This is a genomic window from Pseudomonas sp. NPDC089734 (assembly GCF_044748865.1).
Taxonomy (GTDB): Bacteria; Pseudomonadota; Gammaproteobacteria; order Pseudomonadales; family Pseudomonadaceae; genus Aquipseudomonas.
The window spans coordinates 216,394-274,064 of sequence record NZ_JBIVGV010000001.1 but is presented as its reverse complement, the minus strand read 5'-3'; the positions used below and the strand labels follow the sequence as shown (position 1 = coordinate 274,064).

Below are 57,671 nucleotides of genomic sequence, written 5' to 3'. Positions count from 1 at the left end.
GCGCGCGCCCAAGCACGCGCATCATCAGAAGCCCGGTTTTGGCGAGCGCCTGCTGGCTCTCTATGAACGAGGCTTGCGCAAGGCACTGGCCCATCAGCGCATGATGCTCGGGGTGTTCGGTCTGACGCTGGCACTGGCGGTGATTGGCTATGTCGTCATTCCCAAAGGTTTCTTTCCGCTTCAGGACACCGGCTTTGCCGTGGGCACCACCGAAGCGGCAGCCGATATTTCCTATCAGGACATGGTGAAGAAACACCTGGAGCTGGCGAAGATCGTGGGGGCCGATCCCGCAGTGCTGGCGTTTTCCCACTCCGTGGGCGTGACCGGCAGCAACCAGACCATTGCCAACGGGCGCTTCTGGATTTCCCTCAAACCACGGGCACAGCGCGACGTATCGGTCAGCGAGTTCATCGACCGCCTGCGCCCCAAACTGGCCAGGATTCCCGGCATTGTCCTTTACCTGCGCGCCGGGCAGGACATCAACCTCAGCGCCGGCCCCAGCCGCAGCCAGTATCAATACGTGCTCAAGAGCAACGACGGGGATCTGCTCAATACCTGGACGCAACGCCTGACCGAAAAACTGCGGGAAAACCCGGCCTTCCGCGACCTGTCCAACGACTTGCAACTGGGTGGCAGCGTGACCCACATCGAGATCGACCGCAGTGCCGCCGCCCGTTTCGGACTGACCACGGCCGATGTGGATCAGGCGCTCTACGATGCCTTCGGGCAGCGCCAGATCAGTGAGTTCCAGACCGAAATCAACCAGTACAAGGTGGTGCTGGAACTGGATGCCCAGCAACGCGGCAAGGCTGAAAGCCTGAACTATTTCTACCTGCGCTCGCCGCTGACCAACGAAATGGTGCCGCTCTCGGCCCTGGCCAAAGTCAGTGCGCCCACCATGGGGCCGCTGTCCATCAGCCATGACGGCATGTTCCCGGCCGCCAACCTGTCCTTCAACCTGGCCTCGGGCGTGGCGCTGGGCGATGCGGTACAAATGCTGAATCAGGCCAAGAACGAAATCGCCATGCCGACCTCGATCATCGGTAACTTCCAGGGCGCAGCCCAGGCGTTCCAGAGTTCGCTGGCCAACCAGCCCTGGCTGATTCTCGCGGCGCTGGTCGCGGTGTACATCATCCTCGGCGTGCTCTACGAGAGTTTTGTCCACCCGCTGACCATCATTTCCACCCTGCCCTCGGCAGGCATCGGCGCGTTGTTGCTGCTGTGGATGATGGGCCAGGACTTCTCGATCATGGCGCTGATCGGGGTCGTGCTGCTGATCGGCATCGTCAAGAAGAACGGCATCCTGTTGGTGGACTTCGCCCTGGAAGCCCAGCGCGATCAGGGCCTCACCCCGCAGGAAGCGATCTACGAAGCCTGCCTGACGCGCTTTCGTCCGATTATCATGACCACCCTCGCCGCCTTGCTGGGGGCCTTGCCGCTGATGATGGGCTTCGGGGTCGGGGCCGAGCTGCGCCAGCCACTGGGGATTGCCGTGGTCGGCGGCTTGCTGGTCAGCCAGATGCTGACGCTGTTCACCACGCCGGTCATCTATCTACAGCTGGAGCGGCTGTTTCATCGACACCAGCCCGCGCCTGCGCCGACGCTGGCCATCCACAAGTGAGAGTCGTCCCATGCGCGTGCTGATAATCGAAGACGAAGAGAAGACAGCGGATTACCTGCATCGCGGCCTGACCGAGCAAGGCTACACCGTGGACCTGGCCAGGGACGGGATCGAAGGGCTGCACATGGCCCTGGAAAACGAACACGATGTCATCGTGCTGGATGTCATGCTGCCAGGCCTCGATGGTTTTGGCGTGCTGCGCGCCTTGCGAGCGAAAAAACAGACCCCGGTCATCATGCTGACCGCCCGCGAACAGGTGGATGACCGGATTCGCGGCTTGCGCGAAGGGGCAGACGACTATCTGGGCAAACCCTTTTCCTTTCTGGAACTGGTCGCACGCCTGCAAGCCCTGACCCGCCGCAGTGGCGGTCATGAACCGGTGCAGATCACCATCGCCGACCTGTGGATCGATCTGATCAGCCGCAAGGCCACCCGCGCAGGCGCTCGTCTGGAACTGACGGCCAAGGAGTTTTCGCTGCTCAGCGTACTGGCCCGGCGTCAGGGGGAAATCCTCTCCAAGACGGCCATTGCCGAAATGGTCTGGGACATCAACTTCGACAGCGACGCCAATGTGGTCGAAGTGGCGATCAAACGCCTGCGGGCCAAGCTGGACGGCCCCCACGAGCAGAAACTGCTGCACACCATCCGCGGCATGGGCTATGTGCTGGAGAGCCGCAGTGCGCACTGACTCCATCGCTCTGCGTCTGGCAGGCATGTTTGCGCTGGTCGCCTTTGGTGTATTCCTGCTGATTGGCTGGGCCTTGTACCTGCAAGTCGACAAGAGTCTGGACCTGCTGCCCAGAGCGGAAGTGGACGCCCGTTACAGTGTGCTGGAATCGGCCGTGAACCGTTTCGGCAATCCCGAACACTGGCTCCGGATCAAGAACAAACTCACCTTGCTGAGCGAAGAAGACCGGCGCATCCGCTTTTGGGTCGTCAGCAACGACCCGTTTTATGAATACGGGCAGCCGGACACCGAAATCCGCACCTTTGCCCATGGCCCGCTGGGCATGCGCAACCTGAAACTGGCCGATCATCCCTTTGCCTTCAAGGTGCTGGTCAGCGAATTTCCGGCCAAGGATCAGCGCCCTGCCCTGCGCTTCATGACCGCCATCGACACGGAAACCTTCTGGCACACACAGCATTCGCTGCTGATCGCCCTCGTCAGTCTGGCAGCCGTTGGCATTGTACTGGCTTCCGTGCTGGGCTATTGGGTGGCGCACATTGGCCTGCGGCCCCTGGCCAGCCTTTCAGGAGAAGCCCGCAAGCTCTCCCCGCCGCATTTGTCGGGGCGCCTGCAAATGTCTCCCCTGCCTCCGGAACTGGAGCAGTTCGTCACGTCCTTCAACTCGACACTGGAACGGGTCGAACAGGCCTATTCGCGGCTGGAATCGTTCAACGCCGACGTCGCCCATGAATTGCGTTCGCCCTTGACCAACCTCATCGGCCAGACTCAGGTGGCCCTGACCCGGGGTCGCTCGGCCGAACATTATTTCGAGGTGCTGCAATCGAACCTGGAGGAGCTGGAGCGCCTGCGTTCGATCATCAACGACATGCTGTTTCTGGCCAGCGCCGATCAGGGCAGCAAAGCGACGGAACTGACCTGCGCCTCTCTGGCAGAAGAGGTCGCCACCACCCTGGATTATCTGGATTTCATTCTTGAAGACGCGCAGGTCACGGTCGAGGTGCAGGGTGACGCCAGCGTTCCGATCGAAAAAGCTCACCTGCGGCGTGCGCTGATCAACCTGCTGCACAATGCCGTGCAACACACCGAGCCAGGGCAGGTCATCCATGTGGATATCGAACCGGCCGACAAACATGTCCGGATCGGCGTCGCCAACCCAGGGCCTGACATTGCCAAAGAACATCTGCCCAAACTGTTCGAGCGGTTCTACCGGGTCGATGCCTCACGCAGCAACAGCAGTGGCAATCATGGATTGGGGCTGGCCATCGTCAAGGCCATTGCGCTCATGCATGGCGGTTCGGTTTTCGTGAACAGCGAAAACGGCGTGAATACCTTCGGTATCGATCTTCCGACCGGTACCTGACATAAAGAAAACGCCAGGCTGGCTGGCGTTTTCTTCAATGGCACGGCTGACGCGGATCAAGCCCGACGACGGACCTGATCGCGCAACAGCTTGACCTGATCGTGGTTGCGCTGGGTGCCCACCAACTGTTTGCGAATCAACTCAACCACATTGGGTGGCAGAGCTTTCTTCTCGGCTTTTTCCAGGGCTTCCTTGTAAGCCTTCAAGGCATGGTCTTCGCCGCGCTCCACTTCGTTCAGAATCGCTTCATCGCTCTTGCCGGTGAGTGCCGACTTCAGGTCGACCCAGACACGGTGCAGGGAACCCGCAGCGCTGGAGCTGGTTTCAGGATCGCCACCCAGAGAGCGCACTTCAGCCTGCAATTCGCGTACAGCGTTGCTGCACTCGGTGGCATGAATCTGAAAGAACCTCTTGAGGTCAGGGTTCTTCAAGTCTTCGGCGCTGGTCTCAAAGCCCTTTTGACCGTCTTTACTGGTTTCAATCAGATCGTTGAGCAGATCGATGGATTCTTTCTTGATGTCAGTCATTTTCAATATCCTTACTGGGCAGGTTGGAACAAAGTGATGCTGATGACTGATAAGGTTGCAGCGCCCATGCCAGTTTTTAATCTTTGCTTTTATTCAATAATTTCAATGGGTTGATGGACATACAAAGAACGATGCCTCGCTCTTTCTGCATGAACTGTCGTTTTGCCTGCATGCAGAATGCATGTATGTTTCCCTGAGTATTGCGCTAACGGAGGGTCTCTCCATGAACCCGGAAAAACTCAAACTGCTGGTCACCCGCGAAATGCCTTTCGGCAAGTACAAGGGGCGGCTGATTGCCGACCTGCCCGGTCATTATCTGAACTGGTTTGCCCGGGAAGGCTTTCCCCAGGGCGAGCTGGGTGGCCTGTTGGCCTTGATGCAGGAAATCGATCATAACGGCCTCAGCGGACTGCTCGACCCGCTACGCACGCGTCCGCGTCAACCGCACCGGTAATACCGTCTTGCCCGCGACACCCGATGAAAAGGCAAAAAAAAACGGCGTTCCGGACCAGGGAACGCCGCAAAACCATACAAACCAACAACAACTTCCTTACGAGCCTCAGGTCAGGTGCCTGAGGCCGAATGTTCAGTCGAACAACGCCAGAGCCTGCGCGGTGGCTTCCTGAATGCGACCCCAGTCGCCATTCTTGACCCAGGCGTTGTCGATCATCCAGGTACCGCCCACGCACATCACGTTGGGTTGTGCCATGTAGCTCTTGAGGTTATCGGCATTGACGCCGCCCGTCGGGCAGAAACGCACTTCGTTGAACGGGCCGCCCAGGGCCTTGATAGCCGCTACGCCACCGCTGATTTCGGCGGGGAACAACTTGAAACGGCGATAGCCCATGGCATAGCCGATCATGATTTCCGAGGCGCTGCTGATGCCCGGCAGCATCGGCAGCGGGCTGTCTACCGCGGCTTGCAACAAGTCTTGCGTGCTGCCCGGCGTCACGATGAATTGCGAACCGGCGGCTTCGGCGTCGGCCAGCATCTTGCGATCGAGCACGGTGCCCGCGCCCACGCACAGTTCGGGGCGCTGTTCGCGGAGGATACGGATGGCACTCAGGCCAAAGGCCGAGCGCAGGGTGATTTCCAGTGCAGTCAGACCACCAGCGGCCAGTGCATCGGCCAGTGGCAGGACATCCTCGTCACGGGCAATGGTAATGACCGGCAGGATCCGCGCCCTGGCGCAGAGTTCGTCGATCTGGGCAATCTTGTTCGCCATGCTGTTGAGCGGCTGATTATTTTCGTTCTTTGTCATGGCGACGGTTCCTTTGCTTATGGGCACCAGTAAATCTCAAGGGTTGAGTTGAGGAAGGCACGGACCGGCAACAGAGCGATGTCATCGCCTGCCAGTGCCGTGCGCAACGTGTCGAGCTTGGCCTGGCCGGACACGGAAAGAATCGGGTGACGCGCCGAAGCCAGCAGGCGGCGGGTCAGGGTCAGGCGCTGGTGAGGCACACTGGGGGCCAGCATCGGCAGACAACGACGCTCACCGTCCAGCTTCAAGGCCTCATCCAGGTTCGGGCTGCCGGGGAACAACGACGCGGTATGACCGTCATCGCCCATCCCCAGAATCAACACATCGATGGGCGGCAAGTCCGCAAGAATCGCGTCGGCCGCGTCGGCAGCCTCCTCCAGACTGGCGGCGGGGGTGTACAGGCCGATGAACTTCGCCGCTGCCACCGGGCCTTGCAGCAAATGACGCTGCAACAGGCCCGCATTACTGTCGGCATGCTCGGTCGGCACCCAGCGCTCGTCGGCCAGGCTGATGACCACCCTGGACCAGTCCAGCGGTTGTTCAGCCAGGCTCTGGAAGAACGCCACGGGGCTGCGCCCGCCGGACACCACCAGGGTCGCCCGGCCATTGGCCTCGATGGCCGCCCTCAGGCGCTCGGCCACATTGGTGGCCAGCGAACTGGCCAACTGCTGTGGATTATCGAACTCGCGAGCCACCAGCCCTGCTGGCAGCTCAAGATCACATATCGCCATACCACGACCTCCCGTCACGAGTAATCAGCGCAATGGAGCTCATCGGCCCCCAGGACCCGGCGGCATAAGGCTTGGGCGCGTCGCCTGCCTTCTTCCAGCCGGCGATCAACTGATCGCACCATTGCCACGCGTACTCGATCTCATCCTTGCGCACGAACAGGTTCTGATTGCCACGCATGACTTCCAGCAACAACCGCTCATAGGCATCCGGGACCCGGGCGCTGCGGTAGGTGTCGGAGAAATTCAGCTGCAACGGACCGCTGCGCAACTGCATGCCTTTATCCAGCCCCTGATCCTTGGTCATCACCTGCAGGGAAATGCCCTCGTCGGGTTGCAGGCGGATAATCAGGCGGTTGCTGATCTGAAGGCGTTGCTCTGGCGCAAAGATGTAGTGCGGCGGTTCCTTGAAGTGGATCACGATCTGCGACAGCTTCTGCGGCATGCGCTTGCCGGTACGCAGGTAGAACGGCGTGCCCGACCAGCGCCAGTTGCGGATATCGGCACGCAGGGCCACGAAGGTTTCGGTGTCGCTCTGGGTATTGGAGTTTTCTTCCTCCAGATAGCCGGGCACCGGTTTGCCTTCGCTGTAACCTGCGGTGTATTGCCCGCGAACCACCTGGGTCGCCAGACGTTCCGGCGTGAACGGTGCCAGCGCCTTGAGCACCTTGACCTTCTCGTCGCGGATACTGTCGGCCGACAGGTCGCTGGGCGGGTCCATGGCGATCAGGCAGAGCAGTTGCAGCAGGTGGTTCTGAATCATGTCACGCAGTTGGCCAGCCTGATCGAAGTAACCCCAACGGCCTTCGATACCGACCTTCTCGGCCACGGTGATTTCCACGTGGGAGATGTGATTCTGGTTCCACTGCGTCTCGAACAGGCTGTTGGCAAAGCGCAGGGCGATGAGGTTCTGGACGGTGTCCTTGCCCAGATAGTGGTCGATCCGGTAGACGCGGTTTTCCGGGAAGAACTGCGCCACGGCGTCGTTGACCCGTCGCGAGGACGCCAGGTCGTGGCCGATGGGCTTTTCCAGAACAGCACGGGTACGCTCGGCCAGGTTGACCGAGGCCAGGTTCTCGCAGATGGCACCGTAGACCGATGCCGGGGTGGCAAAGTAGGCAATCAGCGTTTCGGCATCGCCGACACGTTCGGCCAGCGCGACATAATCCTCGGCCTTGAGGAAGTCCACATGCAGGTAGCTCAGGCGCGCCTTGAAACGCTCAACGTTGGCCGCTTCCAGTTCGGCCTCGGGGATGAAGCGACGCATGGATTTATCGATATACGCCAGATGCGACTGCTCGGTACCGGGCTCGCGCGCCAGGGCAAGAATCCGGGTGTCTTCATGCAGCAATCCGGCGCGGTCGAGTTGGTAAAGAGCCGGGAACAGCTTGCGCACTGCCAGGTCGCCCAGGGCGCCAAACAAGGCAAAAGTGCACGGTTCAACCGTAATCAAGGGCATAATGTTGGTTCTTTTATCAAGTTGGGCTACAAATACCTTTTTTAAAGGCGTTACTCAAGGCCATATGTAGTAATAACCACAACATTCTGTCTAAAACCATATTCCAGTGGTGATCAACACAGGCCACCAGTACGATAGGCCACCTTTGCTACAGGCTAAAGAGCTAATACAAAACCGTTGGTTAATCAGCCGCGACAAGGACATTGAATGGACCGCGCAAGAAATCTCCTGGAGCAGATCCAGGGTCGACTCGAAGAGCTGAACAAGGCTGAACGCAAGGTCGCCGAGGTGATCCTGCTCAACCCGCAGATGGCCACGCGGCTCAGCATTGCTGCCCTCGCCCAGGCGGCGAAAGTCAGTGAGCCGACGGTCAACCGCTTTTGCCGTTCGTTCAACGTCAGCGGCTATCCCGAGCTGAAACTGCAACTGGCACAGAGCCTGGCCAGCGGTGCCGCCTATGTCAGCCGGGCCGTGGAAGCCGACGACAATCCCGAGGCCTATACCCAGAAGATCTTCGGCAGCGCCATTGCGTCGCTGGACAGCGCCTGCCAGCAACTGGACCCGAACCTGATCAGCAAGTCGGTGGACATGCTGATCCAGGCCCGTCAGATCCACTTCTTCGGCCTGGGCGCCTCGGCCCCGGTGGCGCTGGATGCCCAGCACAAGTTCTTCCGCTTCAACCTGGCGGTCACGGCCCATGCCGACGTGCTGATGCAGCGCATGATTGCCTCGGTGGCCCATACCGGCGAACTGTTCGTGATCATTTCCTACACCGGCCGCACCCGTGAGCTGGTGGAAGTGGCACGCATTGCGCGGGCCAACGGTGCGTCCGTGCTGGGCCTCACGGCAGCAGGCTCGCCACTGGCCAAGGCCAGCACGGTGAGCCTGAACATCCCGTTGCCCGAAGACACCGACATCTACATGCCGATGACCTCCCGGATCATCCAGCTCACCGTGCTGGACGTACTGGCCACCGGCATGACCCTGCGCCGTGGCGTGGACTTCCAGCCGCACCTGCGCAAGATCAAGGAAAGCCTGAACGACAGTCGTTATCCGGCGGAAGATCAGGGGTAAGGTTTTACCTTTTGTTCGCGAATGAATTCGCTCCTACCGGGTGGGAGCGAATTCATTCGCGAAAGGTATTTACACGACAACACTCGCCTGCAACCTGATCTGGGCCTTCTCTCCCGGTCGCAGGCTGCCTGGCTCACCCTCGCCCGAAGCGGCTTCGACCCGCACGAATCCTGTGGCTTCGCTGCCACACACACCCAGTAACGGCCTGCTGCCGGGGTGCCAGACCACTGTGCTGGGGCTGTCGCTGGTGTCGATGTGCAGACGCCGCTGCCAGGCGCGGTCCTGGAGCTGCAAAGCCCCGGTATGCTCGAACACGCGCTGGCAACCGCCCGCCACCCTCAATTCGCCTTCCTGCTGGCAGGCCTGGCGGCTCAGCTTGTCATAGCCCTGCGCACCGTCGAGTCCTTCCAGCGCCACGCCCGCCACATCGCTGATACGCCAGTAGGCATGCAGCCCTTGGCTGAAATGGCAGGGTTCGCTGTCCTCATGCCGGGTGCTCAAACGCAGCGCCATGCCCTGCCCCAGTTCGGCATGCAGGTCGACCTGCCAGTCCCACAGTTGCAACTGCCAATGCAGGGTTACCCCCGCTTCGCTTTCAGCGCTGTCGATCAGTTTCCAGTTGAGCAGGCGTGCCCAACCGTGAGCCGGCCAGCCGCTCTCGCTGGGATGACGGCCATACCAGGGCCAACAGACCGGAACACCACCCCGAATGGCACCGACCTGCGGCCATTGCGCAGCACACCAGAGCCAGGGCTTCTGACCCGTGGGTTGAAAGTGCAGCAACTGCCCGCCCTGACGACTGAAGACGGCCTGGCATCGGGGATGGTCGATGACCAGTACATCGCGCTGTTGATAGCGCTCCCACTCGAAGGTCGGCCTGGTACGCCGGGATTTGAAAAAACGTTGCAGCGGGTGCTCAAGTATCTCCGCGGTCTTGAGGGTCATGGCTTGTCACATCTCTGAAAAGAAAATATCCGTACCCATAAAAAAACGGGCAGCCAGGCTGCCCGCAAAGCACACACGACCTTGATCGTCTTATGAAAATCAGAACTTCGACTGAATTTTCAGACCCGCGACAATCGCATCATCGACTTGATCCACACCGCCGGGATGCTTGATGTATTGCAGGTTGGGACGCACGGTCAGCCAGTTGGTGACATGGAAGCCGTAGTAGATTTCAGAGTTGTACTCGGTGTCCTGCACCGGCAGGTAGCCCGGGTTGTCGTAGTCGTTGATGCCATTGAGCTGGTTGGTCAGGCGCACCCGGTCCTGCACATCGTCGTTGACGTGGATACGGGCGATACCGATACCGATGTCATCCTTCGGACGCGAATCGAACGGACCTTTGTAAGTCAGGCCGATCTGCTGGTAGTTGTCGACGAAGTTGGTGGCCTTGTCATGCACCGTGGCGTTGGCAAAGATACTCAGGCCACGGGAGGCATCGCCATTGTGCGACGTCAACTGCTGCTGGGCCACGACCCACCAGCCATGCTTGCTGCTGTGGGACTTGAACGCACCGCCGGAGATCGGCTGAGCCTGGCCATCGACGCCCTCATAGACATCGTCGGCGTTGGGTGTGCTCTTGTAGAAGCCGACACGGTATTCGCCAGGCAGCGAATTGACGGTCGGTGTCCAGACCAGTTCCACCGGCAGGATCATGCCTTTGGTGCCGCTGCCGCTGAGCTTGAAGCCGTTGCCGGTTTCCAGGTTGGACGGGTTCTGCTCGTACACACCGACCTGGGCATAGACCTCAGGCGTGATGTTGTACTTGATCCGCAAGGCCCACTGGCTGACAGGCCAGTTGTACCAGGTGTTGACGTAGTTACCCACCTGCGAGCCGCAGAACGACAGGTTCTGGAAATCGCACGGGAAGGAGTTGAAGTCTTCACCCGGTCCGAAGCGACCGGCCTTGACGTCCAGCACGCCATCGAAATATTTCTGTTTGACCCACAGCTGCGTCAGACGCCAGGTCTGGCCGCGACCCCAGACTTCCTGAGAGGAACTGAGCGTGCCCGCGCGGGGATCGCCGATCCGGTCATTGGAAATGTTGCGACCACTACGTTCGGTAATGGCCAGCTTGAATTCGGCATCCTGCCAGCCAAAGGCTTTCTGCAGGTCCACCTTCAGGCCGAAAGCGAACTGATCCGTGTAGCGTCCGGTGGTGTCGTCGTTGTAACCGCCATCGAGGTTACTGGCCATCTCGGCAACGTACTCCAGCGAGAAGTCGTAACCCTTGTCGAGCAACTCGGTGCGCAGACCGCCCCAGTCGCCCGTCATCCACGGTGAGTTGGCGTCGAACGCATCGGCAGCATGAACGCTGCCCGCCAGACTCATCGCACCTACAACCGACAGCTTGCGTACCAACTGGAACCGGGAAAGCGATTTAGCCTTGATCTTCTTCATCCCATCAATCCTCGTTTTATTGTTATTAGCTTTGGTGCACGTTTTTACTGCTTCGTGTTCGCCGACTGGCCGAGATCGGCCAGCCGACTGTGCTCGGTGGCGGGTCAATGCATCATTTGCGGCTCAACTGGGTGACATTGCCCATACGCTCAGCCGTTGGCGGCTTTCCCAGGGCACCCAGCCGCTCACCGCTCTGCGCGTCGAACAGCAGAACCCTGGAGGGATCGAATTGCAGGGTCAGGTTTTCACCCACTTGTGGGGCGACATCCGGTGCCAGCCGGCAGCAGACCTTGCTCTGATTGAGGGTGACGAAGACCAGTGTGTCGGGACCAGTCGGCTCGGTGACCTGCACCTCGGCACGAATGCTCGGCAGCCCGTTGGCATCGCCCGAAGCCAGGGTGATCTGCTCGGGCCGGACGCCCAGAATCACTTCGCGGTCTTCCAGACCTGCATCGTTCATGCTCAGCGGCAACTCGCAGCGGGCCTGCCCACTGTCGAGCAATGCCAGCAATCGGCCATCCTTGCGTTGCAGACGCAACGGAATGAAGTTCATGGGTGGCGAACCGATGAAGCTGGCGACGAACAGGTTGGCCGGATCGTTGTAGATCTGCCGGGGCGTGCCGAACTGCTGCACGATGCCATCTTTCATGACCGCCACCTTGTCGCCCAGGGTCATGGCCTCGATCTGGTCGTGGGTGACGTAGACGGTGGTGGTTTTCAGACGCTGGTGCATCAGCTTCATTTCAGTCCGCATCTCGACACGCAACTTGGCGTCGAGGTTGGACAGCGGCTCGTCGAACAGGTAGATCTTCGGCCGACGCGCCAGGGCACGCCCCATGGCGACCCGTTGCTGCTGGCCGCCCGACAACTGGCCCGGCTTGCGGTTGAGCAGGTGTTCGATCTGCAACAGCTTGGCCACACGCCCCACTTCTTCGTCGATGGCCGCCTGCGGCATCTTGCGGATTTTCAGGCCGAACTCGATGTTCTCCCGCACATTCATGGTCGGGTACAGCGCGTAGGACTGAAACACCATCGCAATGTCGCGATCCTTGGGGCTGGTACCGCTGACGTCTTCGCCATCGATCAGAATGGCCCCGCCGCTGATGTTCTCCAGACCCGCGATGCAGTTCATGAGGGTCGACTTGCCACAGCCGGACGGGCCGACCAGAATCAGGAATTCGCCATCATTGATCTTCAGTTCGATGTTCTTGAGCGTGTCCGGCAGGTTGGCGCCGTAGGTCTTGTTTACGTTGCGTAGTTCGAGAGTCGCCATGATTACCCCTTGACCGCGCCGGCCGTGAGCCCACGCAGGAAATACTTGCCAGCCAGTACGTAGACCAGCAGTGTCGGCAGCCCGGCGATCATCGCCGCCGCCATGTCAACGTTGTATTCCTTGACCCCCGTGCTGGTGTTGACCAGGTTGTTCAACGCCACGGTCACCGGCTGGGAGTCGCCGCTGGAGAACACCACACCGAACAGGAAGTCATTCCAGATCTGGGTGAACTGCCAGATCAGGCACACCATGATGATGGGCGTGGACATCGGCAGGATGATCCGCCCGAAGATCGTGAAGAACCCCGCACCGTCGAGGCGTGCGGCCCGAACCAGCGCATCCGGAATGCTCACGTAGTAGTTGCGGAAGAACAGCGTGGTGAAGGCCAGTCCATAGACCACGTGCACGAACACCAGGCCTGTGGTGGTACTGGCCAGCCCCATCTTGCCGAGGGTGAAGGACGCAGGCAGCAGCACGGTCTGGAACGGCAGGAAGCATCCGAACAGCAGCAGACCGAAGAACAGTTGCGAACCCCGGAAGCGCCACATCGACAGCACATAGCCATTGAGCGCACCGATGGCCGTGGAGATGACGACAGCCGGAATGGTGATCTTGATCGAGTTCCAGAAATAGCCGTCGACGATGTCCCAGGCCTTGATCCAGCCAATGACCGTGACCACACTCGGCCAGCTCAACAGGTTGCCGGTGCCGATGTCTTCCGGGGCCTTGAAACTGGTCAATAACATGACCACCAGCGGCACCAGATAAATCAGACAGGCCAGCAGCAGAACGGCATGGATCAGTATCCGGCTGAAACTGATGGAAGGTTTGCCAACGTGACTAGTCATGGCGTTTGGTCCTCAGCTCGGAATACAGGTACGGCACCAGAATCGCCAGGATCGCGCCCAGCATCAGGATCGCACTGGCCGACCCCATGCCCATCTGCCCACGACTGAACGTGAAGGAATACATGAACATCGCCGGCAGGTCGGACGAGTAACCGGGACCACCGGCCGTCATCGCCGCCACCAGGTCGAAACTCTTGATGGCGATGTGCGCCAGAATCATCACCGCACTGAAGAACACCGGCCGCAGGCTGGGCAATACCACGCGCCAGTAGATCAACGGCAAGCTGGCACCGTCCATCTGCGCCGCACGGATGATCGACTGATCGACGCCGCGCAGCCCTGCCAGAAACAACGCCATCACAAACCCGGAAGACTGCCAGACCGCCGCAATGACCAGGCAGTACACGACACGGTCGGGGTCCACCAGCCAGTCGAGACGAAAACCTTCCCAGCCCCAGTCGCGCAGCATCTTGTCCAGACCCAGGCCCGGGTTGAGCAGCCACTTCCAGGCTGTACCGGTGACGATCATCGACAACGCCATCGGATAAAGGTAAATGGTACGAATCGCGCCTTCGCGACGAATGCGCTGATCCAGCAGAACCGCCAGCACCACACCCACCACCAGGCTGATGGCGATGAACATGCCGCCGAACACCAGCAGGTTCTTGCTGGCGACCCACCAGCGGTCGTTGTCCATCAGGCGCATGTACTGCGCCAGCCCGACCCACTTATAGGAAGGCAGGAAAGTGGAGTTGGTGAAGGAAAGAATGAAAGTCCAGAGGATGTAACCGTAAAAACCGACCAGCACGATGAACATGCTGGGCGCCAGCACCAGTTTGGGCAGCCAGCGTTGCAGCGCATCCAGAGGCGAGGCTTTGCTGAACACAGCGACAGAGCTCATCGAAAGGTTCCAATCCAGAATGTCGAATCCAGGCCGCAGCCGTGCATGAAACCGGGGTACGGTCTCATCAGCACGAACTGCGGCTGGGTTTCAGGTCTCAGGGCCTATTGGGCCGATTTGACGGCCGCGCCCAGTTTTTTGGCTGCTGCTGCCGGGTCGGCAGCCGGATCGTTGATGTAGTTGGTCACGACATCGAAGAACGCACCCTGTACCGCCAGCGTAGTCGCCATGTTGTGCGCCATGCTTGGCTGCAGACCGCCGGTTTTCGAGTCCGCCAGGAAGTCCTTGGCCGAAGCCTGGGCGCAGGAATCGAAACCGTGCTTGGCCATATTGGCCAGCATGTCGTTACGAACAGGGATGGAGCCTTTGTTGATGCTGAAAACCTGCTGGAAGTTTTCACCCAAGGCGACTTTGGCCAGGTCCTGCTGAGCAGCAGTGGTACCCTTGTCTTTCTGCTTGAACACCGCCATCGAGTCGATGTTGTAGGTGAACGCCTTGTCAGTGCCCGGGAAGGCTACGCACTGGTAATCCTTGCCCGCGACCTTCTTGGCGGCAGTCCACTCGCTCTTGGCCCAGTCGCCCATGATCTGCATGCCGGCCTTGCCATTGATCACGTCCGCCGCTGCGATATTCCAGTCACGACCGGCGCGGTTGGCGTCCATGTAGGTGGCGACTTTCTTCAGCTCGGTGAGGGACTTGGCCATTTCCGGCCCGGTCAGGGTTTTCTGGTCCAGATCGACGAAGGCTTTCTTGTAACCTTCTGCGCCCATGACCGAGAGCACTACCGCCTCAAAGACCGTGCTGTCCTGCCAGGGCTGGCCGCCATGGGCCAGTGGAATGAAACCGGCGGCCTTGAGCTTGTCGCCCGCGGCGTAGAACTCTTCGAGGGTGGTGGGAGCCTTCTCGATACCGGCTTTCTTGAAGACTTCAGGGTTGATCCACAGCCAGTTGACGCGGTGAATGTTGACCGGGACAGCAACGTAGTCGCCGTCATACTTCACCGTGTCGGAAACTTTCTTGTCCAGGAGGGCATCCCAGCGCTCTTCCTTGGCGACATCTTTCAGGGCATCGGTATCGAGCAGCCCGGTAGAAGCCCATTCCTGAATGTCCGGCCCCTTGATCTGGGCAACGCCCGGTGGGTTACCGGCCACTGCACGGCTTTTCAGCACGGTCATGGCTGTGGAGCCACCACCCCCTGCAACGGCGCCGTCCTTCCAGGTAAAACCGTCTTTTTCAACCTGGGCTTTCAGAACATCGACAGCAGCCTTCTCACCCCCGGATGTCCACCAGTGCACGACTTCGACAGTGCCTTTTGATTCGGCAGCGGTAACGCTCAAAGGGAACAACGAGGCGAGAGAGATGACAACAGCGAGACGAGAGATTGAATTCATCGATTTGACCTTTCTTGTTGTTATGCATGGGCAAGTCTGTGCTTGCGCTCAAAGCAGTTTAACCAAGGGCGTTTCTGCCACGGTAACGAAGGGATGCGTGAATGTCACAAGACAGTGACATTGAGTGGTGGCCAGTCAGACCTCTGCACGAAAGGAAATCATGGGCTCTGACACAGAAGCGTCGACATGCCCCGCTTGCATGCCCGCCACACCTTTCACTCCACCGTCCGGGGCAGAAACAGTGTCACCCGCAACCCGCCCTCACGCAGATTCTGCAGACTTACTTCTCCGCCATGGCTATGGGCAATGTTTCGGGCAATACCCAGTCCGAGTCCATAACCCTGCTGCTGGCTGCCCGCCAGACGGAAATGCGGCTCGAACACGTGCTCCAGACGCTTTTCGGGCACCCCCGGTCCTTCGTCATCCACATGCAGGACAAACGCCTGTTCATTGTCCTCGACCTTCAGATGCGCCCGATGGCCGTACTTGATGGCATTGTCGATCAGGTTGCCGATACAGCGCCTGAGCGCCAGCGGCTTGCCGGGATAGGCCGCTTCGGCAATGCCCTGTTGCGTGACTCGCCCGTCGCCATCCGGACGCAGGTAGGGTTCGACCAGGCATTCAAGCAAATGATTGAGGTCCACCTGCTCGATGTTTTCGTGAATGTCGGTGTCTTTCACGCATTGCAATGCGCCCTTGACCAGCAGTTCCAGCTCATCGAGATCGCGGCTGAACTTGGTTTGCAGCACTTCGTCCTCCAGCAGTTCTACCCGCAGCCGCAGGCGAGTGATGGGGGTTCGCAAATCATGGGAAATGGCGCTGAACAACTGACCGCGTTCAGTCAGGTAACGGCTGATCCGGGTGCGCATGGCATTGAAAGCACGGCTGACTTCAACCACTTCGCTGCCGCCGCCCTCGACCACCGGCTCGACGTCGGCCCCCAGGGACATATCCCGCGCCGCACGTGCCAGACGCTTGAGTGGCCGACTCTGCCAATGCACCAGCAGGCCAATGAAAAACAGCAGGAAAACACTGGTCAGGACAATGAACCAGACCTGTTGCACGGGAAGCTCCTGCCCTTCCAGCGAGGTATACGGCTCAGGCAGAAGCGAGGCGATATAAAGCCACTCACCGGGTGCCAGTTCGATCTGGGTCACCAGCACCGGCGGGTTCAGCGGCTCCAGGGTCAACGCGTAATGCGCCCAGGAGCGTGGCAGTTCATCGAGTTTCAGGCCGCTGTTGAAAATCCGCAGGTCATCGGGGCGCACGAACCACACGGCAATGTCGGGATCCTTGCCCAGATGCTGACGCAGCACATCATCGACGACCTTCAGCACAGCCTGCTTGCGGGGCGTCGGCGGCAATATCTGCATATCCAGCGGGCGGTCATTGAGCGAGACGACGAAGCGCGTGCCCCCCATGCTGCGCAGTTGATCCAGCACCAGCGGACGATAGGCCAGTGGCAAAGAACGAAAGTAGCTGACGCTGGCTGCCATGGAGTACGCAAGGCTGCGAGCACTGGTCACCAGACCTTCCATCTGCGTGGCACGCAGCTGCGACAGCCAGATCACGCTGGACAATGCCTGAGCCATCAAGACCGCCAGCAATGTCAGCAACAACATTCGCCCCAGCAGGGAACGCGGCAGTCTGGGACGTCGAAACTTCAAGATGGCCGGTTCAATAGCCATTGCTGGCGTGCGCACTGACGTTCGTGGCCAGCAGATAACCACTGCCGCGCACGGTACGGATCAGACGCGGAGCCTTGCCGGTATCGCGCAGGCGCTGGCGCAGCCGACTGACAGCCATGTCGACGATCCGCTCCAGCGGCATCAACTCACGCCCGCGCGTGGCATTGCCGATGGTGTCTCGATCGAGGATCTGCTGGGGATTATCGAGAAACAGCTTGAGCAGTGCGAAATCCGCACCCGAGAGGATCACTTCCTCGCCATCGCTATGGAACAACCGGTGGCTGACCATGTCCAGGCGCCACTCATCGAACACCAGCACATCGTTGCCGGTACGCTCCTGCCCGAACTGGGCACGACGCAGCAAGGCCTTGATCCGGGCCTGCAATTCACGAGGGCTGAAAGGCTTGCCCAGATAGTCGTCGGCCCCCAGTTCCAGACCGATGACCCGATCGGCTTCGTCGGAACTGGCGGTGAGCATGATGATCGGCACATGGGGCTGACGCGGATGCTGGCGCACCCAGCGACAGAGGCTGAAGCCGTCTTCATCGGGCAGCATGACATCGAGGATCAGCAGATCGCTGGGGGCATCATTGAATGCCTGTCGAAAATCCGCCCCGTCACCCACGGTACGCACCTGAAAACCGGCACGGCTAAGGTAGGTGTCCAGCAATTCGCGGATTTCCTGATCGTCATCGACCAGCAGGATCGATTTACTGATAGAGCTCAATTGGATCGTCCTTGTCAGCGGTGATTCGTTGTTGTTATTGAGTCGCCATCCGTGGTGCATGCGTCATGAAAAGAGTCAGATCTCCTGTCCAAACGCCTGTTGCAATGCAACGCCGGCCCCCATCAGCCCGGGGTATTCGGCAGTGACCAGCCATACGGGCAGGCCTTTGAAATAATCGCTCATCACGCCTTTTTCAGCGAGTGCGCGCTTGAAACCGCTGTGAGTGAAGAAATCGACGAAGCGCGGTATCACGCCGCCCACGATATATACCCCACCCAGACCACCCAGGGTAAGCACATTATTGCCCACCACCCGCCCCAGGAAGACACAGAACTGGTCCAGAACCCCTACCGCGACCGGATCTCCCGCCACGGCCGCCGAGGTGATGGCCGCCGGTGACTTGAGCACGGGTTCGATATCGTCCAGCGCACAACTGACCTGATACAACTGCAACAAGCCTGCACCACTCAGCACCGTTTCGGCGCTGACATGCTCATGCTCGGCCATCAGGCGCGCCCACAGCAGGGCCTCGCGGGCCGTGCCGATCGGCAGGTCCACATGCCCGCCTTCGCCGGGCAGGGCCGTCCAGCGATCATCGCCCAGGCTGATCAGGGTCCCGACACCAAGTCCGGTCCCCGGCCCGATCACCACACGCGGGCGATCCGGCTTGCCGATGCCGTGGCAGATGGTCAGGTATTCATCGTCACGCAGGCGGGTCATGCCCAGCGCCATGGCCGTGAAATCGTTGATCAACAGCAGTTCATCGACTTTCAGGTTTTCACAGAACTTCGAGCGACTCAGTTGCCAGTGGCTGTTGGTGAAATAGAACTCATCGCCATCCACCGGCCCGGCCACCGCCAGACAGACGAAGCCGACATCGCCCGGTTGCAGCTCAAGGTCCTGCAGGTAGATCTCGATGGCTTGTTCCGGCCCCGCGTAATCGATGGTCGGGAATACCCGGATCGAATGCAGTCTGTCGTCTTCCCAAATGGCAAAACGTGCATTGGTACCGCCAATATCACCGACCAGGGCCAACTTCACTTGAGCGTCTCCAGATTTGAGGTAAAGGCGCTGGCCCCTCGCTCAGCCGAGCTGAAAGCCATGCGCATGAAGCCGAACAGTTCACGGCCACAACCGACACCGTTGTCGAGCTGACCGACAGCCGGCTCTCTGGCGCCCAATTCTGACGCTTCGACCAGAACTTGCAACGTGCCTTTTACCCCATCGACGCGAATCACGTCACCATCGCGAACAAGTGCCAAAGGGCCACCATCAAAGGCTTCCGGGCACACATGGATCGCAGCCGGAATTTTGCCCGAGGCACCGGACATGCGCCCGTCCGTCACCAGCGCCACCTTGAAACCACGGTCCTGAAGCACGCCCAGGAATGGCGTCATCTTGTGCAGTTCAGGCATGCCGTTGGAGCGCGGCCCCTGAAAACGCATCACGGCCACGAAATCGCATTCCAGCTCACCGGCCTTGAACGCATCGGCCAGATCCTGCTGGTCCTGGAATACCTTGGCCGGGGCTTCGACGATCTGATGCTCGAGTGCCACGGCGGACACTTTCATCACACCACGCCCCAGGTTGCCTTCCATGACCCGCAGACCGCCTTCGGGCGAGAACGGACGTGCCACCGGGCGCAGAATGCTTTCGTCCAGGCTTTCGAGCGGGCCTTCACGCCAGACCAGCTTGCCATCTTCGAGGAAAGGCTCCCTGGTGTAGCGACTCAGGCCATGACCGGCCACGGTGTTGACGTTTTCGTGCAACAGGCCCGCTGCCAGCAGCTCACGGATCAGGAAAGACATCCCGCCCGCCGCCTGGAAGTGGTTGATATCGGCCTTGCCGTTTGGATAGACGTGGGTCAGGGTCGGCACGACTTCCGAGAGGTCAGCCATGTCCTGCCAGGTCAACTGGATGCCCGCCGCCTGGGCAATGGCCGGCATGTGCAGCGTATGGTTGGTCGAACCGCCCGTGGCGTGCAGGGCCACGACCGAGTTGACCAGCGCGCGCTCATCGACGATTTCACCGATCGGCATGAAAGCACCGCTTTGTTTGGTCAGGCGAGTGACCTGATGGGCGGCCTCGGTGGTCAGGGCATCGCGCAGCGGGGTGTACGGGTTGACGAAAGAGGCACCCGGAAGGTGCAGGCCCATGACTTCCATCAGCAACTGGTTGGTGTTGGCAGTGCCGTAGAAGGTACAGGTGCCCGGCCCGTGATAGGACTTCATCTCCGAATCCAGCAGCTCTTCGCGGGTCGCCTTGCCTTCGGCGTAGCGCTGGCGCACATCGGCCTTTTCCTTGTTGGAAATGCCGGACACCATCGGCCCGCCCGGTACGAAAATGGTGGGCAGGTGACCGAAGCGCAACGAGCCCATCATCAGGCCCGGAACGATCTTGTCACAAATTCCCAGCATCAACGCGGCATCGAACATATTGTGGGATAACGACACCGCCGTGGACATCGCAATCACTTCACGGCTGGCAATGGCCAGTTCCATGCCCGGCTCGCCCTGGGTCACGCCGTCACACATCGCTGGCACACCGCCTGCGACCTGACCGACCGAACCGATCTCACGCAGGGCCTGCTTGATCTGGACCGGAAAGTGTTCGTAAGGCTGATGGGCCGAGAGCATGTCGTTGTAAGCCGTCACGATGGCCACGTTGGCGGCGTTCATCATGCGCAGGTTCTGCTTGTCTTCCGGCCCGCATCCGGCCACGCCATGGGCGAAGTTGGCGCATTGCAGCTTGCCGCGCATCGGGCCTTCGCTCGCGGCACCGCGAATCAGTTCCAGGTAGCGCTGACGGGTGTCGCGACTGCGAGCGATAAGACGCTCGGTGACCTCAAGAATGCGGGGATGCATAGGCTGAACTCCAGGCTAACGTCTATGTTCACCTGTAAAGACCATTCCAGCTATCGGGATCTGACGACACGCGACAAAAGCGTGATCTCGATCAACTGAACCAGCCTTCCAGGCTTGTAGTTGTAGATAAAACAAAATACTGCCATTAAAAAGGCTTGTTTTCTATTTCCATGAGAATAATCTTGTAATTCCAACAACAATTTCATGAAGGACGACTGTATGACAATTCGCATTGCAATCAACGGTTTTGGCCGGATCGGCCGTAACGTCCTACGCGCACTCTATACCCAAGGTTACCGGCAAGACCTGCAGGTCGTCGCCATCAACGATCTGGGCGATAGCGAGATGAACGCTCATCTGCTGCGTTACGACACTGTTCACGGCCCTTTCGGCGGGACCGTCGAATGCGACAGCGAAAGTCTGACGGTCAATGGTGACCGTATCGCTGTCAGCGCCATTCGCAACCCTGCCGAGTTGCCATGGAAAGCCCAGAAGATCGATGTCGTCTTCGAATGCACCGGCCTGTTCACCAGTCGGGAGAAAGCCGCCGCCCACATCACTGCCGGCGCAGGCAAGGTCATTGTTTCAGCTCCCGCCAAAGGTGCAGATGCCACCATCGTCTATGGCGTCAACCATGACACTCTACGCCAGTCGCACCAGATCATCTCCAGCGCCTCCTGCACCACCAACTGCCTGGCTCCGGTCGCCCAGGTCCTGCACCGTGAACTGGGCATCGAAAGCGGGCTGATGACCACCATCCACGCCTACACCAACGACCAGAACCTGATCGACGTCTATCACTCCGACCCTTACCGCGCTCGCTCGGCCACCCACTCCATGATCCCGAGCAAGACCGGCGCAGCCGAAGCCGTGGGTCTGGTGCTGCCGGAACTGGCAGGCAAATTGACCGGCATGGCCGTACGAGTCCCGGTGATCAACGTTTCCCTGGTGGACCTGACCATCAGCCTCAAGCGTGATACCACCGCCGAGGAAGTCAACGCGCTGATGAAAGAAGCCAGCCAGCATTCCAGGGTTCTGGGTTACAACACCCTGCCGCTGGTTTCCCACGACTTCAATCACAATCCGCTGTCGTCCATTTTCGACGCCAACCACACCAAGGTCAGCGGCAAGCTGCTCAAGGTGCTGGCCTGGTATGACAACGAATGGGGCTTCTCCAATCGCATGCTCGACAACTGCCTGGCCCTGCATAATGCGCAGTAAGCCCGCTCGGTAAAGATTAAGAAAATTATAGAATCCGGACTTGACCACAGAAGTGGATGATAAGCATTATCATCCACTTGATTTTTCGGTCGAGCACTTCCGTGTCACAGTCGCACTTCAATGATGTATTTGTCGCTCAGCGTGAGGTCCTGCTCAGGACCTTGCAGGGAATGGTCGGCAATCACAGCACGGCCGAGGATCTGTTGCAGGAAACCTGGCTGCGTGTCACCCGTGCCTTGACCGAACGTCCGATCGATCACCTGGAACCCTTCGTCTACCAGACCGCCCGCAACCTGGCGCTGGATCATTTGCGCGCCCGCCGCATTCATGGCCGGACCCTGATCGAAGATGCCCCCGCCGAACAGGTCGAAAGCGTTGTCGCTCAACTCAGCACACCCGAAGACGCCACCCATGCCAAGAGGCTGCTTGAAAGCCTCAGCAGCACACTGGGTAAACTCACGGCACGCCAACAGAAAATATTTACCCTGAGCCGCCTCAACGGATGCAGCTATCTGGAGATTGCCGAGCAACTGGATATCTCCGCCAGCACCGTACAAAAAGAACTGAAACTGATCATGGCGATCTGTGTGGGAGTCGTGGCCAGACTCGATCGGGCTTGACCAGACCCGGACGCTGTCGCAGGCTGCCCCTTCCACCGCATGCACATGAATCGAACCGAGATTGCCGAGGAACACCGTGACTCCAGGAACAGAACGCGCGCAGTCGCTTGCACAGGATGTGTTGAGCGAGAGCGCAATGGATCAAGCCCTGACCTGGCTGATCGAGCTGGAAGGTGCAAACCATGAGCAGCAGGCACGATTCGAGGCCTGGCTAAAGGCCGATCCTGCTCATGCGCAGGCATTCGCCAGGGCCCAGGCAGTCTGGGAGTCGCCCGCGCTCCGGCAAGCCGCCGTGGAGCTGGAAAAACCCCGCCGGCCTTCCGTCCTGCAACGCCTCCGGCCACACTGGAAACCACTGGCAACAGCCGCCGTTCTTCTGTTGGGGCTGTTCAACTTCAGCAATCTGCCGCTGCGCATTCAGGCCGATCACCTGACCGTGGTCGGTGAGCGCCAGCGCCTGCAACTGGCCGACGGCTCACAGGTCCTGCTCAATACCAATTCGGCCTTTTCCAGCCACTTCAACGACCGGCAGCGTGCGGCACGCCTGTATCAGGGTGAAGCCTATTTCAACGTGGCGCTCAGCCAGGACACACCCATGGAAATCGAGGCTGGCCCCATACGCATGAGCGCCAACAGCACCGAATTCTCGGTGCGCTACCTCGATGGCGAAGCCCGGGTCCAGGTACAGAGCGGTGCTGTGGATGTGAGCGCCATACGTGGCGACTCCAGGGTCAGCCTGGGTGCAGGCGACAGCGTTCGTGTCGGCCCTTCGGGGTTCGGCCATCGTGAAAGGCTCGATCCGACCAAGGACCTGGCCTGGGTCCAGGGACGCCTGATCTTCGATAACAGCCCGCTCAGTGAAGTGCTGGCAGAACTGCGCCGTTATTATCCCGGCTGGATCATCAACACTAACCCGGCACTGGATAACGTGGCCATCACCGGCAACTACAAGCTGGATAACCCTTTGGGCGTGGTGCGCTCACTGGCGCAGATCACCTCGGCCAGCGTGCATGAAATGCCTGCGCTCGTCCTCATCAACTGACGGAAAACTTTTTTTACGCACTCGTAACCCCTCGTACGTCTAGTCATAGCCAATGCAATTGATTCGCATTAATAATCAATCTGCTCACACTATAACCAGCACTACGTCAGGGAGCGCCACCGGATGTCATCCACGTTCAGGCCCACCACTCACCCGCGTCTCGCGGGTCTTCAGCGGTTCACACTTTCACTGCTGACCGTGGCGGTTTTCAGCGCAGGCATGCAAGCAATGCCGGCTGTAGCGGCAACAGAAAGCGCTACCCAGGCACGACCTGCAGGCACTTACCACTTTGCGATTGCCAGACAGCCTCTGGTCTCGGCACTCAATGAGTTCAGCCGCGTCACCGGCTGGCAGGTGGGTGTCTCCTCGGAACTGACGCAAAACGTCGTCTCCCCGGCGGTGGATGGCAACCTGCAACCGGCCCAGGCACTGGAACGCCTGCTGTCGGGCAGCCAGCTGAGCTATCGCAACCTGGGCGATAACAATGTCGTTCTGGAAAAACGTGTCGCCGGTGTCATCGCACTCGAGCAGACCACCGTCAGCGCCACTCGCCAGGAACAGGACATCGTCTCGGTTCCTAATACCGTCAGTGTCCACACACGTGAAGAGCTGGACCGCCGCAACGTCAATACCATTCGTGATCTGGTCCGTAACGAACCGGGCGTTTCAGTTGGCGGTGCCGGTCAGCGCGGCGGTACCACTGGCTACAACATTCGCGGCATCGACAACAACCGGATCCTGACTCAGGTGGACGGCGTCGACGTTCCGGACAGTTTCTTCACCGGCCCCTTCGCCCAGACCCGCCGCAACTATGTCGATCCTGAAATCGTCAAGCGCGTGGAAATCCTGCGCGGCCCGGCCTCGGCCCTGTATGGCAGCAGCGCCATCGGCGGTGTGGTCAGCTATTACACGCTGGACCCGGACGACATCATCAAGGAAGGCAAGGACGTCGGAGCCCGTCTGAAAACCGGTTACAGCTCGGCCAATGAAAGCTGGCTGACCTCGGGCACCTTCGTCGGCCGCCAGGGCGATTTCGACGCGCTGTTGCACCTGAGTCAACGCGAAGGTCATGAAACCGAGTCCTACGGCAGCACAGGCGGCACCGGTCTGACACGCACCGAGGCCAACCCCGAAGACGAACGCGCAACCAATGTGCTGGCCAAGCTGGGCTGGAACTACGCCGAAGATGCGCGCCTCGGGCTGACCTACGAGAAGTACAAGGACGATCGTGACACCAATCAGCTCAGCGCCATCGGCGGGCCGTTCGGCAATGGCGTCGGCGTTGGCATGTACCGGGGCCGCACCACCAACGACACCATCACCCGTGAACGTTTCGGCATCGATCACACCTTCGCGATCGACAGCCTGCTGGTCGACAGGATCAAGTGGAGCCTGAACTACCAGAATGCCAAGACCGAGCAGAGCACCCGCGAACGCTACTTCCCGTTCGTCCGTGACCTGTATCGCAATCGCGACACGACGTATCAGGAAAAGCAGTGGATCTTCGATGCCCAGTTCGACAAGGCCTTTTCCATTGCCAGCACCGATCATGACCTGACCTACGGCACCACGATCAAGCGCCAGAAAGTCACCGGTCTGCGTACCGGTAGCGCCACCTGCGCCAGCGTCATGGGCGTCTGCACCACCGTGGGCGCGGTGAGCCCTGTGGCGAGTGACAATCCGTCTCCGACCAGCGATTTCCCGGACCCGACCATCACCAGCTACGCGCTTTTCGCCCAGGACCAGATCAGCTGGAACAAGTGGACCTTCATGCCCGGCCTGCGTTACGACCACACTCGCCTGAGCCCGAAGATGACCGAGGAATTCCTCAACTCCGAAGGTCTGGACGACCCGAGTGGCGGCGACAGCTCGGATAAAGTCTGGCATCGCGTCTCGCCCAAGTTCGGCATGACCTATGCCCTGACCGACCACTACACCTGGTACGGCCAGTACGCCGAAGGTTTCCGCACTCCGTCCGCCAAGGCTCTGTACGGCAGCTTTGAAAACACCACCGCCGGTTATGTCGTCGAACCCAACCCGAACCTGGACCCGGAAAAGAGCAAGAGCTATGAAACCGGTCTGCGTGGGCGCTTCGAGTCCGGCACGTTCGATGTGGCCGTGTTCTATAACAAGTACCGCGACTTCATCAACGAAGACGGCCTTGCGGCTGGCTATGACGAGTTGACGTTCCAGTCCTACAACATCAAGCATGCCACCATCAAAGGAGCGGAGGTCAAAGGCCGCCTGAACCTCGATGTCTTCGGCGCACCACAGGGCCTTTATACCCAGGGATCGATCGCCTACGCCCAGGGCCGCAACAACGACACGGGTGAACCGATCAACAGCGTCAACCCGCTGACCGGCGTTTTCGGCCTGGGCTATGACCAGGACAACTATGGTGGCCTGTTGAGCTGGACACTGGTCAAGCGCAAGACCCGTGTGGATGACAGCGAGTTCAATGAACCGGACGGTTCAGCCACCCAGTTCCGGACACCGGGCTTCGGCATTCTGGACCTGACCGGCTACTACAAGGTCACCGATGACATCACCGTCAATGCAGGCCTCTACAACCTGACCGACAAGAAATACTGGCTGTGGGATGACGTGCGCGGGTATGACGGCGTAGGTGAAGCCGCAGCCACCTCGCCGGCCAACCTGGATCGCCTGACCCAACCGGGACGCAACTTCAGCGTCAACCTGGTCTGGGATATCTGATCCCCCATTCCCGGCTCCCCCGAAAACACGCCAACGATCACGGTCGGCGGCGTGTTTTTTACGCTTCGGGGTTTTGTCATTCGTCTATTCAACATACCCCTTCATACAAGGAAGAACCTGATGACAACCGAGCAGACTCGCCCTGCCCTGCGTTCGCAGCGTCTCAACCAGATTACCCATGCGCCTCACGAACAGCTCGACAAGGCTGTAAAGGCCAACGCACCGTTTGAAACACTGGAAAGCTACAAGCGTTTCGTCGTCGCTCAATACCTGTTCCAGACGGAATTGCAGGGTCTGTATAACGACCCTGCCCTGACGAAAATCGTGGCCGACCTGCCAGCCCGTTGCCGCGCCGAACAAGCCAGGGCGGATCTGGCCGATCTGAACACCGACATTCCTCAGGCTGTCGCCGGTGCCGTGCAAAACCCGAGCAAGGCCCAGGCCCTGGGCTGGCTGTTCGTTTCCGAAGGCTCGAAACTGGGCGCCGCCTTTCTGATCAAGCGCGCCACCGCCTTGAACCTCAGCGAAAGCTTTGGCGCACGGCATCTGGGTGAACCGGCCGGTGGCCGTGCCGAAGGCTGGAAAACCTTCATCCGGACACTGGACGGTCTGGCGCTCACCGAGGAAGAAGAAGCACAGGCCGATCAGGGTGCCCTGGCGGCCTTTGAACGTTTCAACGTTCTGTTGCAGCACGCCTACACACCTGCGCAAAAGATCGAACAGGTTCAGGCATGAAAAAACGCCCGGTGCTGTTAAGCTGGCCGGGCTTTTCAAACCTGCCCGTAGTGACCATGACCTATAAACCTCCCGGCTCCAGACTTTCGCGTCTTCTCTTCGGCATCCTGGCCTATGTCAGTCTCGGCATCGGTATCGCAGCCATTTTCATCCCCGGCCTGCCGACCACCGAATTCATTCTGCTGGCCGCATGGGCCGCCACCCGAAGCTCGCCACGCCTGAATGCCTGGCTGGAGAACCATCGCGTGTTCGGTCCGATCCTGAGCAACTGGCGCAATGGCCGGCTGGTTGCACGCAAGGCCAAGATCAGCGCGACCGTCAGCATGCTGGTCTGCGCCATCCTGATGCTGAGCCTGCTCAATCATGTCTGGTGGCTGTACCTGGCGATCGCGGGCATGGCCCTGGGCAATCTGTGGCTCTGGTCCAGGCCTGAGCCGACAGGCCGCCGCGACTGACCTGAATCAGACACATATACCCGCAATGCCGCTATGCTGTCGGGTGCTTATTCATGGTGCTGAACGCCGGACAAGGTCCAGGTGTCTACCCGTACACTTTCACTTTTCTGACGGAGCGACGTTCATGTTCGAGCCCGGTCATTTGCACATTACCCACGCAGCCCTGCAGCGCTCGGGGTTTACCTACGATATTCACGTTCATTACGAAACCTGCGAAGACCCGGATGAAGGCACCTGCATGCACTTCACCATGCAGGGCGAAATCAACGGCAAGACCTTCACGGAAGAGTTCCAGTTGCCACGCGACCTGGCCTTCAACTTTGCCCATGACGCAGGCCGCATCGGCATCAAATACGGGCTGCCGAACCTGGCCGCAATGCCCGTCGAAATGCACAAGGACTACGACCGGATGTTCCAGGACATCCGCGACAAGCTGGACATCAAATCAGGCGACCCGATAAAACCCGAACACCTGGAATAACGCTTTCCAGGGCCGTAGGAGCGGATTCATCCGCGAATGTCTGCTCGCGAATGAATTCGCTCCTGCGGTTGGAATTCATTCGCGAAAAACCTGACTCTACAAGGCATACTTGCGCCTCTTCGCCCTCCAGAATTCATAGCGTCCCATGCGTATCCATGTCTGCTTCATCGACCGTGTCGGTATCACCCAGGAAGTGCTGGCCATTCTGGGTGGACGCAATCTGAATCTCGATGCCGTGGAGATGGTGCCGCCCAACGTCTATATCGATGCGCCGACCTTGAGCCACCAGATGCTCGAAGAACTCAAGGATGCGCTGTTTCGTGTACGCGGTGTCGAAGCGATCACCGTTGTGGATATCCTTCCCGGCCAGCGCCGCCACCTGCAACTCGACGCCCTGCTGGCGGCCATGACCGACCCGGTTCTGGCACTGGACAGCGCCGGACACGTCCTGCTGGCCAACCCGGCCCTGATCACCCTGATCGGCCGCGAACCGGCCGGTGAGCCGGTGGGCGAACTCTTTGCCGACCCGAGCCTGCAATCCACACTGCTGGAAAACGGCTTCCGTCTGCCCATGCGCGAGATCACCCTCAATGGTGAAGCCTTGCTGCTGGACGCCACGCCGATTACCGAAGCCGGCGGCCTGCTGACGCTGTACCTGCCCAGCCGGATCGGTGAACGCCTTTCGGCCCTGCATCATGACCACGCCGAAGGCTTCGATGCCTTGCTGGGAGAATCGCCCGCCATCCGCATGCTCAAGGCCCGGGCACAAAGGGTCGCCGCACTGGATGCCCCCCTCTTGATTCAGGGTGAAACCGGTACAGGCAAGGAACTGGTCGCCAGGGCCTGCCATGCCAGCAGCGCTCGTCATGGCGAACCCTTCCTGGCCCTCAACTGTGCCGCGCTCCCGGAAAACCTCGCCGAAAGCGAGCTGTTCGGCTATGCCCCCGGCGCGTTCACCGGCGCACAACGGGGTGGCAAACCGGGGCTGATGGAACTGGCCAACCAGGGCACGGTGTTTCTGGATGAAATCGGCGAAATGTCGCCCTACCTGCAAGCCAAGCTGCTGCGCTTTCTCAACGATGGCAGCTTCAGGCGTGTGGGCGGAGATCGAGAGGTCTCCGTCAATGTGCGCATCCTCAGCGCCACCCACCGCGACCTGGAAAAGATGGTCAGCGAAGGCACCTTCCGCGAAGACCTGTTCTATCGCCTGAATGTCCTGAACCTGGAAGTCCCGCCACTGCGCGAGCGCGGACAGGACATTCTGTTGCTGGCCCGTTATTTCATGGAACAGGCCTGCACACAGATCCAGCGCCCGGTCTGCCGCCTGGCAACCGGCACCTACCCGGCATTGCTGGGCAATCGCTGGCCGGGCAATGTGCGTCAATTGCAGAACGTGATCTTCCGGGCTGCCGCCATCAGTGAAAGCAGCCTGGTGGACATTGGCGACCTGGACATCGCTGGCACCGCCGTAGCCCGTCAGAACGACGGAGAGGTCGGCAGCCTGGAACAGGCCGTCGAGGATTTCGAGCGGGAACTGCTGCACAAGCTCTACGCCGATTACCCCTCGACCCGGCAACTGGCTGCCCGCCTGCAAACCTCACATACCGCCATTGCCCATCGGTTGCGCAAATACGGAATTGGAAAATAGGCCTGTGTAGGAGCGGATTTATCCGCGAATAGGGTTGTTCGCGAATAAATTCGCTCCCACAGTATTTCCCACAGAATTCGCGACCAACCGTAACAAAATCATTCCACCGTAACGATTTCACTCCAAACCATCCCAACCCCCAGCCAACAAGGCGTTGATCCCATAGGGATTTTCCAGCCCCGTCCAACTGTATCGATTTCGCTACACCTTATTTCCACAGACCAAACCAAAACAAACATAACCAATTGATTTAAAACGATAATTTAATATTGGCCGCAAAATTGCTTTGCAGCTTCTCATTACGACGGCATCAGCCGCGGGCCTTTACCCTTGAGGAGTTGTTATGAGCGAGTTGCGATTCACCGTTGAACACGAATGGCTGCGGGCCGAAGCCGATGGCAGTGTGACGGTCGGCATCACGCCTTATGCGCAGGAATCGCTCGGCGATGTGGTCTATGTGCAGCTCCCGGAATTACAGGCCTACACTCAAGACGCCGAAGTCTCGGTCGTGGAATCGGTGAAAGCCGCCAGCAGCATCAATATGCCTCTGGATGGCGAGGTGGTTGCCGTCAACAGCGAACTCGACAGCACCCCTGAACTGGTCAATGAAGACGCACTGGGCGCAGGCTGGTTCTTTCGCTTCATTCCACAGAATGCCGATGCCATTCACGGCCTGCTGGATCAGGACGCCTACGACCGCCTGATCAAAGCCAACGCTGAAGCCTGAGGAGCGCGCCATGACTGATCACATTGAATTGAGCACCGCCAACGAATTCATTGCCCGTCACATCGGCCCACGTGCCAGCGACGAGCAGGCCATGCTTCACATGCTGGGTTTCGACTCCATCGAGGCCCTGAGCGAAAGCGTCATCCCGCAAAGCATCAAGGGCACCAGCGTCCTGAACCTGCCGGCAGGCCAGAGCGAAGCCGATGCCCTGGCGTCGATCAAGGCCATCGCCAGCAAGAACCAGTTGTTCAAGACCTACATCGGTCAGGGTTACTACAACACCCACACACCGGCCCCGATTCTGCGCAACCTGCTGGAAAATCCGGCCTGGTACACCGCCTACACGCCTTACCAGCCGGAAATTTCCCAGGGCCGCCTGGAGTCGCTGCTCAACTTCCAGACCCTGATCAGCGACCTGACCGGCCTGCCGATCGCCAACGCCTCGCTGCTCGACGAAGCCACCGCCGCCGCAGAAGCCATGACCTTCTGCAAACGCCTGAGCAAGAACAAGGGCAGCCAGCACTTCTTCGCCTCGGCCCACTGCCATCCACAAACCCTGGATGTACTTCGCACCCGCGCCGAGCCGCTGGGCATCACCGTTGTGATCGCCGACGAGTCGGAACTGGGTGATGTCAGTGATTATTTCGGCGCCCTGCTGCAATACCCTGCCAGCAATGGCGATATCTTCGATTACCGCGAACTGGTCGAGCGTTTCCATACCGCGAACGCACTGGTCGCCGTGGCCGCCGACCTGTTGGCCCTGACGCTGCTGACCCCACCGGGCGAATTCGGCGCAGACGTGGCCATCGGCACGGCCCAGCGCTTTGGCGTACCGCTGGGCTTCGGTGGCCCGCATGCGGCGTACTTTTCCACACGCGATGCCTTCAAGCGCGACATGCCTGGCCGTCTGGTCGGCGTCTCGGTGGATCGTCACGGCAAACAGGCCCTGCGCCTGGCCATGCAGACCCGCGAGCAACATATCCGCCGCGAGAAAGCGACCAGCAACATCTGCACCGCACAAGTGCTGCTGGCCAACATCGCCAGCATGTATGCCGTCTACCACGGTCCGCGCGGCCTGAAACAGATCGCCAATCGCGTACACCACATGACGGCCATCTTTGCAGAAGGCCTGAGCCGGTTGGGCCTGAAGATCGAGCAGGCCTTTTTCTTCGACAGCCTGACCATCAAGACCGGTGTCCAGACCGCCGCCCTGCACTTCAAGGCGCGAGCGCACCAGATCAACCTGCGGGAAATCAACGCCGAATACCTGGGCCTGTCCTTCGACGAAACCACTTCGCAATCGGCCATCGAGACCCTGTGGAGCATTTTTGCAACCGACGGCCAGAAACTGCCGGACTTCAGCGCACTGGCCAGCACTATACAGTCCCGCTTGCCCAAAGCCTTGCTGCGTCAATCCGAGATCCTCAGCCACCCGGTCTTCAACCGCTATCACTCCGAAACCGAGCTGATGCGCTACCTGCGCAAGCTGGCCGACAAGGACCTGGCCCTGGACCGCACCATGATTCCGCTGGGCTCATGCACCATGAAGCTCAATGCCGCCAGCGAAATGATCCCGATCACCTGGGCCGAATTCGGCAATCTGCACCCGTTCGCCCCCGCCGAACAGAGTGCCGGTTACCAGCAACTGACCAGCGAACTGGAGACCATGCTCTGCGCTGCCACCGGCTACGATGCAATCTCCCTGCAACCCAACGCGGGTTCGCAAGGTGAGTACGCAGGCCTGCTGGCCATCCGCGCCTACCATCAGAGCCGTGGCGATGAGCGTCGCGATATCTGTCTGATTCCGTCCTCCGCCCACGGTACCAACCCGGCTACCGCGAACATGGCGGGCATGCGCGTGGTCGTCACTGCCTGCGATACCCGTGGCAACGTCGATATCGAAGACCTGCGCGCCAAGGCCATCGAACACCGCGATCAACTGGCGGCACTGATGATTACCTACCCGTCGACCCACGGCGTGTTCGAGGAAGGTATCCGCGAAATCTGCGGCATCATCCATGACAACGGCGGCCAGGTTTACATCGATGGCGCCAACATGAACGCCATGGTCGGCCTCTGCGCACCGGGCAAGTTCGGCGGTGACGTCTCTCACCTGAACCTGCACAAAACCTTCTGTATCCCCCACGGCGGCGGTGGCCCCGGTGTCGGCCCGATTGGCGTGAAATCTCACCTGGCACCGTTCCTGCCCGGCCACGGTCAGATGGAGCGCAAGGAAGGTGCGGTCTGTGCCGCCCCCTTCGGCAGCGCCAGCATTCTGCCGATCACCTGGATGTACATTCGCATGATGGGCGGCGAAGGCCTCAAACGCGCCTCGCAACTGGCGATTCTCAACGCCAACTACATCTCCCGTCGCCTGGAAAACCATTACCCGGTGCTCTACACCGGCACCAGCGGTCTGGTGGCCCACGAATGCATTCTGGACCTGCGCCCGATCAAGGAAACCAGCGGTATCAGCGTCGATGACGTGGCCAAGCGCCTGATCGATTTCGGTTTCCACGCACCGACCATGTCGTTCCCGGTAGCGGGCACGCTGATGATCGAGCCGACCGAAAGCGAGTCCAGGGAAGAGCTGGACCGCTTCTGCGACGCCATGATCAAGATCCGTGAAGAAATCCATGCCGTGGAAAACGGCACGCTGGACAAGGATGACAACCCGCTGAAGAACGCACCGCACACCGCAGCCGAAATCGTCGGCCAGTGGAGCCATCCGTATAGCCGCGAGCAGGCTGTGTATCCGGTCGAATCGTTGATCGACGGCAAATACTGGCCACCGGTCGGTCGTGTCGACAACGTGTTCGGCGACCGCAACCTGGTCTGCGCCTGCCCGTCCATCGAAAGCTATCAAGAGGCGTGATCGCCCAGCCTTCGCGAAGAACACTCTCGCTACAGGAGCGAGTTCATTCGCGAAGGCTTCCTCCCCTAACGGAATCCATCATGTCCACAGAACAATTGCTGACCACCCCGCTGCACAGCCTGCACCGCGAACTCGGTGCCAAAATGGTGCCCTTCGCCGGTTACGACATGCCCGTGCAATACCCGGCCGGCGTGATGAAAGAACACCTGCACACCCGTGAAAGCGCGGGTCTGTTCGATGTCTCGCACATGGGCCAGATCCTGCTGATCGGCACCCAGGCTGCACAGGCACTGGAAACCCTGGTGCCGGTAGACATCATCGATCTGCCGGTCGGCATGCAGCGCTACGCGATGTTCACCGATGAAAACGGCGGCATTCTCGACGACCTCATGGTCGCCAATCTGGGTAACGATCAGTTGATGCTGGTGGTCAATGCCGCCTGCAAGAACGAAGACCTGGCGCATCTGCGCAAGCACCTTTCTGCCTACTGCGAAATCCAGCCGCTGTTCGAGGAACGCGCCCTGCTCGCCCTGCAAGGCCCGCAGGCGGTCACCGTGCTTTCACGCCTGGCACCGCAGGTGGCGACCATGACTTTCATGCAGTTCGCTTCCGTTAACTTGCTGGGTGTCGACTGCTATGTCAGTCGTTCGGGCTACACCGGCGAAGACGGCTACGAGATCTCGGTTCCTGCGGACAAGGCCGAGGCGCTGGCCCGTCGCCTGCTGGAAGAGCCTGAGGTTGCCCCCATCGGCCTCGGTGCCCGCGACTCGTTGCGCCTGGAAGCTGGCCTGTGCCTGTATGGCCATGACATGAACACGGAGACATCACCCGTTCAGGCCAACCTGCTGTGGGCGATCTCAAAGGCAAGGCGCGTCGATGGCCCGCGTGCCGGCGGCTTCCCCGGTGCCGAAAAAATCGTTGCCCAACAACAGGCAGGTGTGGATAAAAAACGTGTGGGCCTGCTGCCACAGGAGCGCACACCGGTGCGCGAGGGAACGGAAATTGTCGACAGCGAAGATCAAATCATCGGTCGCGTGTGCAGCGGCGGTTTTGGCCCGACCCTGGGCGGCCCTCTGGCAATGGGCTACCTGGATACCCGCTTCACGGCCCTGGAAACACCCGTATGGGCGATTGTCCGCGGCAAGAAAGTCCCTATGGTCGTGAGTAAAATGCCTTTCGTTGCGCAACGTTACTTCCGGGGCCAATAACGGCGTCAAAAAAACAACCACTTTTTCAACACCGATAATACTGTTGCATGCCGTCTTCCAACACGGCGTGCAACAGCGTTTCGCCTATTGAAAAAATGCCCTGTCAAAGTGCATAAACGCGCCAAAAACGGCCGGTTGCCCACTAAGGGTGAAATATCACTTCAATCAACGTCCCCCCTTGAAAACAAGGGGACAAACCGGGGCTTGTTTTTGTAACGAGAGTTGGCGTAGAGTTTCCTGACTGTGTTTGCATAGGTCGCTGAATCTGGACCTGGGCAGTAGCTCCAAGTGTTGCTACATCCCGTTCTACGTTTCTTAACTTCCTGCAACCAGCCCCAGTACTCTTTCAGGTGAAAGAGGCTGTCTCCAATTCAAGCGTCAAGGAAATAAGAAAATGTCTCAACGTCAGAGCGGCACCGTCAAGTGGTTCAACGACGAAAAGGGTTTTGGTTTTATCACTCCAGAAAGCGGTCCGGATCTGTTCGTACATTTCCGCGCAATTCAAGGTAACGGCTTCAAGAGCCTGAAAGAAGGCCAGAAAGTCACCTTCATCGCTGTGCAAGGCCAGAAAGGCATGCAGGCTGACGAAGTTATCGCTGAAGCTTAATCGCTGACGCCCGAAAAGCCCCTGATTATTGATATCAGGGGCTTTTTTATGCGCGCGATTTCGTAAGATGCGGTTTTACCGTGATTGAGAGCTTCGCGATGTCCAGACATATGCTTCGACCGCAAGGCGACTTTCCGCCTGCCAGCCTCGCCCGACGCCTGGCGGCCATCTTCTATGACGCCTTCCTCTGTTTTGCCCTGCAACTGGTCACAGCCTTCATCTACAAGCTGGTGATGATGGCTTTCATCGGCGAAGCACGACTGCGCGCCCTGTCCGAGTCCGGGGCACTGGATGGCGACCCTCTGCTGTCCTCAATCCTTCTGCTGGTCACCTTCGGCTTCTTCGCCAAGTTCTGGACCCATGGCGGCCAGACTCTGGGCATGCAGGTGTGGGGTATTCGCGTGCAGAACGCCGACGGCAGCGCCATCAGCCTGATGCAGGCCCTGCTGCGCTTTATCGTCTCCATCGCGTCCTGGCTGTGCCTGGGGCTGGGGTTTGTCTGGAGCCTGTTCGACAAGCAGAACCGCGCCTGGCATGACAGGTACTCCGATACCCGTCTGGTCCGGATACCCAAACACAAATAAGCGCCCATGAAAAAGCCGACTCGCAGTCGGCTTTTTCAATTCGCAGTGTCGGTTTACCCGGCGCGACGCAACAGCAGCACCCCGGCCAGGGCACAGACCGCAGCAGGCACCAGAACGGCAAACAGCGGCGAGAAGCCGAAGACCAGACTGGAAGGCCCCAGCAGGTCCTGGATGATGCGGAAGGTAAAGCCGACCAGCACACCCGTGAAGACACGCTGGCCCAGCGTCACCGAGCGCAGCGGACCGAAGATGAAGGAGATCGCCATCAGCACCAGCGCCACGGTCACCAGAGGTTGAAGGACCTTGGTCCAGAAGGCCAGCCAGTAGCGGCCATTGCTCAAGCCTTGCTCCGCCAGATAGTGCGCATAGCTCCACAGGCCGGTAATGGACAACGACTCGGGCGGCATGATGACCGTGCTCAGCAGTTGAGGGCTGAGGGAGACATCCCAGCGCTCGACCGGGGTCTTGATGACTTCGGTACTGCCATCGCGGAAATGCGTGGTGGTGACGTCTTTCAGTTCCCAGTAATCGGTCTTGTAATTGGCCTGTCTGGCAAAGCTCGACGTCAGCATGTGGCGCTGATCGTCGAAACGATACCGTGTTACGCCATACATCAGGCCGTTGGGCTGGACGGTGTTGATATGGATGAACTCGTCGCCCTGGCGGTGCCACAGGCCGTGCTTGGCACTCTGCGAGTCGCCGCTGCCCTGAGCCAGCGAACGATTGGCCTGAGCCTGGTTTTCCGCGTAAGGGGCCACGTACTCACCGACCAGAACACCAGCGATCATCAGGAACAGCATGGGCTTCATGACCGCCCAGACGATGCGCGCAATGGAAACGCCCGCAGCACGCATGATGGTCAGCTCGCTGCTGCTGGCCAGGGTGCCCAGGCCGATCAGACAACCGATCAGGGCCGCCATCGGCAGCATGTCGTAGACCCGCCGGGGCGCGGTCATCAGCACGAAACTGCCGGCATCCATCAAGGTGTAGTTGTCACTGATGTCGCCCATCTCATCGATGAAGGCAAACAGCGAAGCCAGGCCCAGGATGATCCCCAGTACCGCCAGGATCGCCATGAACACGCTTTTACCGATGTATCGATCGAGCTTAACCACGAGCCACCTCCGCTACGCTACGGCGACTCGCCATTTTCAGCCGCAATGGCTCCCAGTACATCAACACCAGACCTATCAACAGGAACAATCCGTGAACCCACCACATGCCGAGGCTCAGTGGCAGCTTGCCTTTCTCCAGAGCGCCACGCACGGCAATCAGAATCGTCAGGTAAGACATGTACAGAAGAATCGCCGGCAGCAGTTTCAGGTAACGGCCCTGACGAGGGTTGACCCGCGCCAGCGGCACCGCCATCAGGGTCACGATGAACACCAGGATCGGCAGCGAGATACGCCATTGCAGCTCGGCCCGATAGCGTGGCGTGTCGTTGCCGAACAGGTCGCTGGTCGCAATGGCCTCGCGGTCGGTGATTTCATCGCTGATGTCCGGCTTGGGCAGCATCGCGCCATAGGTGTCGTACTTGATCGCGCGGTAATCAGCTTCGCCGGGATTACCGTCGTAGCGGTAGCCGTTCTCCAGAATCAGGAAGCGGCTGCCGTCAGGACGAACTTCCTGGTGTCCCTTTTCGGCCACCAGCACGGTGATGCCCCGATCCTTGCTCTTGTCGGTGGACATGCGCCGCTCGGAAATGAAGATACCGCCCAGATTGGTACGGTCCTCGGACAGCTCCTGGGTGTAGGTGACCCGCGTCCCGTCGCGCAGCGACTGAAAACGCCCCGGCACCAGCGTGTCGAACTCGGTCATTGCATCCTGTTTGTTGATCAGCAGCGAGAATTGCGTGGCCCCCTGCGGAGCCAGGCTGAAGCTCAGCCAGGCCACCAGCAACGCCACGAGAGCGGCCGGAGCCAGGGTGATGCCCAGCAGACGCTGCTGACTCATGCCGGTCGCGGCCAGCACGGTCATTTCGCTTTCCAGATACAGCCGGCCATACGCCAGCAGAATCCCGAGAAACAGGCCCAGAGGCAGGATCAGTTGCAGGAAGCCGGGCAGACGAAAACCCATGATCATGAACAGCACGCCCGGATCAAGCGCGCCCGACGCTGCCTGGGCCAGATACTTGATGAAACGTCCGCTCATGATGATTACCAGCAATACGGCGCTGACCGCGCTCAAGGTAACCAGCACTTCTCGGGATAGATAACGGAAGACAATCAAACCAGACACTCCAGAGTTGTCAGGCTCAGGCAGCCAAACAAGAAAAATATGAGCCAGGGCAACAAGACATTCACGCCAGGCAAAGGCACGAATAGCCAAAAAATATGCGGCATTATCCTGTGATTGAGCCGTCCTGTCACTGCGCGGTCTAGATACTTCTCACAACAACGTCCTACAGGCTGGAATACGGGGTTGTCAGCGGTCGCACGGCGGGGTCAAACTGCGAGGCTTATCGCTGGCATCGTCCTTCAAAAGGCTCCGGTCTTGCCGCGTACATCATTCATTTTGCGAAAGCTTCGCAGTCTATTCGGGGACCCGACATGGAATTGGTTGTTAAAAGCACAAGCCCAGAAACCTTGAAGACCGCTACTCTGGTTGTCACCGTAGGCGAAAATCGTGTGCTCGGCACTGCCGCTCAAAGCGTCGATGCACTCAGCGGCGGAGCCATTGCTGCCGTCCTCAAGCGCGGCGACCTGGCTGGCAAGCCAGGCCAGAGCCTGCTGCTGCACAACCTGCCCAACCTCAAGGCCGAGCGCGTACTGCTGGTGGGTGTCGGCAAGGAAGCAGAACTGTCGGACCGCCAATTCAAGAAAGTCGTCTCCAGCGTACTCTCGACCCTCAAGACGCTGGGCGGCAGCGACGCGGCCATCGCACTGGATCAGGTGGTGGTGAAGAACCGCGACACTTACGGCAAGGCTCGCCTGCTGGTGGAAACCCTGGCCGACGGGGAATACGTGTTCGACCGCTTCAAGAGCCAGAAAGCCGAACCCCGCGCCCTGAAGAAAATCACCCTGCTGACCGCCAAGGCCAGTGTGGCCGATGTCGAGCGCGCCGCCACTCACGGTCAGGCCATCGCCAAGGGCATGGCATTCACCCGCGACCTGGGCAACCTGCCACCGAATATCTGCCACCCGACCTACCTGGGCGAGCAGGCCAAGGCATTGGGCAAGGCTCACAAGAACCTGAAAGTCGAAGTGCATGACGAGAAGAAACTCGCCGAACTGGGCATGGGCTCCTTCCTGGCCGTGGCACAGGGCAGCGCCCAGCCACCGCGCCTGATCGTCATGAACTACCAGGGCGGCAAGAAAAGCGAAAAACCGTTCGTGCTGGTCGGCAAGGGCATCACCTTCGACACCGGCGGTATCAGCATCAAGCCTGCAGCCGGCATGGACGAGATGAAGTTCGACATGTGCGGTGCGGCCAGCGTGTTCGGCACCCTGCGTTCCGTGCTGGAGCTGCAACTGCCGATCAACCTGGTCTGCATCCTGGCCTGTGCCGAAAACATGCCGAGCGGCACCGCGACCCGCCCGGGCGATATCGTCAAGACCATGAGCGGCCAGACCGTCGAAATCCTCAACACCGACGCCGAAGGCCGTCTGGTGCTGTGTGACGCACTGACCTACGCCGAACGCTTCAAGCCACAGGCCGTCATCGACATCGCGACCCTGACCGGTGCCTGCGTCGTAGCGCTGGGCGGCCATACAACCGGCCTGCTGGGCAACAACGATGTACTGATCAATCAACTGCTCGATGCAGGCAAACAGGCGGATGACCGTGCCTGGCAATTGCCGCTGTTCGACGAGTATCAGGAGCAACTGGACAGCCCGTTCGCGGACATCGCCAACATCGGCGGCCCGAAAGGCGGCACCATCACGGCGGCCTGCTTCCTGTCGCGCTTCGCCAAGGCCTACAGCTGGGCGCATCTGGACATCGCCGGCACGGCCTGGCTGAGCGGCGGCAAGGAAAAAGGCGCCACCGGTCGCCCGGTTCCTCTGCTGACTCAATACCTGCTCGACCGCGCCAACGCCTAAGATGCCTTGCGGCGTATGGGCCTGACCGGCCGATACGCCGCTGGCACGGAAACAGACATGACCCAAGTCGACTTTTACATTCTCCCCAGCGCAGATCCTGCCGCACGGCTGGACTTTGCCTGCAAGCTGACGGAAAAGGCCTGGCGTCTGGGACACAAGGTTTACCTGCACTGCAGCGATGCGGCTCAGCGTGAAGACCTCGATGCCCGGCTATGGCGCTTCAAGGGCGAAGTATTCCTGCCCCACGGCGAAGCCGAGAACGATCACGATGCACCGGTCGTGCTGGGCCTGGGCGATGATTCGGGCAGCCATGACGACCTGCTGGTCAACCTGGACCTGCGCATCCCGGCCTTCTTCAAGCGCTTCGCCCGCGTGGCGGAAGTCGTCGTGGAAGAGCCGGCCATACGCCTGGCGGCACGAGAGAGTTTCCGCTCGTACCGCGAACAGGGTTATCCTCCACAGGATCACCGACTACAGCGCCTTTGAGTACACGATGGATACTTCAAAAAAAGCTGAATCCGTCCACCTGCTGGACGACCTGGAGTCAATTCGCCAGTTGCTCGGCGATGACGACCTGCAACCGCCCTTGCTGACAGACACGGTTCATCGCGAAGGTCAGATCCCGTTGCTGTTCGATGTGGTCGGTGAGAAACCGGACCTGCCTCTGGAGCTGGACTTCGACAACCCGGACATCCCGACACTGATGCCGGAGCCTCCGGCCCCGATGGCTGCACCTCAACCGACGCCTCCCTCCCCTCCGGACCCGGACACCCTGCTGCACCTGGACATCGAATTGCGCACAGCCGCGCAGTTGATCATGCAAGAAGTGATCGACGACTTCGCGCCCCATATCGAAACCGAAATCAAGCGACGGCTCGATGCGAGGCTGGAAAGGCTGCTGGCCGCAGCAGCGTCAAGCGGTAAGTCTTAAAAGCTGCAAGCTGTAAGCTTCAAGCAGCAAGAAGAAGCAGAAGCGCACCACTCAACGCTTGCGGCTTGCGGCTTGCGGCTTGCGGCTTGCGGCTTGTAGCTTACCGCTGCCCCCCCGGTCTATACTTGTCGGCTTTTATGAATCAATGCCACAGGGTCCCGCCGCGCATGGACAAGACTTACCAGCCGCACGCCATCGAAACTTCCTGGTACCAGACTTGGGAGTCCGAAAACTATTTCGCTCCGCAAGGCGCGGGCGACTCCTACACCATCATGATTCCGCCACCGAACGTGACCGGCAGCCTGCACATGGGTCACGGTTTCAACAACGCGATCATGGATGCCCTGATCCGTTTCCGTCGCATGCAGGGTCGCAATACCCTGTGGCAGCCGGGTACCGACCATGCGGGTATCGCCACGCAGATGCTGGTCGAGCGCCGCATCGAGGCCCAGGGCCTGAACCGTCATGAACTGGGTCGCGAGAAGTTCCTGGAGAAAATCTGGGAATGGAAAGCCGAGTCCGGCGGCAACATCAGCCGTCAGATCCGTCGCCTGGGCTCGTCCGTCGACTGGAGCCGCGAGCGCTTCACCATGGACGACGGCCTGTCGGACGCGGTCAAGGAAGCCTTCGTGCGCCTGCATGAAGACGGCCTGATCTACCGTGGCAAGCGTCTGGTCAACTGGGACACCAAGCTGCACACCGCGATTTCCGATCTGGAAGTGGAAAACCACGACGAGAAAGGCCACCTGTGGAACTTGCGTTACCCGCTGGCCGATGGCGCGAAGACCGCTGAAGGCCTGGATTACCTGATCGTGGCCACCACGCGTCCGGAAACCATGCTCGGCGACGCCGCTGTCGCGGTAAACCCTGAAGACGAGCGTTACAAGGCACTGATCGGCAAGTTCGTCGAACTGCCGCTGATCGGCCGTCGTATCCCGATCATCGCCGACGATTACTGCGACCCTGAATTCGGCACCGGCTGCGTGAAAATCACCCCGGCCCACGACTTCAACGACTACGAAGTCGGCAAGCGTCACAACCTGCCGCTGCTGAACATCTTCGACAAGAACGCTGCTGTTCTGCCTGCCGCTCAGGTGTTCAACCTCGACGGCACGCTCAACGAGTCCATCGATGGCCGCCTGCCTGCCGAATACGCTGGCCTGGACCGTTTCGAGGCCCGCAAGCAGATCGTCGCCGCCTTCGACGCCGCCGGCCTGCTGGTCAGCGTCGATGACCACGCCCTGAAAGTCCCGAAAGGCGACCGCTCCGGCACCATCATCGAGCCGTGGCTGACCGACCAGTGGTACGTGTCCACCAAGCCCCTGGCCGAGCCGGCCATCGCAGCCGTGGAAGACGGCCGCATCGCCTTCGTACCCAAGCAGTACGAGAACATGTATTTCTCCTGGATGCGCGACATTCAGGACTGGTGCATCAGCCGTCAGCTCTGGTGGGGCCACCGCATCCCGGCCTGGTACGACGAGTCCGGCAAGGTCTATGTCGGCCGCGACGAAGCCGAAGTCCGCGCCAAGCACAACCTGGGGCCGGACGTAGCGCTGCAACAGGACAACGACGTACTCGACACCTGGTTCAGCTCGGGCCTGTGGACTTTCTCCACCCTGGGCTGGCCTGAAAAGACCAAGGCGCTGGAAACCTTCCACTCCACCGACGTGCTGGTCACCGGTTTCGACATCATTTTCTTCTGGGTCGCCCGGATGATCATGCTGACCATGCACCTGGTGAAAAACGAGGACGGCACGCCGCAGGTTCCGTTCAAGACCGTTTATGTCCACGGTCTGGTGCGCGACGGTCAGGGCCAGAAGATGTCCAAGTCCAAGGGCAACGTTCTGGACCCGCTGGACATCGTCGACGGTATCGACCTGGAAACCCTGGTCCAGAAACGCACCAGCGGCCTGATGCAGCCACAACTGGCCAAGAAGATCGAAAAGCAGACCCGTCAGGAGTTCACCGACGGCATCGCCAGCTACGGCACCGATGCCCTGCGCTTCACCTTCTGCTCGCTGGCGTCCACCGGTCGCGACATCAAGTTCGACATGGGCCGCGTCGAAGGCTATCGCAACTTCTGCAACAAGATCTGGAACGCCGCGCGTTACGTGCTGGACAAGGGTGAAGACTGCGGTCAGAACGGCGAAGAAGTCGAACTGTCGCTGGCCGATCGCTGGATCATCTCGCAACTGCAACGCACCGAAGCCGAAGTGACCCGCCAGCTGGATCAGTTCCGCTTCGACCTGGCGGCTCAAGCCCTGTACGAGTTCATCTGGAACCAGTATTGCGACTGGTACCTGGAGCTGTCCAAGCCTGTGCTGTGGGACGAAAACGCACCGATCGAGCGTCAGCGCGGCACCCGTCGCACACTGGTGCGCGTACTGGAGGTCGCGTTGCGTCTGGCGCATCCGTTCATGCCGTTCATCACCGAAGAAATCTGGCAGCGTCTGGCACCTCTGGCCGGCATCAACGGCAAGACCATCATGCTGCAGCCATGGCCGGTGGCCAACGAGAGCCGCATCGATCCGGCCGCCGAAGACGACATCGAATGGCTCAAGGGCCTGATGCTGGCGGTACGCAACATCCGTGGCGAAATGAACATCGGCCCGGGCAAACCGCTGCAACTGTTCCTCAAGAACGTCACGGCCGAAGACCAGCGTCGCCTGAGCGAAAACGATTACCTGCTCAAGAAACTGGCCAAGCTCGAATCCATCACCGTATTGGCCGCTGGCGCAGAAGCGCCGCTGTCCGCGACCGGTCTGGTGGGCGAAATGGAAGTGCTGGTGCCCATGGCCGGCCTGATCGACAAGGGTGCCGAACTGGCGCGTCTGGACAAGGAAATCCAGCGTCTGCAAGGCGAAGTCCAGCGCGTAGGCGGCAAGCTGTCCAACGCCGCCTTCGTCGACAAGGCTCCGCCTGAAGTCATCGCCAAGGAACGCGCCAAACTGGCCGAATCCGAACAGGCACTGGGCAAGCTGGCCGAGCAACACGCCCGCATCGCCAGTTTGTAATCCTGCGGCTGGTAGGAGCGGATTTATCCGCGAGAGGTTACCTGAAGGCGATACATGCTCTTGGGTCTCTCGCGAATAAATTCGCTCCTACGGGGCGCATCAGAACGATTTCTCATGACCACGCCAAGCACTCCCAAGCCCCCACGCAAGAAACCCCAGCGCCCGGCCAAACCCGCGGAGCCTCGCGAAAAAGCCACGCTGCACCCCCGCAATCGCCATCAGGGCCGTTACGACTTTCCCAAGCTGATCAAAAGCAGCCCGGAGCTGGCCGAGTTCGTGATCATCAATCCTTACGGGAAAGAGAGCATCGACTTCGCCAATCCGCAGGCCGTGCGTGTCTTCAACCGGGCGTTGCTCAAGTCGCTGTATGGCATAGCTCATTGGGATATTCCGGCGGATTACCTGTGCCCGCCGATTCCGGGCCGGGCGGACTACCTGCACTTTCTCGCCGACCTGCTGGCCAGCGAGAACGGCGGCGTCATCCCGCGTGGGGCCTCGATCAAGGCGCTGGATATCGGCACCGGTGCCAACTGTATCTATCCGCTGCTGGGGCATAGCGACTACGGCTGGCACTTCACAGGTTCGGATATCGACAGCACCGCCATCGCGACAGCCACGACCATCGTCAAGGCCAACGGGCTGGACAAGGCCATCAAGGTGCGCCAGCAAGCCAATCGCAAACACATCCTGCTGGGCCTGCTCGACAGCAGCGAACGCTTCGATGTGAGCCTGTGCAATCCGCCCTTCCATGCCTCGCTGGAGGAAGCGCAACGCGGCAGCCAGCGCAAATGGCGGGCACTGGGCAAGGCCGACCCCAAGCGCAAGCTGCCGGTACTCAATTTTGGCGGGCAGTCGCAGGAACTATGGTGCGTCGGCGGGGAGATCGGTTTCGTGACCCAGCTGATTCACGAAAGCGCCCAGATACCCGAGCAGGTACGCTGGTTCAGCACACTGGTGTCCAAGGCCTCGAACCTGCCCGCCATCCAGGCCGCTCTGAAAAGAGCCGGGGCCGTCGACAGCCGGGTCGTGGAAATGGGCCAGGGCCAGAAACAGAGCCGCTTCGTGGCCTGGACCTTCCACCGCACTCCGTAGGAGCGGATTCATCCGCGAAAAAGCCGGTACATCCCAAACAAATGTATCGCCCTTTAAGCGGCCTTCGCGGATGAATCCGCTCCCACACAGACTATGTGAAAACATAGCGAGCGAAGGTCAGACAAGGCGAAAGCAGGCGAGGAAGCGGAGTTTACGTGTTGTAAATGAGCATTCCGAGCCTGCTTTCAACGCAGCATGACCGAGAGCAGCAGTTTTCAGGCAATAAAAAAGCCGTGCCCGGTAACCCGGCGCACGGCTCTTCAAGCAAGCGTGAACTTACTTGTTGATCGAGTCGTTCAGCACTTTGGCCGGTACGAACTTGATGACTTTCTTGGCAGCGATTTCGATGGCAGCGCCAGTCGAAGGGTTGCGGCCGGTGCGAGCTGGACGCTCAGCGACTTTCAGCTTGCCGATGCCTGGCAGGGTGATTTCAACGCCGTTTTCCAATTGGTCGGCAACAATTTGGCCCAATTGCTCAAGAGCATTACGCGCGGTGGTTTTTGGCGCGTCGATAGCTTCTGCGATATCGGCGATCAATTGGTCTTTAGTCAGAGCCATGGTGGTGTTCCTTCCCTATCAAATTCATTTGGATTGCAGAACGCAACGTCGGCCAGAGGCCAGGCAATGAACCTGGCTCCTGCTGGCAGCCACGATTAATCGCGAAATGTAGATACTGAAACCGGATTTTGGTTCGGCCTTTATCCACACAATCTGCATGCTTGGCGCGCTAGAGTGCGCAAGACCGCGCAAAACTAGCACAGAGCCGGGTAAATATCCGCCCTTACCTATCCTTTTGGTCAGCTTTAAACACGAATCGATCAAAAAATAGACATAAAACACCCTTTGCGAAGGAAAACCGGCTACCTCAAGGCCATTTTCCAGCGTGTGCGTTACACTGGCGGCCTTGTAACAAGCTGCCTGCTCCCTATCACCATCAGCCGAGATACCCATGCCGATCCGTCATTGCATCGTCCACCTGATCGACAAGAAACCCGACGGTACGCCCGCAGTTCTCCATGCACGCGACTCCGAACTCGCTGAGTCCCAGGCCATCGAAAACATGCTGGCGGACCTCAACGAAAGCTACAACGCCAAACAGGGCAAGGCCTGGGGACTGTTCCACGCAGAGTCCGGTGCGCACCCCTTCAGCGGCTGGCTGAAAGAGTATCTGGACGGCGGTAACGATTTCACGGCGTTCTCCCGCGTATCGGTGGAGCATCTGCAAAAGCTGATGGAAGAGTCCAACCTGTCGGTGGGCGGGCATGTGCTGTTCGCTCACTACCAGCAAGGCATGACCGACTACCTGGCCATCGCCCTGCTGCACCACAGCGAAGGCGTCGCGGTGAATGACGAGCTGGACGTCACCCCGTCGCGTCACCTGGACCTGGGGCAACTGCATCTGGCCGCCCGGATCAATATCTCGGAATGGCAGAACAACAAGCAGTCCAAGCAGTACATTTCCTTCATCAAGGGCAAGAACGGCAAGAAGGTCTCCGAATACTTCCGTGACTTCATCGGCTGTCAGGAAGGCGTGGATGGCCCTGGCGAAACCCGCACCCTGCTCAAGGCCTTCAGCGACTTCGTGGAAAGTGAAGACCTGCCCGAAGAGTCGGCACGGGAAAAGACCAAGACCCTGGTGGATTACGCCAGCAGCCAGACCAAGCTGGGCGAACCCATGGGCCTGGAAGAGCTGTCCGAACTGATCGATGAAGATCGCCCGCGCGCCTTCTACGATCACATCCGCAACAAGGATTACGGCCTGTCTCCGGAGATCCCGGCAGACAAGCGCACCCTTAACCAGTTCCGCCGCTTCACGGGCCGTGCAGAGGGGCTGTCGATCAGCTTCGAGGCACACCTGCTGGGTGACAAGATTGAGTACGACGAACAGGCTGGCACACTGATCATCAAAGGCCTGCCGACTCAGCTCACCGACCAGCTGAAACGGCGGTAACCCCCGATGCTGATGCGCACACTCAAGAAATTCGCCCTGATCATGCTGGTGGTCGTGGTCTATCAGAACTGGGGCAAGATCGAGAACCTGATCAACCCGCCCCCTGCGAGTGTTGCGCACAGCTACAGCCAGGCGAAGGTCGTGATGTACGCGACCGAATGGTGTGGCTACTGCAAGCAGACACGCCGTTTTCTGGACAGCAAAGGCATCGCCTTCACAGAGTACGACATCGAGAAATCCGCCGAGGGCCGCAAGGCCTACGAAGCCCTGGGCGGACGCGGCATCCCGCTGCTGGATGTCAACGGGACGCTGATCCGGGGCTTCTCCCCGGACGAGATCCTGGCCGCCTTGAAGTAGGAGCGGATTTATCCGCGAAGACGCCTGTAAACCCGCAAGAAATGCATCGGCAGGAAGAGATGGTCTTCGCGAATGAATTCGCTCCTATGCCATCCGGAATCCAAGCCGTGGGAAATGCACATGCACCACACCGGCCCGGTCATCCTCACGGCGCAGGATCAGCTCTTCTCGTCCATTGAACACCAGTTCCCCTTCCACAGCGTCCACACCGTAATCCGTGGCTGAAATGGCCACCCGGTCCCCGGCCTTGAAGCCGTTCGGGTCGACGAAGACCTCTTCAGGCAAGGCAGCCGGTGTCGCCTCTGCCGCGATCTGCACAGCCTCGGCAGAAGCAAGGTCGCTATGGGCGCCATGCCCGAAGCCCAACACACGCCCCAGCCAGGCCAATACCGCCGGGTAATCCTCCACCAGCGGAGCCGTCACGGGCGTCTGCTTGAGAAACCAGAGGGTATGGGCCACGGAGAAATCAGCAATGGAAGGCTCACCGAACAGGAAATCGCCGTTGCGCTCCAGTTGCAGTTCCAGACGCGCCATCAGCGTTGGCCACTGATGCAGGGCCTGCTCCAGCGGCAGGCGTGTCGCGCTCCCGCCATCAAACAAGGCCGCACGGTCCGCGACAAACGCTTTCACGGCCTCCGGCGGCACCTTGGCAAAGCGCACGGCCAGGGAAGCAGGCTGAAACACCAGGCTGACGGCATGCATGAAGAGAATGGAATCGCCCCAGGCCGCCATACCGGCCACCGTGAACTCCTGCCCTTCGGGATAAAACGACGGGGAAGCCTTTTCCTGCTCCAGACGACGCGCGATCAAGGCCGTGTCGCAATAGATGTCTGCGCCGACCTGCAATACCGGCGTCTTGCGATAACCGCCCGTGAGCGCCGTAAGGTCAGGCTTGGGCATGACGGCCGGGATTGTCACAGACCGCCACGACAGCCCCTTGAAGCCCAGCATCAGGCGGGCCTTCTCGGCGAACAGCGATGCGGGGTAATGATGCAGGATCAGCTCTGACATGTTTGGCCTTCCTCAGACGGGGAAAACCAACAGCTTAGTCTTCAAGGCCCTGTCAGCCTACCGCTTCAACCCGATAACGCAGCATCACGGATATTGATGGGCGTGCCGGCATAGCTTGCCGCCAGCACCTCCTTGGCACTCTTGCGCAGCTTCTTGATCAGCCGCTCCTGACGCAACGCCTCACCTTTGCTCTCCCATTCCTCAACGTAGACCAGCGCCATGGCCGGGCTGGAGTGGAAGAAACGTGCGCCCTTGCCACTCTGATGAGCGGCAAAGCGCCGATGGGGATCGTCACTGATGCCGCAGTACAACGAACCGTTGGCGGCGCGCACCAGATAGACGAACCAGGACTTGCCGACAGGTTCTGCGGCCACCCTGACACTGCTAGCGGCTTCAGGCATGGTGCTTTTCAGTGAAGGCCTTGAGTCCTTTGCGGGCCTGTTCACGAATCGCGTTCTGCACCAGCGGTGTCCAGCCCAGCAAAACCCCTTTGCCGCCCAAGGCCTGGCGTGACCAGCGCCACAGGTCGAAATGGTCATGGTGCTCACAGATCTTGCCGTCCCGGAAGACAAAGCGAGCCTGGATGTTATTCACCACGGTGCGTCCCGTCTGGCTGAACAGGTAAGTCGCCACCCAATGCGCACCGCCGCCACGCTCATCGGCCCGTACGTTATCGAAGGTGACCGAGAACTCCTGAGCCCGTGAAACGAGCATGCGCCACATGTCACCCGCCTGCCTGCCACGCAACTCGCCGAAAACAGGGTCACTGAACAGAACATCGTCGCTGTAGCAGGCCGCCATGCCTTCGGCATCCAGACGGGCGAACGACTCGTAGAACCGGGTAATCAATGCGCTATTGGCTTGGCTTTTTTGTTCGTTGCTCATGCATTCAGGTCCATTGGGAGCAAAAGATGGTGAACGATAAGCGGCAAATCGACACTTTGCCATCTTCATTCGCAGAAGAAATGGTGCCGCAGGAGCGAATTCATTCGCGAAGATACATTCGCGAATGAACTCGCTCCTGCGAACCTCAAATCTTCTCGCTGGTGACCTGCACATGCAAGGCGCGCCCCGCGCCGATCCCGGCGATGGTCGCCCCCACGCCGAGCACCGCGAAAATCCAGCCGAGCGAATCCCAGCTCCCTGTCAGGTCATGCACCACACCGACGGCAAACGGGCCCAGCGAAGCGATGGTGTATCCAACCCCCTGGGCCATGCCCGACAGATTGGCCGCGACATGGGAATCCCGGGAGCGCAGCACGATCAACGCCAGCGCCAGGCTGAACGCACCGCCCTGCCCCAGCCCCAGCACGATGGCCCAGCCCCACAACCCTTCCAGCGGGGCATACAGGCAACCGAACAGACCGCCCAGAGTCAGTGCCATGACGCTCACGATGGCCAGGCGCTGGTCCTTGCAGCGTGTCGCCAGCCAGGGCGCACTCAAGGCGCTGACCAGTTGCACGATAATCGAACCGGACAACAGCAGACCCGCCTGCGTCGGTGTCAGACCGCGCCCGATCAGCACCGAGGGCAGCCAGCCGAAGACGATATAGGCCAGAGAGGATTGCAGCCCCATATACAGCGTGACCTGCCAGGCCAGCGGATCGCGAAACAGGCCACGCACCCGGTACGCAACCTGATGGCTCGCATGCAGCTCACGAGCCTGTGGAAACCAGACGATTGCAGCCAGCACCGCCGGAATCATCCAGAACCCCAGGCCGATGTCCCAGCGGTCATCGAAATAGTGGGTCAAGGGCACCGTCGAGCCGGCGGCAATCGCCGCGCCCAGGCACAGCGCCATGGTGTAGACCCCCGTCATGGAGCCGGCCTGGGCGGGAAAATCCCGTTTGACGATACCCGGCAGCAGCACACCGATGATTCCGATGCTTGCGCCCGCCAGCAGGCTGCCAGCGAACAGCCCGACTTCACCCAGCGTGCTGCGCAGGACAATACCGATCGCCAGCACCAGCAGAATCCCGAACACCACCCGTTCGCTGCCGAAACGTCGCGCAAGCCTAGGCGCCAGTGGCGCGAACAACCCCAGGCACAATACTGGCAAGGTTGTCAGCAAGCCGGCTCTGGCCGCCGACAGACCAAGGCTTTCGGAAACCTCGTTGAGCAGCGGTGCAATGCTCGACAGGGCCGGACGCAGGTTAAGGGCAACCAGCACCAGGCCCAGCAGTATCAGCCAGGGGCGTTTGAGAATCGGGGTGTCATGGGAAGGGGTCGTGCTCGCCTGAGGCGCCTTGGTCGTCATGAGTCTCTCGTAGGGCAGGATAGGTCACTGCGCAGTGCGCAAAGGGTGTGCATCCTGTTGGAGAACCCCGCCGAATACAAGTTCGCTTCCGGATATCCATAAAAAACCCGGACACGAGGTCCGGGTTCTTCATGCTGCTTCTGCCACTCAGTGAATGATCTGGCTGAGGAACAGTTTGGTACGGTCGCTTTGCGGGTTATCGAAGAAGTCGTTCGGCGCAGCCTGTTCGACGATTTCGCCCTTGTCCATGAAGATCACGCGGTTGGCCACGGTGCGGGCGAAGCCCATTTCGTGGGTTACGCAGAGCATGGTCATGCCCTCTTCGGCCAGGCTGACCATGGTGTCGAGCACTTCCTTGACCATTTCCGGGTCGAGTGCCGAGGTCGGCTCGTCGAACAGCATGATTTTCGGCTTCATGCACAGCGCACGGGCAATCGCCACACGCTGTTGCTGACCGCCGGAAAGCTGGCCAGGGTACTTGTGGGCCTGCTCTGGAATGCGCACACGCTCAAGGTAGTGCATGGCGATTTCTTCAGCTTTCTTCTTCGGCATCTTGCGCACCCACATCGGGGCCAGCGTGCAGTTCTGCAGGATGGTCAGGTGCGGGAACAGGTTGAAGTGCTGGAACACCATGCCGACTTCACGGCGGATGGTTTCGATCTGACGCAGGTCGGAGGTCAGTTCGGTGCCGTCCACGATGATACGGCCTTGCTGGTGCTCTTCCAGACGGTTCAGGCAACGAATGGTGGTCGACTTGCCCGAGCCCGAAGGCCCGCACAGGACGATACGCTCGCCCTGACGCACGTTCAGGTTGATGTCTTTCAACACATGGAACTGGCCGTACCACTTGTGTACGCCTTCCATCCGGATCATGCCTTCGGCGCCCAGAGGCTTACTGATAGCTTCACTCATCACAAAACTCCTAACGCTTGTGGCCTGTGTCCAGCTTACGCTCCAGATGCATGGAGTAGCGGGACATGCCGAAACAGAAAATCCAGAACACCAGTGCCGCGAAGACATAGCCTTCGGTGGCCATACCGAGCCAGTTAGGGTCGGCGGCAGCTTGCTTGACGCTGTTGAGCAGGTCGAACAGGCCGATGATGATCACCAGACTTGTATCCTTGAACAGGGCAATGAAGGTGTTGACGATACCGGGGATCACCAGCTTCAGTGCCTGAGGCAGGATCACCAGCCCCATTGCACGCCAGTAACCCAGGCCCATCGCCGCAGCGGCTTCATATTGCCCTTTGGGAATGGCTTGCATGCCGCCACGTACCACTTCGGCGATATAGGCCGACTGGAACAGGATCACGCCGATCAGGGCACGCAGCAGCTTGTCGAAGTTCATGCCTTCGGGCAGGAACAGCGGCAGCATCACCGAGGACATGAACAGCACGGTAATCAACGGCACGCCGCGCCAGAACTCGATGAAGGTGACGCAGACCACACGTACGGCCGGCATGTTGGAACGACGTCCCAGAGCCAGCAGAATCCCCAATGGCAGAGCCCCCACGATACCGACGGTGGCAATGACCAGCGTCAGCATCAGGCCGCCCCACTGGCTGGTCGCCACAGTGGCCAGACCGAATGCACCGCCATGCAGCAGGTAGAACGCAACGATCGGGTAGATCACCAGGAAGCTCAGGCCGTAAACGGCCTTGCGCTGGAACCGGGAGATGAACAGCGGCGCTACGCCCACGATCGCCAGGAAGACAGTCAGGTCAACCCTCCAGCGCAACTCGCTGGGGAAATAGCCGTACATGAACTGGCCGAAACGCTGCTCGATGAACACCCAGCAGGCACCGGCCTTGGTGCAGTCGGCGCGGGTAGTACCGACCCAGTTCGCATCCAGGAATGCCCAGTTGATGATCGGTGGCACAATCAGCCACACCAGATAGATCGCGAACAGGGTCAGCAGCGTGTTGAGCCAGCTGGAGAACAGGTTCGCGCGCATCCATGCCACCACGCCCACGCTGGTTTTCGGCGGAGCGAGGTTGGGTTTGAAAGTATGAGTCGTCATGCGTGTTTCCTCACCGCTCGATCAGCGCAATGCGCTTGTTGTACCAGTTCATCAACAGGGAAATGCTGATGCTGATTGCCAGGTACACGCTCATGGTGATGGCAATGACTTCGATGGCCTGACCGGTCTGGTTCAGTACGGTGCCTGCGAACAGCGACACCATTTCCGGGTAACCGATACCGGCCGCCAGCGAGGAGTTCTTCGCCAGGTTCAGGTATTGGCTGGTCAGTGGCGGAATGATCACGCGCAGCGCCTGCGGAATGATGACCTTGCGCAGTGTCGGACCCGGACGCAAGCCAAGGGAACGGGCAGCTTCGGTCTGGCCATGGCTGACCGACTTGATGCCCGAACGCACGATTTCGGCGATGAACGCCGCGGTGTATACGGTCAGGGCCAGGGTCAGGGCCAGCAGCTCGGGGATCAGTACCCAGCCGCCAACGAAGTTGAAGCCCTTGAGCTGAGGCAGTTCCCAATGCACGGGAGAACCGAAGATCAAGGCGCTCAGCCCCGGGATCACGACGATCAGGCCAAGCGCGGCCCAGAACTTGTGGAAAGGCTCGCCGGTCAGCTCGAAACGCTTGTTGGCCCAACGGACCATCGCCACGATGGCGACAATGGCAACGACGATGCTGACAAGGAAAGGCCACATGCCTTCGGCGGCAAACGCCCGGGGCATGTTCAGGCCACGGCTGCTGACATAGAACATGTCCAGGTAACCATGGGCATTGCGCGGGCCGGGCAGGTTCAGGAATACCGCGAAGTACCAGAACAGGATCTGCAACAGGGGTGGAATGTTACGGAAGACCTCGACATAGACGGTCGCCAGCTTGCTGATCATCCAGTTGGGCGACAGGCGCGCCACACCGATGATGAAGCCCAGGATCGTCGCCAGAACGATACCGATGAACGAAACCAGCAAGGTATTGAGCAGGCCGATGACAAACACGCGGGCATAACTGTCCGATTCGGTGTAGTCGATCAGGTGCTGGGCAATACCGAAGCCGGCGCTGCGCTCAAGGAAGCTGAAGCCGGAGGTGATACCACGATGTTCAAGGTTGGTCTGGGTGTTGTCGAACAGGAACCAGCCCAACGAGACCACCGCCACAATGGTGATGATCTGAAATAACCACGCGCGCACTCTCGGGTCGCTCATAGAGAGCTTTTGCTTTGGTGCGCCGATTTCATTTTGCATGAAGTGCCCCAGAAGAAACGGAACAGAACAAAACGCCCGGCAGTCCTTTCAGACAACCGGGCGCAGGGTCAATCAGCGAATAGGTGGTGCGTACTGAATGCCGCCATTGTTCCACAGAGCATTTTGGCCACGCTTGATTTTCAAGTTGGTGCTTTCGCCCAGGTTACGCTCGAAAACTTCGCCGTAGTTACCGACTTGTTTAACGATCTTGACGACCCAGTCCTTAGGCAGTTTCAGATCCTTGCCGTACTCGCCGTCAGCGCCGAGCATACGGGCAACGTCAGGGTTCTTGGTCGATTTCGCTTCAGCTTCGACGTTCTTGGACGTGATGCCAGCTTCTTCCGCGTTCAGCATGGCGAACAGGGTCCACTTGACGATGGAGAACCACTCTTCGTCGCCTTTACGTACGACCGGGCCCAGAGGCTCCTTGGAGATGACTTCAGGCAGAACGACGTAATCGTTCGGGCTGGCCAGCTTGCTGCGCTGTGCATAGAGCTGCGACTGGTCGGAAGTCAGCACGTCGCAACGACCGCTTTCCAGCGACTTGGCGCTTTCGTCGGAGGTGTCGAAAGTGATCGGGGTGAATTTCAGACCGTTGGCACGGAAGTAGTCGGAAACGTTCAGCTCGGTGGTGGTACCCGCCTGGATACAAACGGTTGCGCCGTCCAGTTCCTTGGCGCTCTTGACGCCCAGCTTGTTGTTTACCAGGAAGCCGATACCGTCGTAGTAGGTCACGCCGGCGAAGACCAGGCCCATGCCTGCGTCACGAGAGCTGGTCCAGGTGGTGTTGCGCGACAGCACGTCGACTTCGCCCGATTGCAGCGCGGTGAAACGCTCCTTGGCGTTCAACTGGCTGAACTTGACCTTGGTTGCGTCGCCGAAAACGGCAGCGGCTACGGCGCGGCATACGTCAGCGTCGATACCGGTGATCTTGCCTGTAGCGTCTGGAACGGAGAACCCTGGCAGGCCATCGCTGACACCGCACTGAACAAAACCTTTCTTCTGGATAGCGTCAAGTGTGGCACCGGCGTTAGCTGCACCGGTCACGCCGAGTGCTGCTACAGCTGTCACGACCGCCAGTGTGGATTTCAACATCTTCATTCAAACCTCCAGTGTGCTCTTTATTGTTTGGAACCTTCGTCACGCCGCACCCTTGTGAGGCATTGCCGACCCGTGCTGGCTTTTTTTTGGGTCATGCGACGTCGGGCCTGAACCATGAGTCGAGTGCAAGATCATCCTGTCACATCAATCTTCATCGTCCGTTTGCGGCCCCTTGGACTAAAGTTCCGTGTATAACCCGGACCAGAGCGGTACAGGATCAATCATGCCGAGAATCCTGACGCATGGACTCCCGTGCCGCCTTCGATCGTTACAAGTAATAGCCAAATAGTGTTACCGAACGATGTGGGCGCTTTGTCTCCACCTGATTCATAGCAAAGCCCGTACCAGCATGCTGGCTATGTCGAATTAGCGACAGGTCAAGTCGAAAACTTGTAACCTTGCGACATCTTCTTTCACATTCAATACAGGCGCGCACCTTATTAATGCGCAGCCAAACAAATAACGCACACAATTGGAGCATTCATGAGCGAACCCCTGATCCTTCAGCCTGTCGGCCAGACCGACGCCTGTGTCATCTGGCTGCACGGCCTGGGTGCCGACCGTTATGACTTCATGCCAGTGGCCGAAGCCCTCCAGGAATCCCTGCTGACCACCCGGTTTATCCTGCCCCAGGCACCGACCCGTGCAGTCACCGTCAATGGTGGCTATGCAATGCCCAGCTGGTACGACATCAAAACCATGAGCGCCGAAGCCCGCTCCATCGATCATGAACAGATGGAAGCCTCGGCACAGCAGGTGCTGGACCTGATCGAACAGCAACGCGACAGCGGCATCGATCCTTCCCGGATCTTCCTGGCCGGTTTCTCCCAGGGCGGTGCCGTGGTGCTGCATACGGCCTACAAGCGCTGGCAGGGACCCTTGGGTGGCGTACTGGCCTTGTCCACCTACGCACCGACCTTCAACGACCAGATGACCCTGTCCGCCAGCCAGCAACGCATTCCAGCCTGCTGCCTGCATGGCTACCACGACGAAGTGGTCCACAACGCCATGGGCAGGACAGCCTACGAATACCTGAAAACACTGGGTGTAACCGCCGAATGGAAAGAGTACCCAATGGGCCATCAAGTGTTACCGCAAGAAATTTCAGACATCCAGATCTGGCTCTCGGACAAGCTTCGGTAACGCTTTCTGAAAAGACAGATTGAACCGGCCTGATCGGGCGCTTGTGTAGCGAACTTCGGATGAGACTACGCCGCGCCCGATTCTTGCTTTACACTGCTCGGCGTACATTCCTTAACCAATTGACGAGACGACCGTGCTCAAAGCACTTAAAAAGATGTTCGGTAAAAGCGAGGCTGAGCAGCTCGCGCCCAACCACGCAACATCCACTTCCCCTTCCAGAGCTGGCGAAAGCGAATCACAGGATCGTGCGAACACGGCTTCGGCACACGCTCCGGCGCCTGCCAAAGCACCTGCAGCGCCTCGACAGCCCCGCAGCGACAAACCCAAGGCCGAGCGTCCACGTCGGGAGCGAGCGCCCAAACCGCCGGTCATCGCCTGGAAACCCGAAGATTTCGTCGTCGAACCTCAGGAAGGCAAGACCCGCTTCCATGACTTCGATCTGGCCCCCGAACTGATGCACGCGATCCATGACCTGGGCTTCCCGTACTGCACGCCGATCCAGGCGGGTGTATTGGGTTACACCCTCAAGGGCAAGGACGCGATCGGCCGCGCCCAGACCGGCACGGGCAAGACCGCCGCGTTTCTGATTTCGATCATCACGCAACTGACCCAGACACCGCCGCCCAAAGAGCGCTACATGGGTGAACCCCGCGCCCTGATCATCGCCCCGACCCGCGAGCTGGTGGTGCAGATCGCCAAGGACGCGGCAGCCCTGACCAAATACACCAACCTGAACGTCATGACGTTCGTGGGTGGCATGGACTTCGACAAGCAGCTCAAGCAGCTCGAAGCCCGCCATTGCGACATTCTGGTGGCCACACCGGGACGCCTGCTGGACTTCAACCAGCGCGGTGAAGTCCATCTGGACATGGTCGAAGTGATGGTTCTCGACGAAGCCGACCGCATGCTGGACATGGGTTTCATCCCCCAGGTGCGTCAGATCATTCGCCAGACCCCGCATAAGGGCGAGCGCCAGACCCTGCTGTTCTCCGCCACCTTCACCGACGACGTGATGAACCTGGCCAAGCAATGGACCACCGACCCGGCCATCGTCGAGATCGAGGCCGAGAACGTCGCCAACTCAAACGTCGAACAGCATATCTACGCGGTGGCGTCGGCCGACAAGTACAAACTGCTGTACAACCTGGTCACCGACAATGGCTGGGAGCGTGTGATGGTCTTTGCCAACCGCAAGGACGAAGTGCGCCGCATCGAAGAACGTCTGGTCCGCGATGGCGTCAACGCCGCGCAACTGTCGGGCGATGTGCCCCAGCACAAGCGGATCAAGACGCTGGAAGGGTTCCGCGAAGGCAAGATTCGGGTATTGGTGGCGACAGACGTCGCAGGTCGCGGCATCCATATCGATGGCATCAGCCATGTCATCAACTTCACCCTGCCGGAAGTGCCGGACGATTATGTGCATCGCATCGGGCGAACAGGCCGCGCGGGCGCAGACGGCGTTTCGATCAGCTTTGCCGGTGAGGACGACTCGTATCAGCTTCCGGCCATCGAAGAGAAGCTGGGACGCAAGATCAGTTGTGAAATGCCACCGACCGAGTTGCTGCGGGCGGTGGTGCGCAAGGCCTGAGGTCTTTCGCGGATGAATCCGCTCCTACTGTAGGAGCGAATTCATTCGCGAAACTTCCGCAAAACTCGTATCAACTTCCGGCTATCGAAAAGAAGCTGGGGATGCCACCGACCGAGTTGTTGCGGGCGGTGGTGCGCAAGGCCTGAGGTCTTTCGCGGATGAATCCGCTCCTACCGTAGGAGCGAATTCATTCGCGAAACTTCCGCAAAACTCGTATCAACTTCCGGCTATCGAAAAGAAGCT

51 protein-coding genes and 1 pseudogene (1 of these 52 running past the window's edge) are annotated in these 57,671 nt (G+C 59.7%); 27 read left to right on the top strand and 25 right to left on the bottom strand.

All coding sequences use genetic code 11. From position 1 onward, the window contains the following. The 3 genes in view from ACIPY9_RS01265 to ACIPY9_RS01255 are tightly spaced (at most 10 nt apart) and all read left to right on the top strand, a layout consistent with a single transcriptional unit that may run on beyond the window. Nucleotides 1–1,621: the 3' portion of a multidrug efflux RND transporter permease subunit gene (locus ACIPY9_RS01265; protein ID WP_400696424.1), read on the top strand. The gene continues 1,481 nt to the left of window position 1, outside the view; 1,621 of the gene's 3,102 nt are visible here — the last part of the coding sequence; the start codon falls outside the window, past its left edge; the stop codon is at nt 1,619–1,621. Nucleotides 1,622–1,631: 10 nt separating this feature from the next. Then, nucleotides 1,632–2,309 (top strand): heavy metal response regulator transcription factor, encoded by a 678-nt coding sequence (locus tag ACIPY9_RS01260; RefSeq protein ID WP_400696423.1) that lies wholly within the window; start codon nt 1,632–1,634, stop codon nt 2,307–2,309. After that, nucleotides 2,299–3,669 (top strand): heavy metal sensor histidine kinase, encoded by a 1,371-nt coding sequence (locus ACIPY9_RS01255; protein WP_400696421.1) that lies wholly within the window; start codon nt 2,299–2,301, stop codon nt 3,667–3,669. The genes ACIPY9_RS01260 and ACIPY9_RS01255 overlap by 11 nt, the downstream gene beginning before the upstream one ends. 56 nt (nt 3,670–3,725) lie before the next feature. Here the strand turns inward: ACIPY9_RS01255 and ACIPY9_RS01250 are convergent, their stop codons facing one another. Beyond that, nucleotides 3,726–4,196, bottom strand: a complete 471-nt coding sequence (locus ACIPY9_RS01250) for a PA2169 family four-helix-bundle protein (protein WP_400696420.1) — start codon at nt 4,194–4,196, stop codon at nt 3,726–3,728. Nucleotides 4,197–4,419: 223 nt separating this feature from the next. On the opposite strand from ACIPY9_RS01250, the gene ACIPY9_RS01245 reads away from it, so the two are divergent. After that, nucleotides 4,420–4,650, top strand: coding sequence for a DUF3820 family protein (locus tag ACIPY9_RS01245; protein ID WP_400696419.1), 231 nt, complete (start codon nt 4,420–4,422; stop codon nt 4,648–4,650). 132 nt (nt 4,651–4,782) lie between these two features. On the opposite strand, the gene ACIPY9_RS01240 is transcribed toward ACIPY9_RS01245, so the two are convergent. From ACIPY9_RS01240 to zwf, 3 genes are read right to left on the bottom strand one after another with little or no spacing between them, the layout of a single operon-like run. Beyond that, entirely contained in the window at nt 4,783–5,457 is a 675-nt protein-coding gene (locus ACIPY9_RS01240; RefSeq protein ID WP_400696418.1) for a bifunctional 4-hydroxy-2-oxoglutarate aldolase/2-dehydro-3-deoxy-phosphogluconate aldolase, read from the bottom strand. Between the two features lie 17 nt (nt 5,458–5,474). Beyond that, complete coding sequence (gene pgl, locus ACIPY9_RS01235) at nt 5,475–6,188, bottom strand: 6-phosphogluconolactonase (protein ID WP_400696417.1); 714 nt, start codon at nt 6,186–6,188, stop codon at nt 5,475–5,477. Further along, nucleotides 6,175–7,644, bottom strand: coding sequence for a glucose-6-phosphate dehydrogenase (gene zwf / locus ACIPY9_RS01230; protein ID WP_400696416.1), 1,470 nt, complete (start codon nt 7,642–7,644; stop codon nt 6,175–6,177). Before zwf ends, pgl begins: the two co-directional genes overlap by 14 nt. A 207-nt stretch (nt 7,645–7,851) precedes the next feature. Here zwf and ACIPY9_RS01225 point away from each other — a divergent pair, with 207 nt between their 5' ends. Next, nucleotides 7,852–8,718 (top strand): MurR/RpiR family transcriptional regulator, encoded by an 867-nt coding sequence (locus ACIPY9_RS01225; RefSeq protein WP_201005971.1) that lies wholly within the window; start codon nt 7,852–7,854, stop codon nt 8,716–8,718. Between the two features lie 69 nt (nt 8,719–8,787). On the opposite strand, the gene ACIPY9_RS01220 is transcribed toward ACIPY9_RS01225, so the two are convergent. From ACIPY9_RS01220 to edd, 10 genes are all read right to left on the bottom strand, one after another. Next, nucleotides 8,788–9,663, bottom strand: coding sequence for a D-hexose-6-phosphate mutarotase (locus ACIPY9_RS01220; RefSeq protein ID WP_400696415.1), 876 nt, complete (start codon nt 9,661–9,663; stop codon nt 8,788–8,790). 99 nt (nt 9,664–9,762) lie between these two features. After that, nucleotides 9,763–11,052: a carbohydrate porin gene (locus ACIPY9_RS01215; RefSeq protein WP_400696833.1), complete on the bottom strand. Its 1,290-nt coding sequence runs from the start codon at nt 11,050–11,052 to the stop codon at nt 9,763–9,765. 181 nt (nt 11,053–11,233) lie between these two features. Then, the gene (locus tag ACIPY9_RS01210; RefSeq protein ID WP_400696414.1) at nt 11,234–12,394 is read right to left on the bottom strand and encodes an ABC transporter ATP-binding protein; all 1,161 of its coding nucleotides are present in this window, start codon (nt 12,392–12,394) and stop codon (nt 11,234–11,236) included. 2 nt (nt 12,395–12,396) lie between these two features. Next, on the bottom strand, nt 12,397–13,242 hold the full coding sequence (locus ACIPY9_RS01205) for a carbohydrate ABC transporter permease (protein WP_400696413.1): 846 nt from the start codon (nt 13,240–13,242) through the stop codon (nt 12,397–12,399). Then, nucleotides 13,235–14,143, bottom strand: a complete 909-nt coding sequence (locus ACIPY9_RS01200) for a carbohydrate ABC transporter permease (protein ID WP_400696412.1) — start codon at nt 14,141–14,143, stop codon at nt 13,235–13,237. The genes ACIPY9_RS01205 and ACIPY9_RS01200 overlap by 8 nt, the downstream gene beginning before the upstream one ends. A gap of 104 nt (nt 14,144–14,247) precedes the next feature. Further along, nucleotides 14,248–15,534 (bottom strand): ABC transporter substrate-binding protein, encoded by a 1,287-nt coding sequence (locus tag ACIPY9_RS01195; protein ID WP_400696410.1) that lies wholly within the window; start codon nt 15,532–15,534, stop codon nt 14,248–14,250. A 215-nt stretch (nt 15,535–15,749) separates the two neighbouring features. Further along, complete coding sequence (locus ACIPY9_RS01190; protein ID WP_400696832.1) at nt 15,750–17,180, bottom strand: ATP-binding protein; 1,431 nt, start codon at nt 17,178–17,180, stop codon at nt 15,750–15,752. Nucleotides 17,181–17,211: 31 nt separating this feature from the next. Further along, nucleotides 17,212–17,949 (bottom strand): response regulator, encoded by a 738-nt coding sequence (locus ACIPY9_RS01185; protein WP_400696409.1) that lies wholly within the window; start codon nt 17,947–17,949, stop codon nt 17,212–17,214. A gap of 75 nt (nt 17,950–18,024) precedes the next feature. Next, nucleotides 18,025–18,990, bottom strand: a complete 966-nt coding sequence (locus ACIPY9_RS01180; protein ID WP_400696407.1) for a glucokinase — start codon at nt 18,988–18,990, stop codon at nt 18,025–18,027. Further along, complete coding sequence (gene edd, locus ACIPY9_RS01175; RefSeq protein ID WP_400696406.1) at nt 18,987–20,813, bottom strand: phosphogluconate dehydratase; 1,827 nt, start codon at nt 20,811–20,813, stop codon at nt 18,987–18,989. The genes ACIPY9_RS01180 and edd overlap by 4 nt, the downstream gene beginning before the upstream one ends. 219 nt (nt 20,814–21,032) lie before the next feature. On the opposite strand from edd, the gene gap reads away from it, so the two are divergent. From gap to ACIPY9_RS01110, 13 genes are all read left to right on the top strand, one after another. After that, nucleotides 21,033–22,034, top strand: coding sequence for a type I glyceraldehyde-3-phosphate dehydrogenase (gene gap / locus ACIPY9_RS01170; RefSeq protein WP_400696405.1), 1,002 nt, complete (start codon nt 21,033–21,035; stop codon nt 22,032–22,034). Between the two features lie 101 nt (nt 22,035–22,135). Beyond that, nucleotides 22,136–22,654 (top strand): RNA polymerase sigma factor, encoded by a 519-nt coding sequence (locus tag ACIPY9_RS01165; protein ID WP_400696403.1) that lies wholly within the window; start codon nt 22,136–22,138, stop codon nt 22,652–22,654. A 76-nt stretch (nt 22,655–22,730) separates the two neighbouring features. Further along, a complete protein-coding gene (locus ACIPY9_RS01160) occupies nt 22,731–23,696 on the top strand; it encodes a FecR family protein (protein WP_400696402.1) in 966 nt (321 codons plus the stop codon). Nucleotides 23,697–23,819: 123 nt separating this feature from the next. Next, nucleotides 23,820–26,411 (top strand): TonB-dependent receptor, encoded by a 2,592-nt coding sequence (locus ACIPY9_RS01155; RefSeq protein WP_400696401.1) that lies wholly within the window; start codon nt 23,820–23,822, stop codon nt 26,409–26,411. Nucleotides 26,412–26,531: 120 nt separating this feature from the next. Further along, the gene (locus ACIPY9_RS01150; protein ID WP_400696400.1) at nt 26,532–27,146 is read left to right on the top strand and encodes a biliverdin-producing heme oxygenase; all 615 of its coding nucleotides are present in this window, start codon (nt 26,532–26,534) and stop codon (nt 27,144–27,146) included. After that, the gene (locus ACIPY9_RS01145) at nt 27,143–27,601 is read left to right on the top strand and encodes a YbaN family protein (protein ID WP_400696398.1); all 459 of its coding nucleotides are present in this window, start codon (nt 27,143–27,145) and stop codon (nt 27,599–27,601) included. The genes ACIPY9_RS01150 and ACIPY9_RS01145 overlap by 4 nt, the downstream gene beginning before the upstream one ends. 124 nt (nt 27,602–27,725) lie before the next feature. Then, complete coding sequence (locus ACIPY9_RS01140; protein WP_400696397.1) at nt 27,726–28,082, top strand: DUF5064 family protein; 357 nt, start codon at nt 27,726–27,728, stop codon at nt 28,080–28,082. 145 nt (nt 28,083–28,227) lie between these two features. After that, nucleotides 28,228–29,730 carry a sigma-54-dependent transcriptional regulator gene (locus ACIPY9_RS01135; RefSeq protein WP_400696396.1) on the top strand — a complete coding sequence of 501 codons (1,503 nt, stop codon included), beginning with the start codon at nt 28,228–28,230 and terminating at the stop codon, nt 29,728–29,730. Between the two features lie 343 nt (nt 29,731–30,073). Beyond that, on the top strand, nt 30,074–30,457 hold the full coding sequence (gcvH, locus tag ACIPY9_RS01130; protein WP_400696394.1) for a glycine cleavage system protein GcvH: 384 nt from the start codon (nt 30,074–30,076) through the stop codon (nt 30,455–30,457). 10 nt (nt 30,458–30,467) lie between these two features. After that, complete coding sequence (gene gcvP, locus ACIPY9_RS01125) at nt 30,468–33,332, top strand: aminomethyl-transferring glycine dehydrogenase (RefSeq protein ID WP_400696393.1); 2,865 nt, start codon at nt 30,468–30,470, stop codon at nt 33,330–33,332. An 80-nt stretch (nt 33,333–33,412) separates the two neighbouring features. Then, nucleotides 33,413–34,540, top strand: a complete 1,128-nt coding sequence (gene gcvT / locus ACIPY9_RS01120) for a glycine cleavage system aminomethyltransferase GcvT (RefSeq protein WP_400696392.1) — start codon at nt 33,413–33,415, stop codon at nt 34,538–34,540. A 394-nt stretch (nt 34,541–34,934) separates the two neighbouring features. Next, entirely contained in the window at nt 34,935–35,147 is a 213-nt protein-coding gene (locus ACIPY9_RS01115) for a cold-shock protein (protein ID WP_010220199.1), read from the top strand. 98 nt (nt 35,148–35,245) lie between these two features. Then, nucleotides 35,246–35,731, top strand: a complete 486-nt coding sequence (locus tag ACIPY9_RS01110; RefSeq protein ID WP_400696391.1) for an RDD family protein — start codon at nt 35,246–35,248, stop codon at nt 35,729–35,731. Between the two features lie 53 nt (nt 35,732–35,784). Here the strand turns inward: ACIPY9_RS01110 and lptG are convergent, their stop codons facing one another. Beyond that, the gene (gene lptG / locus ACIPY9_RS01105) at nt 35,785–36,846 is read right to left on the bottom strand and encodes an LPS export ABC transporter permease LptG (RefSeq protein ID WP_400696390.1); all 1,062 of its coding nucleotides are present in this window, start codon (nt 36,844–36,846) and stop codon (nt 35,785–35,787) included. Beyond that, on the bottom strand, nt 36,839–37,960 hold the full coding sequence (gene lptF / locus ACIPY9_RS01100) for an LPS export ABC transporter permease LptF (protein ID WP_400696389.1): 1,122 nt from the start codon (nt 37,958–37,960) through the stop codon (nt 36,839–36,841). The genes lptG and lptF overlap by 8 nt, the downstream gene beginning before the upstream one ends. 320 nt (nt 37,961–38,280) lie before the next feature. Here lptF and ACIPY9_RS01095 point away from each other — a divergent pair, with 320 nt between their 5' ends. From ACIPY9_RS01095 to rlmF, 5 genes are all read left to right on the top strand, one after another. After that, nucleotides 38,281–39,771 (top strand): leucyl aminopeptidase, encoded by a 1,491-nt coding sequence (locus ACIPY9_RS01095; protein ID WP_400696388.1) that lies wholly within the window; start codon nt 38,281–38,283, stop codon nt 39,769–39,771. 57 nt (nt 39,772–39,828) lie between these two features. After that, nucleotides 39,829–40,257 (top strand): DNA polymerase III subunit chi, encoded by a 429-nt coding sequence (locus ACIPY9_RS01090; protein ID WP_400696387.1) that lies wholly within the window; start codon nt 39,829–39,831, stop codon nt 40,255–40,257. Between the two features lie 7 nt (nt 40,258–40,264). Next, nucleotides 40,265–40,702 (top strand): DNA polymerase III subunit chi, encoded by a 438-nt coding sequence (locus ACIPY9_RS01085; RefSeq protein ID WP_400696386.1) that lies wholly within the window; start codon nt 40,265–40,267, stop codon nt 40,700–40,702. Nucleotides 40,703–40,869: 167 nt separating this feature from the next. Further along, on the top strand, nt 40,870–43,716 hold the full coding sequence (locus ACIPY9_RS01080; protein ID WP_400696385.1) for a valine--tRNA ligase: 2,847 nt from the start codon (nt 40,870–40,872) through the stop codon (nt 43,714–43,716). 114 nt (nt 43,717–43,830) lie between these two features. Then, complete coding sequence (gene rlmF, locus ACIPY9_RS01075; protein ID WP_400696384.1) at nt 43,831–44,808, top strand: 23S rRNA (adenine(1618)-N(6))-methyltransferase RlmF; 978 nt, start codon at nt 43,831–43,833, stop codon at nt 44,806–44,808. Nucleotides 44,809–45,084: 276 nt separating this feature from the next. Here rlmF and ACIPY9_RS01070 read toward each other — a convergent pair whose 3' ends face one another. Continuing rightward, nucleotides 45,085–45,366 (bottom strand): HU family DNA-binding protein, encoded by a 282-nt coding sequence (locus ACIPY9_RS01070; RefSeq protein ID WP_020304671.1) that lies wholly within the window; start codon nt 45,364–45,366, stop codon nt 45,085–45,087. A 391-nt stretch (nt 45,367–45,757) separates the two neighbouring features. Between ACIPY9_RS01070 and yejK the strand changes: the two genes are divergently transcribed. Both yejK and ACIPY9_RS01060 read left to right on the top strand, forming a co-directional pair. Further along, nucleotides 45,758–46,759, top strand: coding sequence for a nucleoid-associated protein YejK (gene yejK, locus ACIPY9_RS01065; RefSeq protein WP_400696383.1), 1,002 nt, complete (start codon nt 45,758–45,760; stop codon nt 46,757–46,759). 6 nt (nt 46,760–46,765) lie between these two features. After that, nucleotides 46,766–47,116: a glutaredoxin family protein gene (locus ACIPY9_RS01060; protein WP_400696382.1), complete on the top strand. Its 351-nt coding sequence runs from the start codon at nt 46,766–46,768 to the stop codon at nt 47,114–47,116. A gap of 84 nt (nt 47,117–47,200) precedes the next feature. On the opposite strand, the gene ACIPY9_RS01055 is transcribed toward ACIPY9_RS01060, so the two are convergent. From ACIPY9_RS01055 to ACIPY9_RS01020, 8 genes are all read right to left on the bottom strand, one after another. After that, nucleotides 47,201–48,127, bottom strand: coding sequence for a glutathione S-transferase family protein (locus ACIPY9_RS01055; RefSeq protein ID WP_400696381.1), 927 nt, complete (start codon nt 48,125–48,127; stop codon nt 47,201–47,203). Nucleotides 48,128–48,192: 65 nt separating this feature from the next. Beyond that, nucleotides 48,193–48,528, bottom strand: a complete 336-nt coding sequence (locus ACIPY9_RS01050; protein WP_400696379.1) for a GIY-YIG nuclease family protein — start codon at nt 48,526–48,528, stop codon at nt 48,193–48,195. Next, nucleotides 48,521–49,012, bottom strand: a complete 492-nt coding sequence (locus tag ACIPY9_RS01045) for a nuclear transport factor 2 family protein (protein WP_400696378.1) — start codon at nt 49,010–49,012, stop codon at nt 48,521–48,523. The genes ACIPY9_RS01050 and ACIPY9_RS01045 overlap by 8 nt, the downstream gene beginning before the upstream one ends. 145 nt (nt 49,013–49,157) lie before the next feature. Next, nucleotides 49,158–50,384, bottom strand: a complete 1,227-nt coding sequence (locus tag ACIPY9_RS01040) for a CynX/NimT family MFS transporter (protein ID WP_400696376.1) — start codon at nt 50,382–50,384, stop codon at nt 49,158–49,160. 147 nt (nt 50,385–50,531) lie between these two features. After that, the gene (locus ACIPY9_RS01035) at nt 50,532–51,296 is read right to left on the bottom strand and encodes an amino acid ABC transporter ATP-binding protein (RefSeq protein ID WP_400696375.1); all 765 of its coding nucleotides are present in this window, start codon (nt 51,294–51,296) and stop codon (nt 50,532–50,534) included. Between the two features lie 10 nt (nt 51,297–51,306). Continuing rightward, entirely contained in the window at nt 51,307–52,404 is a 1,098-nt protein-coding gene (locus ACIPY9_RS01030; RefSeq protein ID WP_400696373.1) for an amino acid ABC transporter permease, read from the bottom strand. 10 nt (nt 52,405–52,414) lie between these two features. Next, entirely contained in the window at nt 52,415–53,596 is a 1,182-nt protein-coding gene (locus tag ACIPY9_RS01025; protein WP_400696372.1) for an amino acid ABC transporter permease, read from the bottom strand. A 72-nt stretch (nt 53,597–53,668) separates the two neighbouring features. Then, nucleotides 53,669–54,697, bottom strand: coding sequence for an amino acid ABC transporter substrate-binding protein (locus ACIPY9_RS01020; RefSeq protein WP_400696371.1), 1,029 nt, complete (start codon nt 54,695–54,697; stop codon nt 53,669–53,671). A gap of 483 nt (nt 54,698–55,180) precedes the next feature. On the opposite strand from ACIPY9_RS01020, the gene ACIPY9_RS01015 reads away from it, so the two are divergent. Then, nucleotides 55,181–55,840: an alpha/beta hydrolase gene (locus tag ACIPY9_RS01015; protein ID WP_400696370.1), complete on the top strand. Its 660-nt coding sequence runs from the start codon at nt 55,181–55,183 to the stop codon at nt 55,838–55,840. Between the two features lie 298 nt (nt 55,841–56,138). Continuing rightward, nucleotides 56,139–57,428 (top strand): annotated as a pseudogene (gene rhlB, locus ACIPY9_RS01010) (ATP-dependent RNA helicase RhlB); the annotation flags it as partial. Between the last annotated feature and the right edge of the window lie 243 nt (nt 57,429–57,671).

Excerpts from the sequence above, each read along its gene's own strand:
- ACIPY9_RS01260 (WP_400696423.1), top strand. The coding sequence starts at position 1,632 with ATGCGCGTGCTGATAATCGAAGACGAAGAGAAGACAGCGGATTACCTG.
- ACIPY9_RS01250 (WP_400696420.1), bottom strand. The coding sequence starts at position 4,196 with ATGACTGACATCAAGAAAGAATCCATCGATCTGCTCAACGATCTGATT.
- ACIPY9_RS01245 (WP_400696419.1), top strand. The coding sequence starts at position 4,420 with ATGAACCCGGAAAAACTCAAACTGCTGGTCACCCGCGAAATGCCTTTC.
- ACIPY9_RS01240 (WP_400696418.1), bottom strand. The coding sequence starts at position 5,457 with ATGACAAAGAACGAAAATAATCAGCCGCTCAACAGCATGGCGAACAAG.
- pgl (WP_400696417.1), bottom strand. The coding sequence starts at position 6,188 with ATGGCGATATGTGATCTTGAGCTGCCAGCAGGGCTGGTGGCTCGCGAG.
- zwf (WP_400696416.1), bottom strand. The coding sequence starts at position 7,644 with ATGCCCTTGATTACGGTTGAACCGTGCACTTTTGCCTTGTTTGGCGCC.
- ACIPY9_RS01225 (WP_201005971.1), top strand. The coding sequence starts at position 7,852 with ATGGACCGCGCAAGAAATCTCCTGGAGCAGATCCAGGGTCGACTCGAA.
- ACIPY9_RS01220 (WP_400696415.1), bottom strand. The coding sequence starts at position 9,663 with ATGACCCTCAAGACCGCGGAGATACTTGAGCACCCGCTGCAACGTTTT.
- ACIPY9_RS01215 (WP_400696833.1), bottom strand. The coding sequence starts at position 11,052 with ATGAGTCTGGCGGGCAGCGTTCATGCTGCCGATGCGTTCGACGCCAAC.
- ACIPY9_RS01210 (WP_400696414.1), bottom strand. The coding sequence starts at position 12,394 with ATGGCGACTCTCGAACTACGCAACGTAAACAAGACCTACGGCGCCAAC.
- ACIPY9_RS01205 (WP_400696413.1), bottom strand. The coding sequence starts at position 13,242 with ATGACTAGTCACGTTGGCAAACCTTCCATCAGTTTCAGCCGGATACTG.
- ACIPY9_RS01200 (WP_400696412.1), bottom strand. The coding sequence starts at position 14,143 with ATGAGCTCTGTCGCTGTGTTCAGCAAAGCCTCGCCTCTGGATGCGCTG.
- ACIPY9_RS01195 (WP_400696410.1), bottom strand. The coding sequence starts at position 15,534 with ATGAATTCAATCTCTCGTCTCGCTGTTGTCATCTCTCTCGCCTCGTTG.
- edd (WP_400696406.1), bottom strand. The coding sequence starts at position 20,813 with ATGCATCCCCGCATTCTTGAGGTCACCGAGCGTCTTATCGCTCGCAGT.
- gap (WP_400696405.1), top strand. The coding sequence starts at position 21,033 with ATGACAATTCGCATTGCAATCAACGGTTTTGGCCGGATCGGCCGTAAC.
- ACIPY9_RS01155 (WP_400696401.1), top strand. The coding sequence starts at position 23,820 with ATGTCATCCACGTTCAGGCCCACCACTCACCCGCGTCTCGCGGGTCTT.
- ACIPY9_RS01150 (WP_400696400.1), top strand. The coding sequence starts at position 26,532 with ATGACAACCGAGCAGACTCGCCCTGCCCTGCGTTCGCAGCGTCTCAAC.
- ACIPY9_RS01145 (WP_400696398.1), top strand. The coding sequence starts at position 27,143 with ATGAAAAAACGCCCGGTGCTGTTAAGCTGGCCGGGCTTTTCAAACCTG.
- ACIPY9_RS01140 (WP_400696397.1), top strand. The coding sequence starts at position 27,726 with ATGTTCGAGCCCGGTCATTTGCACATTACCCACGCAGCCCTGCAGCGC.
- ACIPY9_RS01135 (WP_400696396.1), top strand. The coding sequence starts at position 28,228 with ATGCGTATCCATGTCTGCTTCATCGACCGTGTCGGTATCACCCAGGAA.
- gcvH (WP_400696394.1), top strand. The coding sequence starts at position 30,074 with ATGAGCGAGTTGCGATTCACCGTTGAACACGAATGGCTGCGGGCCGAA.
- gcvP (WP_400696393.1), top strand. The coding sequence starts at position 30,468 with ATGACTGATCACATTGAATTGAGCACCGCCAACGAATTCATTGCCCGT.
- gcvT (WP_400696392.1), top strand. The coding sequence starts at position 33,413 with ATGTCCACAGAACAATTGCTGACCACCCCGCTGCACAGCCTGCACCGC.
- ACIPY9_RS01115 (WP_010220199.1), top strand. The coding sequence starts at position 34,935 with ATGTCTCAACGTCAGAGCGGCACCGTCAAGTGGTTCAACGACGAAAAG.
- ACIPY9_RS01110 (WP_400696391.1), top strand. The coding sequence starts at position 35,246 with ATGTCCAGACATATGCTTCGACCGCAAGGCGACTTTCCGCCTGCCAGC.
- ACIPY9_RS01095 (WP_400696388.1), top strand. The coding sequence starts at position 38,281 with ATGGAATTGGTTGTTAAAAGCACAAGCCCAGAAACCTTGAAGACCGCT.
- ACIPY9_RS01090 (WP_400696387.1), top strand. The coding sequence starts at position 39,829 with ATGACCCAAGTCGACTTTTACATTCTCCCCAGCGCAGATCCTGCCGCA.
- ACIPY9_RS01085 (WP_400696386.1), top strand. The coding sequence starts at position 40,265 with ATGGATACTTCAAAAAAAGCTGAATCCGTCCACCTGCTGGACGACCTG.
- ACIPY9_RS01080 (WP_400696385.1), top strand. The coding sequence starts at position 40,870 with ATGGACAAGACTTACCAGCCGCACGCCATCGAAACTTCCTGGTACCAG.
- rlmF (WP_400696384.1), top strand. The coding sequence starts at position 43,831 with ATGACCACGCCAAGCACTCCCAAGCCCCCACGCAAGAAACCCCAGCGC.
- ACIPY9_RS01070 (WP_020304671.1), bottom strand. The coding sequence starts at position 45,366 with ATGGCTCTGACTAAAGACCAATTGATCGCCGATATCGCAGAAGCTATC.
- yejK (WP_400696383.1), top strand. The coding sequence starts at position 45,758 with ATGCCGATCCGTCATTGCATCGTCCACCTGATCGACAAGAAACCCGAC.
- ACIPY9_RS01060 (WP_400696382.1), top strand. The coding sequence starts at position 46,766 with ATGCTGATGCGCACACTCAAGAAATTCGCCCTGATCATGCTGGTGGTC.
- ACIPY9_RS01055 (WP_400696381.1), bottom strand. The coding sequence starts at position 48,127 with ATGTCAGAGCTGATCCTGCATCATTACCCCGCATCGCTGTTCGCCGAG.
- ACIPY9_RS01050 (WP_400696379.1), bottom strand. The coding sequence starts at position 48,528 with ATGCCTGAAGCCGCTAGCAGTGTCAGGGTGGCCGCAGAACCTGTCGGC.
- ACIPY9_RS01045 (WP_400696378.1), bottom strand. The coding sequence starts at position 49,012 with ATGAGCAACGAACAAAAAAGCCAAGCCAATAGCGCATTGATTACCCGG.
- ACIPY9_RS01040 (WP_400696376.1), bottom strand. The coding sequence starts at position 50,384 with ATGACGACCAAGGCGCCTCAGGCGAGCACGACCCCTTCCCATGACACC.
- ACIPY9_RS01035 (WP_400696375.1), bottom strand. The coding sequence starts at position 51,296 with ATGAGTGAAGCTATCAGTAAGCCTCTGGGCGCCGAAGGCATGATCCGG.
- ACIPY9_RS01030 (WP_400696373.1), bottom strand. The coding sequence starts at position 52,404 with ATGACGACTCATACTTTCAAACCCAACCTCGCTCCGCCGAAAACCAGC.
- ACIPY9_RS01025 (WP_400696372.1), bottom strand. The coding sequence starts at position 53,596 with ATGCAAAATGAAATCGGCGCACCAAAGCAAAAGCTCTCTATGAGCGAC.
- ACIPY9_RS01020 (WP_400696371.1), bottom strand. The coding sequence starts at position 54,697 with ATGAAGATGTTGAAATCCACACTGGCGGTCGTGACAGCTGTAGCAGCA.
- ACIPY9_RS01015 (WP_400696370.1), top strand. The coding sequence starts at position 55,181 with ATGAGCGAACCCCTGATCCTTCAGCCTGTCGGCCAGACCGACGCCTGT.